At 70.9% G+C, this 56,413-nt stretch carries 53 protein-coding genes (1 of these 53 only partly in view); 20 read left to right on the top strand and 33 right to left on the bottom strand.

Translation table 11 applies throughout. The features are described 5' to 3' along the window. Window positions 1-901, bottom strand: partial view of an ABC transporter ATP-binding protein gene (locus GTY47_RS12450; RefSeq protein WP_010036315.1) — the 5' portion only. The gene continues 20 nt to the left of window position 1, outside the view; only the first 901 of its 921 coding nucleotides appear in the window; the start codon lies at window positions 899-901; the stop codon falls past the left edge of the window. A 94-nt stretch (window positions 902-995) separates the two neighbouring features. Between GTY47_RS12450 and GTY47_RS12445 the strand changes: the two genes are divergently transcribed. After that, window positions 996-1,565 (top strand): GNAT family N-acetyltransferase, encoded by a 570-nt coding sequence (locus GTY47_RS12445; RefSeq protein ID WP_040902682.1) that lies wholly within the window; start codon window positions 996-998, stop codon window positions 1,563-1,565. On the opposite strand, the gene GTY47_RS12440 is transcribed toward GTY47_RS12445, so the two are convergent. The 7 genes from GTY47_RS12440 to GTY47_RS12410 form a co-directional block, all read right to left on the bottom strand. Further along, a complete protein-coding gene (locus GTY47_RS12440; RefSeq protein WP_010036310.1) occupies window positions 1,554-3,242 on the bottom strand; it encodes a type IV secretory system conjugative DNA transfer family protein in 1,689 nt (562 codons plus the stop codon). The genes GTY47_RS12445 and GTY47_RS12440 overlap by 12 nt on opposite strands. A gap of 11 nt (window positions 3,243-3,253) precedes the next feature. Then, complete coding sequence (locus GTY47_RS12435; protein ID WP_010036307.1) at window positions 3,254-4,663, bottom strand: ATP-binding protein; 1,410 nt, start codon at window positions 4,661-4,663, stop codon at window positions 3,254-3,256. 6 nt (window positions 4,664-4,669) lie between these two features. Beyond that, complete coding sequence (locus tag GTY47_RS12430; RefSeq protein WP_010036304.1) at window positions 4,670-6,226, bottom strand: SCO6880 family protein; 1,557 nt, start codon at window positions 6,224-6,226, stop codon at window positions 4,670-4,672. Beyond that, window positions 6,223-7,557, bottom strand: a complete 1,335-nt coding sequence (locus GTY47_RS12425) for a hypothetical protein (RefSeq protein WP_010036303.1) — start codon at window positions 7,555-7,557, stop codon at window positions 6,223-6,225. The genes GTY47_RS12430 and GTY47_RS12425 overlap by 4 nt, the downstream gene beginning before the upstream one ends. Then, window positions 7,547-8,371, bottom strand: coding sequence for a hypothetical protein (locus tag GTY47_RS12420; RefSeq protein ID WP_010036301.1), 825 nt, complete (start codon window positions 8,369-8,371; stop codon window positions 7,547-7,549). Before GTY47_RS12420 ends, GTY47_RS12425 begins: the two co-directional genes overlap by 11 nt. Window positions 8,372-8,557: 186 nt before the next feature. Next, window positions 8,558-8,866 carry a hypothetical protein gene (locus GTY47_RS12415; RefSeq protein ID WP_003991275.1) on the bottom strand — a complete coding sequence of 103 codons (309 nt, stop codon included), beginning with the start codon at window positions 8,864-8,866 and terminating at the stop codon, window positions 8,558-8,560. A gap of 437 nt (window positions 8,867-9,303) precedes the next feature. Beyond that, entirely contained in the window at window positions 9,304-10,593 is a 1,290-nt protein-coding gene (locus GTY47_RS12410) for a S53 family peptidase (RefSeq protein ID WP_010036298.1), read from the bottom strand. A 289-nt stretch (window positions 10,594-10,882) separates the two neighbouring features. Between GTY47_RS12410 and GTY47_RS12405 the strand changes: the two genes are divergently transcribed. The 3 genes from GTY47_RS12405 to GTY47_RS12395 all read left to right on the top strand — a co-directional run bounded on the left by GTY47_RS12405 (window position 10,883) and on the right by GTY47_RS12395 (window position 13,743). Next, entirely contained in the window at window positions 10,883-11,620 is a 738-nt protein-coding gene (locus GTY47_RS12405) for a trypsin-like peptidase domain-containing protein (protein WP_010036297.1), read from the top strand. A 150-nt stretch (window positions 11,621-11,770) separates the two neighbouring features. Then, entirely contained in the window at window positions 11,771-12,778 is a 1,008-nt protein-coding gene (locus GTY47_RS12400) for an NlpC/P60 family protein (RefSeq protein WP_029180933.1), read from the top strand. Between the two features lie 245 nt (window positions 12,779-13,023). Then, entirely contained in the window at window positions 13,024-13,743 is a 720-nt protein-coding gene (locus GTY47_RS12395) for a phosphatase PAP2 family protein (protein WP_010036294.1), read from the top strand. A 107-nt stretch (window positions 13,744-13,850) separates the two neighbouring features. Here GTY47_RS12395 and GTY47_RS12390 read toward each other — a convergent pair whose 3' ends face one another. Both GTY47_RS12390 and GTY47_RS40195 read right to left on the bottom strand, forming a co-directional pair. Further along, window positions 13,851-15,395: an FAD-binding oxidoreductase gene (locus GTY47_RS12390; protein WP_010036293.1), complete on the bottom strand. Its 1,545-nt coding sequence runs from the start codon at window positions 15,393-15,395 to the stop codon at window positions 13,851-13,853. 88 nt (window positions 15,396-15,483) lie between these two features. Continuing rightward, window positions 15,484-15,654, bottom strand: coding sequence for a hypothetical protein (locus tag GTY47_RS40195; RefSeq protein ID WP_158688393.1), 171 nt, complete (start codon window positions 15,652-15,654; stop codon window positions 15,484-15,486). A gap of 138 nt (window positions 15,655-15,792) precedes the next feature. Between GTY47_RS40195 and GTY47_RS12385 the strand changes: the two genes are divergently transcribed. Together GTY47_RS12385 and GTY47_RS40190 are read left to right on the top strand one after the other, a co-directional pair. Continuing rightward, entirely contained in the window at window positions 15,793-16,641 is an 849-nt protein-coding gene (locus tag GTY47_RS12385; RefSeq protein WP_010036292.1) for a hypothetical protein, read from the top strand. 82 nt (window positions 16,642-16,723) lie between these two features. Further along, window positions 16,724-16,903, top strand: a complete 180-nt coding sequence (locus GTY47_RS40190; RefSeq protein WP_231911156.1) for a hypothetical protein — start codon at window positions 16,724-16,726, stop codon at window positions 16,901-16,903. A gap of 7 nt (window positions 16,904-16,910) precedes the next feature. Here GTY47_RS40190 and GTY47_RS12380 read toward each other — a convergent pair whose 3' ends face one another. Then, complete coding sequence (locus tag GTY47_RS12380; RefSeq protein ID WP_029180932.1) at window positions 16,911-17,297, bottom strand: metal-sensitive transcriptional regulator; 387 nt, start codon at window positions 17,295-17,297, stop codon at window positions 16,911-16,913. Between the two features lie 203 nt (window positions 17,298-17,500). Between GTY47_RS12380 and GTY47_RS12375 the strand changes: the two genes are divergently transcribed. Next, the gene (locus GTY47_RS12375) at window positions 17,501-18,121 is read left to right on the top strand and encodes a DUF47 family protein (protein ID WP_010036288.1); all 621 of its coding nucleotides are present in this window, start codon (window positions 17,501-17,503) and stop codon (window positions 18,119-18,121) included. 7 nt (window positions 18,122-18,128) lie between these two features. Then, the gene (locus tag GTY47_RS12370; protein WP_010036287.1) at window positions 18,129-19,127 is read left to right on the top strand and encodes an inorganic phosphate transporter; all 999 of its coding nucleotides are present in this window, start codon (window positions 18,129-18,131) and stop codon (window positions 19,125-19,127) included. A gap of 117 nt (window positions 19,128-19,244) precedes the next feature. Here the strand turns inward: GTY47_RS12370 and pstB are convergent, their stop codons facing one another. The 7 genes from pstB to GTY47_RS12335 form a co-directional block, all read right to left on the bottom strand. After that, on the bottom strand, window positions 19,245-20,021 hold the full coding sequence (gene pstB / locus GTY47_RS12365; protein WP_010036285.1) for a phosphate ABC transporter ATP-binding protein PstB: 777 nt from the start codon (window positions 20,019-20,021) through the stop codon (window positions 19,245-19,247). Window positions 20,022-20,065: 44 nt separating this feature from the next. After that, window positions 20,066-21,124: a phosphate ABC transporter permease PstA gene (gene pstA / locus GTY47_RS12360; protein ID WP_010036283.1), complete on the bottom strand. Its 1,059-nt coding sequence runs from the start codon at window positions 21,122-21,124 to the stop codon at window positions 20,066-20,068. Next, complete coding sequence (gene pstC, locus GTY47_RS12355) at window positions 21,121-22,122, bottom strand: phosphate ABC transporter permease subunit PstC (protein ID WP_010036281.1); 1,002 nt, start codon at window positions 22,120-22,122, stop codon at window positions 21,121-21,123. The genes pstA and pstC overlap by 4 nt, the downstream gene beginning before the upstream one ends. A 105-nt stretch (window positions 22,123-22,227) precedes the next feature. Next, window positions 22,228-23,349 carry a phosphate ABC transporter substrate-binding protein PstS gene (gene pstS, locus GTY47_RS12350; RefSeq protein ID WP_010036280.1) on the bottom strand — a complete coding sequence of 374 codons (1,122 nt, stop codon included), beginning with the start codon at window positions 23,347-23,349 and terminating at the stop codon, window positions 22,228-22,230. Window positions 23,350-23,589: 240 nt separating this feature from the next. Further along, window positions 23,590-24,069 carry an NUDIX hydrolase gene (locus GTY47_RS12345; protein ID WP_010036274.1) on the bottom strand — a complete coding sequence of 160 codons (480 nt, stop codon included), beginning with the start codon at window positions 24,067-24,069 and terminating at the stop codon, window positions 23,590-23,592. Beyond that, the gene (locus tag GTY47_RS12340; RefSeq protein ID WP_010036273.1) at window positions 24,066-25,190 is read right to left on the bottom strand and encodes a CHAD domain-containing protein; all 1,125 of its coding nucleotides are present in this window, start codon (window positions 25,188-25,190) and stop codon (window positions 24,066-24,068) included. Before GTY47_RS12340 ends, GTY47_RS12345 begins: the two co-directional genes overlap by 4 nt. Continuing rightward, window positions 25,171-27,537: an RNA degradosome polyphosphate kinase gene (locus GTY47_RS12335; protein WP_086012479.1), complete on the bottom strand. Its 2,367-nt coding sequence runs from the start codon at window positions 27,535-27,537 to the stop codon at window positions 25,171-25,173. The genes GTY47_RS12340 and GTY47_RS12335 overlap by 20 nt, the downstream gene beginning before the upstream one ends. A 152-nt stretch (window positions 27,538-27,689) precedes the next feature. Between GTY47_RS12335 and GTY47_RS12330 the strand changes: the two genes are divergently transcribed. From GTY47_RS12330 to GTY47_RS12305, 6 genes are all read left to right on the top strand, one after another. After that, a complete protein-coding gene (locus GTY47_RS12330) occupies window positions 27,690-28,232 on the top strand; it encodes an RNA polymerase sigma factor (RefSeq protein WP_010036262.1) in 543 nt (180 codons plus the stop codon). Further along, window positions 28,229-29,065 (top strand): hypothetical protein, encoded by an 837-nt coding sequence (locus GTY47_RS12325; RefSeq protein WP_010036260.1) that lies wholly within the window; start codon window positions 28,229-28,231, stop codon window positions 29,063-29,065. Before GTY47_RS12330 ends, GTY47_RS12325 begins: the two co-directional genes overlap by 4 nt. Further along, window positions 29,062-29,922, top strand: a complete 861-nt coding sequence (locus GTY47_RS12320; protein ID WP_010036258.1) for an ABC transporter ATP-binding protein — start codon at window positions 29,062-29,064, stop codon at window positions 29,920-29,922. The genes GTY47_RS12325 and GTY47_RS12320 overlap by 4 nt, the downstream gene beginning before the upstream one ends. Beyond that, entirely contained in the window at window positions 29,919-31,436 is a 1,518-nt protein-coding gene (locus GTY47_RS12315) for a hypothetical protein (protein WP_010036256.1), read from the top strand. Before GTY47_RS12320 ends, GTY47_RS12315 begins: the two co-directional genes overlap by 4 nt. Then, the gene (locus tag GTY47_RS12310; protein ID WP_158688392.1) at window positions 31,424-32,071 is read left to right on the top strand and encodes an ABC transporter; all 648 of its coding nucleotides are present in this window, start codon (window positions 31,424-31,426) and stop codon (window positions 32,069-32,071) included. Before GTY47_RS12315 ends, GTY47_RS12310 begins: the two co-directional genes overlap by 13 nt. A gap of 144 nt (window positions 32,072-32,215) precedes the next feature. Next, window positions 32,216-33,160 (top strand): LysR family transcriptional regulator, encoded by a 945-nt coding sequence (locus GTY47_RS12305; RefSeq protein WP_010036251.1) that lies wholly within the window; start codon window positions 32,216-32,218, stop codon window positions 33,158-33,160. Window positions 33,161-33,163: 3 nt separating this feature from the next. Here the strand turns inward: GTY47_RS12305 and GTY47_RS12300 are convergent, their stop codons facing one another. Continuing rightward, window positions 33,164-33,340: a DUF397 domain-containing protein gene (locus tag GTY47_RS12300; protein WP_010036249.1), complete on the bottom strand. Its 177-nt coding sequence runs from the start codon at window positions 33,338-33,340 to the stop codon at window positions 33,164-33,166. Beyond that, entirely contained in the window at window positions 33,337-34,167 is an 831-nt protein-coding gene (locus tag GTY47_RS12295; protein ID WP_029180930.1) for a helix-turn-helix transcriptional regulator, read from the bottom strand. The genes GTY47_RS12300 and GTY47_RS12295 overlap by 4 nt, the downstream gene beginning before the upstream one ends. Window positions 34,168-34,381: 214 nt before the next feature. On the opposite strand from GTY47_RS12295, the gene GTY47_RS12290 reads away from it, so the two are divergent. Next, window positions 34,382-34,657, top strand: coding sequence for a hypothetical protein (locus tag GTY47_RS12290; protein WP_010036246.1), 276 nt, complete (start codon window positions 34,382-34,384; stop codon window positions 34,655-34,657). 4 nt (window positions 34,658-34,661) lie between these two features. Here the strand turns inward: GTY47_RS12290 and GTY47_RS12285 are convergent, their stop codons facing one another. Next, window positions 34,662-35,060 (bottom strand): hypothetical protein, encoded by a 399-nt coding sequence (locus tag GTY47_RS12285; protein ID WP_010036245.1) that lies wholly within the window; start codon window positions 35,058-35,060, stop codon window positions 34,662-34,664. Next, complete coding sequence (locus GTY47_RS12280; RefSeq protein ID WP_029180929.1) at window positions 35,057-35,344, bottom strand: hypothetical protein; 288 nt, start codon at window positions 35,342-35,344, stop codon at window positions 35,057-35,059. Before GTY47_RS12280 ends, GTY47_RS12285 begins: the two co-directional genes overlap by 4 nt. 145 nt (window positions 35,345-35,489) lie before the next feature. Between GTY47_RS12280 and GTY47_RS12275 the strand changes: the two genes are divergently transcribed. Further along, complete coding sequence (locus tag GTY47_RS12275; RefSeq protein ID WP_010036240.1) at window positions 35,490-37,550, top strand: pectinesterase family protein; 2,061 nt, start codon at window positions 35,490-35,492, stop codon at window positions 37,548-37,550. Window positions 37,551-37,606: 56 nt separating this feature from the next. Here the strand turns inward: GTY47_RS12275 and GTY47_RS12270 are convergent, their stop codons facing one another. The 5 genes from GTY47_RS12270 to GTY47_RS12250 all read right to left on the bottom strand — a co-directional run bounded on the left by GTY47_RS12270 (window position 37,607) and on the right by GTY47_RS12250 (window position 47,240). Beyond that, window positions 37,607-38,629 carry a cellulase family glycosylhydrolase gene (locus GTY47_RS12270; protein ID WP_010036239.1) on the bottom strand — a complete coding sequence of 341 codons (1,023 nt, stop codon included), beginning with the start codon at window positions 38,627-38,629 and terminating at the stop codon, window positions 37,607-37,609. 236 nt (window positions 38,630-38,865) lie between these two features. Then, window positions 38,866-43,440: a serine protease gene (locus GTY47_RS12265; protein WP_010036235.1), complete on the bottom strand. Its 4,575-nt coding sequence runs from the start codon at window positions 43,438-43,440 to the stop codon at window positions 38,866-38,868. 28 nt (window positions 43,441-43,468) lie between these two features. Beyond that, window positions 43,469-43,777 (bottom strand): trypco2 family protein, encoded by a 309-nt coding sequence (locus GTY47_RS12260; RefSeq protein WP_010036233.1) that lies wholly within the window; start codon window positions 43,775-43,777, stop codon window positions 43,469-43,471. Window positions 43,778-43,874: 97 nt separating this feature from the next. After that, entirely contained in the window at window positions 43,875-45,110 is a 1,236-nt protein-coding gene (locus tag GTY47_RS12255; RefSeq protein WP_010036231.1) for a DUF2993 domain-containing protein, read from the bottom strand. A 306-nt stretch (window positions 45,111-45,416) separates the two neighbouring features. After that, entirely contained in the window at window positions 45,417-47,240 is a 1,824-nt protein-coding gene (locus tag GTY47_RS12250) for a bifunctional metallophosphatase/5'-nucleotidase (protein WP_010036227.1), read from the bottom strand. Between the two features lie 146 nt (window positions 47,241-47,386). Here GTY47_RS12250 and mshD point away from each other — a divergent pair, with 146 nt between their 5' ends. Then, on the top strand, window positions 47,387-48,313 hold the full coding sequence (gene mshD, locus GTY47_RS12245; RefSeq protein ID WP_010036225.1) for a mycothiol synthase: 927 nt from the start codon (window positions 47,387-47,389) through the stop codon (window positions 48,311-48,313). A gap of 66 nt (window positions 48,314-48,379) precedes the next feature. On the opposite strand, the gene GTY47_RS12240 is transcribed toward mshD, so the two are convergent. The 6 genes from GTY47_RS12240 to GTY47_RS12215 form a co-directional block, all read right to left on the bottom strand. Next, window positions 48,380-49,834, bottom strand: coding sequence for a HAMP domain-containing sensor histidine kinase (locus GTY47_RS12240; RefSeq protein WP_010036224.1), 1,455 nt, complete (start codon window positions 49,832-49,834; stop codon window positions 48,380-48,382). Next, a complete protein-coding gene (locus GTY47_RS12235) occupies window positions 49,831-50,568 on the bottom strand; it encodes a response regulator transcription factor (protein WP_010036223.1) in 738 nt (245 codons plus the stop codon). Before GTY47_RS12235 ends, GTY47_RS12240 begins: the two co-directional genes overlap by 4 nt. A 90-nt stretch (window positions 50,569-50,658) precedes the next feature. Continuing rightward, window positions 50,659-50,847, bottom strand: coding sequence for a hypothetical protein (locus GTY47_RS12230; protein ID WP_010036222.1), 189 nt, complete (start codon window positions 50,845-50,847; stop codon window positions 50,659-50,661). Window positions 50,848-50,870: 23 nt separating this feature from the next. Beyond that, the gene (locus GTY47_RS12225) at window positions 50,871-51,866 is read right to left on the bottom strand and encodes a trypsin-like peptidase domain-containing protein (protein ID WP_010036221.1); all 996 of its coding nucleotides are present in this window, start codon (window positions 51,864-51,866) and stop codon (window positions 50,871-50,873) included. A 121-nt stretch (window positions 51,867-51,987) separates the two neighbouring features. Continuing rightward, a complete protein-coding gene (locus GTY47_RS12220; protein ID WP_010036219.1) occupies window positions 51,988-53,010 on the bottom strand; it encodes a LacI family DNA-binding transcriptional regulator in 1,023 nt (340 codons plus the stop codon). Between the two features lie 60 nt (window positions 53,011-53,070). Beyond that, window positions 53,071-53,850, bottom strand: a complete 780-nt coding sequence (locus GTY47_RS12215) for a response regulator transcription factor (protein WP_010036217.1) — start codon at window positions 53,848-53,850, stop codon at window positions 53,071-53,073. A gap of 172 nt (window positions 53,851-54,022) precedes the next feature. Between GTY47_RS12215 and GTY47_RS12210 the strand changes: the two genes are divergently transcribed. From GTY47_RS12210 to GTY47_RS12200, 3 genes are read left to right on the top strand one after another with little or no spacing between them, the layout of a single operon-like run. Then, a complete protein-coding gene (locus tag GTY47_RS12210; protein ID WP_029180926.1) occupies window positions 54,023-54,874 on the top strand; it encodes an alpha/beta fold hydrolase in 852 nt (283 codons plus the stop codon). A 37-nt stretch (window positions 54,875-54,911) separates the two neighbouring features. Next, window positions 54,912-55,166 (top strand): MoaD/ThiS family protein, encoded by a 255-nt coding sequence (locus tag GTY47_RS12205; protein ID WP_010036212.1) that lies wholly within the window; start codon window positions 54,912-54,914, stop codon window positions 55,164-55,166. A gap of 2 nt (window positions 55,167-55,168) precedes the next feature. Beyond that, window positions 55,169-56,227 (top strand): hypothetical protein, encoded by a 1,059-nt coding sequence (locus GTY47_RS12200; protein WP_010036210.1) that lies wholly within the window; start codon window positions 55,169-55,171, stop codon window positions 56,225-56,227. Window positions 56,228-56,413 lie beyond the last annotated feature (186 nt).

Here is a 56,413-nt window from a genome sequence, read left to right as displayed (position 1 = left end):
GGGTCGCCGTGTACTCGACCGCGTCGCGGGTGAGGTCCATGAAGGCCTCTTCCAGGGAGGCGGCGTTGGGGGTCAGTTCGTAGACGGGGATGCCGTGGGCGGCTGCCGTGCGGCCGATGTGTTCGGCGTCCGTGCCGCGGACCTGGAGGGTGCCGGGGGTGTCGGTGGTGATGTCGACGCCGGGGGCGGCGAGGAGGCGTACGAGGTCGGAGGACTGCGGGGTGACGACCTTGACGGTGCCGGCGCCCGAGTCGCGTACGAAGTCGGTGACCGTGGTGTCGGCGAGGAGCCGGCCGCGGCCGATGATGACCAGGTGCTCGGCGGTGAGGGCCATCTCGCTCATCAGGTGGGAGGAGACGAGGACGGTGCGGCCCTCGGCGGCGAGGGACTTGAGGAGGTTGCGGATCCACAGCACGCCCTCCGGGTCGAGACCGTTGACCGGCTCGTCGAGGATGAGCGTGGCCGGGTCGCCGAGCAGGGCGGCGGCGATGCCGAGGCGTTGGCCCATGCCGAGGGAGAAGCCCTTGACGCGGCGGTGGGCCACCTCGGTCAGGCCGGTGAGGCCGAGGACCTGTTCGACCCGTGCCCGGGGGATGCCGTGGGTGAGGGCGAGGGCGCGCAGGTGGTGGTAGGCCGTGCGGCCGGGGTGGACGGAGCGGGCCTCCAGCAGGGCGCCGACCTCCGTGAGGGGCGCGGGGTGGGCGGCGTAGGAGCGTCCGCCCACGGTCGCGTGTCCCCGGGTGGGGGCGTCGAGGCCGAGGAGCATGCGCATCGTCGTGGACTTGCCGGCGCCGTTCGGGCCGAGGAAGCCGGTGACGGTGCCGGGGCGGACGGTGAAGGACAGGTCCGTGACGACCGTCCGGTCGCCGTAGCGTTTGGTCAGTTCGTGTGCCGTCAGCATGCTTCGATGCTCGTGCGTGCGGGGGCGGCGGGCGTCGGACCGGCGGTGGTAATCGGGGTGAGGCGTGTCGTACCCGGGTACTACCGTTGCCGGCATGAGCTATGTGATCCGGTCCGTCCGTGCTGATGAGTGGCCTGCGGCGAAGGAGCTGCGGCTCGCGGCGCTGCGGGATCCGGTGGCGCACCTGGCCTTCCTGGAGACGTACGAGGAGGCCGCGGCCAGGCCGGACTCCTTCTGGCGGGAGCGGACGGCCGGTGCCGCCGAAGGGGCGGACCGGGCGCAGCAGATCATCGCCGAGGGGCCGGACGGGCGGTGGGTGGGGACGCTGACCGTGCTCGTGGAGGAGCCCGGGACGACGGACTGGGCCGGGTTTCCCGTGGAGCGGAAGCAGGGGCATGTCGTCGGCGTGTTCGTGCGGCCCGAGGAGCGCGGGAGTGGGCTCACCGAGGTGCTGTTCGACGCGGCCCTGGAGTGGGCGTGGGGGCGGGGGCTGGAGCGGGTGCGGCTCATCGTGCACGAGGAGAACGGGCGGGCGCAGCGGTTCTACCGCCGGGCCGGGTTCCTGCCGAGCGGGTTGGCCGTGCCGCTCGGGGACTCGGGGGAGCGGGAGTTGGAGTTCGTGCTCGAGCGAAGCTCCGTGGGGGTGCCCTTCTCAGACCGGTAGTTCGTCGTGCGGCCAGCGGGCGCGGCCCTGTTCGCGGGAGCGGAGCAGGGCCAGGGTCGGCATGCCCCGGTCCGCTCCGGTGGCCAGCAGCTCCGGGAGCTGGGGAAGCGGGGCCACGGCGGCGACGTCGTCCAGGACGAGCGTGAATGGTGGGTCGAGGCGACCGGAGGATGACCGTTCGGCCATGCGCCGGCCGCGCTCGACCACGCTGGAGACGAGGGCCGTCAGGAGGGGCATCGCGCCCGGCTTCGTCCTGGGGTCCTCGATGGATTCACCCACCACATAAAGCGTGCCCCCTTCATGGACGAAGGAATCCAGGGCGAGGGCATCATTTCGGTTGGGAGTGCAAGCCTCGCGGATATTGACCGTGGAGAGGGCCGCGAGGGCACGGGTCGTCAGCTGCTGGGCCATGTCCCGGCGTTCGGGGTGGGCGGTGAGGGCGCCTTCGAGTTCGCCCGCGGAGCCGGGGGCGGCCTTGGGGTTGGTACGGAGGATGCGTACGGCGTCCTGGATCTGGGTGCCCTGGGACCAGCGGTGGACGTGGCGGATGGTGCGGCCGTCGATGGCGGCGGCGTGCAGGTAGCTCCGCAGGAGTGTCTCGGCGGTGTCGCCGAGGGCCTGGTCGAGTTTGGCGGTGGGGCGGACGGGGGTGAGGAGGGCGGTGGCTCGTTGGGTTGCCGTCGCCTTGTCCTCGCAGCCGGCTGTGGGGGACCAGTGGAGGCGGGCCGGGGTGGAGCAGAGGTGGGTGGGGTCGTAGAGGTGGGTGGGGCCCAGTTTGGCCCGGGCGTCCTTGGTCTCCTGCCAGAGGGCGGGGTTCGAGGTGACGATGAGGGCTGGGCCCTCCGCGTCGCGTACCGCCTGGGTGGCGGTCGTCTGGCGGGTCTCCCTCGGGGCTACGAGGATTCTTTCCCACCCGTTCACCCGGTCCTGCCCGAACAGGGGGGCCGGGGTCGTGGGCGCGGCCGCCGCGTCGGGGGCCGCGCGGCGGGGGGTGGGGACGTCGTGCTGCGTCGGCGCGGGGGTGCTGTGGTGCGTCGGTGCGCTGGCCGTGTGCGGCGGCGGTGGCGTCTGTACGTCGTGTGGTGAGGGCGTGGGCGCCGTGTACTGCGTCGGCGTCGGCGTGCCGTGTGGGGGCGAGGCCGGGGTCGGTACGCCGTGTTGGGCCGGTGCCGGCGTCGGTGCGCCGGGCTGGGGCGATGTCGGTGTCCCGTGCTGCCCCGTCGCCGGCACCTCGTGCTGCGTCGGCCCTCCCTCGTACGCAACCCTCGCCGCACCCGGAGGTGCCGCAGATGCCGCCCGCTCCGCACGGCGCCTCGCCCGGACCGCCCGCCATCTGGCCAGCGTGCCCATCACGAACACCGCCAGGACGATCAGGATCATCAGCTGGCCGATGAACAGGCCCCAGAACAGGCCGTAGCCCGAGAGTTCGCCGGGGGGTGTGTCGGGCCAGGCGCCGGGGATGTCGTGGGGCTGGGCGATGAGGCCGCGCATGGCGAGGGGCGTGCGGGTGAAGGTGACGCCGGACGGCCAGGAGCCGTGGGCGAACAGGGCGGCGAGGCCGGTGGCCGTCCACACCAGCAGGGTCATGCCGAGGAGGAACGCGAGTATGCCGACCAGCAGGCCGTCGGGGATGCCTCCCTGGCTCTCGCGCTGGATGCGGCGGTCGTCCGGTCTCACGCGTCCTCCCCCTACGCCACCGTCGATTCGGAGTCACCCAGGTGGTGTTCCACGAAGGCCGCCGCGCGTTCCTCCGCCTCGAGTTCGGCGGCGCGCAGGGCGTCGTCCTCGAGGTCGGCGGAGGACTCGGTCATCGCGCGGTCGGTGAACACCAGGGGGCGTTCGGTCTCCGTGACCAGGTGTTTGACGACCTGGACGTTGCCGTTGACGTCCCAGACGGCGATGCCGGGGGTGAGGGTCGGGATGATCTCGACCGCCCAGCGGGGCAGGCCGAGGACCCGGCCCGTGGCCCTCGCCTCGTCGGCCTTCTGGGCGTAGATCGTCCGCGTCGAGGCCATCTTCAGGATCGCCGCCGCCTCCTTCGCCGCCGCGCCGTCCACCACGTCGGACAGGTGGTGGACGACCGCCACGAACGACAGGCCCAGTCGCCGGCCGAACTTCAGCAGGCGCTGGAAGAGCTGGGCCACGAAGGGGCTGTTGATGATGTGCCAGGCCTCCTCGACCAGGAAGATGCGCTTCTTCCGGTCGGGGCGGATCCAGGTGTGCTCCAGCCACACGCCGACGATCGCCATGAGGATGGGCATGGCGATGGAGTTGCGGTCGATGTGGGACAGGTCGAAGACGATGAGCGGGGCGTCCAGGTCGATGCCGACCGTCGTCGGGCCGTCGAACATGCCGCGCAGGTCACCGTCGACCAGGCGGTCCAGGACCAGGGCCACGTCCAGGCCCCAGGCCCGTACGTCGTCTATGGCGACGTTCATCGCCTCGGCCGACTCGGGCTCGGGGTGGCGCAGCTGCTCGACGATGTCGGTGAGGACCGGCTGGCGGTCGACGATGGTCTCGTTGACGTAGGCGTGCGCGACCTTCAGGGCGAAGCCGGAGCGTTCGTCCAGGCCGTGGCCCATCGCGACCTCGATGATCGTGCGGAGCAGCGCGAGCTGGCCCGTCGTCGTGATCGCGGGGTCGAGCGGGTTGAGGCGGATCCCCATGTCCAGGGCCGCCATCGGGTCCAGGCGGATGGGAGTTATCCCCAGCTCCTGGGCGATGAGGTTCCATTCACCCACCCCGTCCTCGCCCTGGGCGTCCAGCACGACGACCTGACGGTCGCGGAAGCGGAGCTGGCGCAGGACGTACGTCTTCTCCAGCGCCGACTTGCCGTTGCCGGACTCGCCGAGGACCAGCCAGTGGGGTGCGGGGAGCTGCTGGCCGTACAGCTGGAAGGGGTCGTAGATGTAGCCCTTCCCGGAGTACACCTCGCGGCCGATGATGACGCCGGAGTCGCCGAGGCCGGGGGCGGCGGTCGGGAGGTAGACCGCCTGGGCCTGGCCCGTGGACGTGCGCACCGGGAGCCGGGTCGTCTCGACCTTCCCGAAGAGGAAGGACGTGAAGGCGTCGGTGAGGACGGACAGCGGGTCCCGCATCAGGTCCTACCTCCGAATGCCGGTGGCGAAGGGAAGGGTGTTCACGAAGGCGCGGTGGTGCTCGCGGTCGCACCATTCCAGCTTGAGGTACGACTTTCCTGCCGAGGCCCTTATCGTGCGCTTGTCGCGGGCGAGCGCGTCGGGGGAACGCGAGGAGACGGTGATGTAGCCGACGAGGTTCACACCGGCGGCGCCGCTGGCGAGGTCCTCGCCGCGCTGGTCGAGCCGGGAGTGGGCGGCGACGTCACGCGGGTCGACGGTGCGGTTCATCTTGGCGGCGCGGGACGCCTCGGCCTCGTCGTTGGTCTTCTCCGTGAGCATGCGCTCGATGGCGACCTCGGTGGGTTCGAGGTCCATGGTGACGGCGACCGTGCGGATGACGTCCGGGGTGTGGACGAGCAGCGGGGCGAGGAAGTTGACGCCGACGGGGGTCATCGGCCACTCCTTCACCCAGGCGGTGGCGTGGCACCAGGGGGCGCGGGTGGAGGACTCGCGGGTCTTGGCCTGGAGGTAGGTGGGCTCCATGGCGTCCAGCTCGGCCGGCCAGGCATTACGTTTCGTCATCGCCTGGATGTGGTCGATCGGGTGGTCCGGGTCGTACATGGAGTGGATCAGCGAGGACAGCCTGCTCTGGCCGAGCGGCTGCCGTACGCGGATGTCGGCCTCCTGGAGGCGCGAGCAGATGTCGGTCAGCTCGCGGGCCATGACGACGGCGAGTCCGGCGTCCCGGTCGACCTTGCCGCCGTGGGCGCGGGCGGCCCGGGCCATGGCGTTCGCCTCGGCGGCGAGGTCGCGGGTGTAGTGCATGCAGGCGACGAGGTAGGCGCGGTGCTGCTCGCTGCTGGTGGACACCATCGACTGGAGCTGGTCGTAGGACTGCTGCAGCCACGGCGGTGCCTTGTCGTCGCCGCGGACGGCGACGTCCTTGGCGTGGGCGTCCGGGTCGGCGGGGAGGGTGCGGGCGAGCATCTGCAGGCGGGTGACGAAGCCGTCGCCGTTGGCCACGTGCTTGAGCAGCGTGCCGAAGCGGTCGACGAGGGCCTCCTGGTCCTCGCTGTCGCGCAGGCCGACGCCGGGGCCCTCGATCTCGATGGCGGCGGTGACGGTCTTGCGGTCGGCGTGTAGCAGGACGGCGATCTCGTCGGGGCCGAAGGGGGCGGACAGCCAGGTGATCCGGCCGATTCCCGGGGGTGGGCCGATCTCGACCTCCCGGCCGTCGAGCCGGGTGCCGGCCTCGATGACGGCGGAGCGGTAGGTGGCGCCCTGCTTCAGGGTCCGCTTGTAGCTGCGGTTGATCTCGAACCACTTGTAGAAGGTGCGGTGCTTGTACGGCACGTACACGGCGGCCAGCGCCAGCATCGGGAACCCGGCGAGCAGCACGATGCGCAGGGACAGCACGGGGACGAGGAGCCCGCACATCATGCCGAGGAACGCGCCCACGACGATCAGGGCGATCTCGCCGGTCTCGCGGTTGCGGCCGATGATCGCGTTCGGCCGGGCGCGGCCGATCAGATACGTACGGCGGGGCGTGACCGGATGGGACACGTGGGACTCGGTCGTCAACGCCCTTCACCTCCCGTGCGATTGGTACTGCTGTTGCGGGTGTTGCTGGCGTGGGGAGTGTTGACGGGGCTGCCCGAACGGGGTGCGGGTGCGGCGGAGGGGACAGATCCGCCGCCGCCGTTCGAGGGGCGCGAGCTGTGCGCGGCGACTCCGCCGGAGGCGGGGTTGCTGGGGCGGGGGGCGGAGGACTGGCTGCCTCCGCCGTTGTTGTCGGCGCGGGAGCTGTGGGTCTTGATGCCCTGCGCGACCAGGGTCGCGGGGGAGCTGATGACCGCGGCGGCCTTGCTCTCCGCGCCCTGCATGAGGCGGTTGTTGCGGGAGCCGGCGATCTCGTCGCCGAAGCCGGGGACGAAGCGGTAGATCATCGCGCTGGCGAAGATGGCGAGCAGGATGATGGCGAGGCCGGAGACGACGGCGGAGAAGGCGTCGGGGCCGTCGTCGGCGGAGAGCGCGCCGGCGAGGCCGAGCACGATCACGATCACGGGCTTCACCAGGATCACGGCGATCATGATCCCCGCCCAGCGGCGGACGTGGCCCCACAGGTTCTTGTCGACGAGGCCGGCGTAGACGACGGTGCCGAGGAGTGCGCCGACGTAGAGGAGCGCCGCGCGGATGACGAGCTCCAGCCACAGCACTCCGGCGGCGAGGATGCTGACCAGGGAGACGACGATCAGCATGATCGGGCCGCCGCCGATGTCCTCGCCCTTGTTGAGGGCCTCGGAGAACGTGCCGAAGAAGGCGTCGGTCTGGTCGCCGGTGGCTTTGGCGAGGACCTCGGTGATGCCGTCCGTCGCGGAGACGACGGTGTAGAGGATCAGCGGGGTGAAGGCGGAGGCGAGCACGGTCAGCCAGAGGAACCCGATGGCCTCGGACAGGGCGGTGGTGAGGGGCACGCCGCGGACGGCTCGCTTGGCGACGGCCAGGAGCCAGAGCAGGAGCGTGAGGATCGTCGACGCGGCGAAGACGACGGCGTACTGCTGGAGGAACTTGGGGTTCGTGAAGTCGACGTTCGCCGTCTCCTTCACGGCGTCGCTGAGCTTGTCGACGGTCCAGGAGGCGGCGTCGGCACAGCCCTTGGCGAGCGAGGAGAGGGGGTCGAGGGTGGAGGTGGGGTCTAGGCGGGGTGCGGAACCGCCCCCTCCGCCGGCGCCGCCACCTTCCTCGCAGTACTTCCTGGCAGGCGGAGCGATCAGCGAACAGTCGCTGCTCTCGCTCGGTGTCGGCGAGGGTGTGGGCGCTGCCAGGGCTCGTGCGGCGAACATTAGGGCGGACGCCTGTGCGGCGGCCACGAAGCCGACGAGCCTGAGCACGCGGTGCGAGCTACCGGGCATACGTGAAGCCTCCGTACTCCTCGACGGCCTTCGCCATCTCCTCGGCGCTGGAGGCCCTGTCATCGCCGGGAACGGGCGTCGGGCCGTCCTTCTGAGAGTGCGTCACGATTTTCCAGTCGCCGTTGGCCCACTCGAGTTGCATCGTGATGGTGAACCAACTGCTCGTGACCGGAGTCGTGGAATTCTCGCCCGCAAGGCCAAGGAGACCGCTGCACCAGACCTCGACGGTCGCGCTGCTGGCGGAATACTCAGTGACCTTGGTGCCGATCGGGCTCGTTCGGGACACGAACGTGAAGCCCGCGGGCGCTGAGCCGTCCTCGTTGAGGCCGATGTTCTTGTTGAACTCCGGTGTGTAGGCCTTGTCCAGTCTCGCTTCGAAGTCGGCCACCCGGGAGGGAGCGATGATGGCCCGCAGGACGGCGTCACGCCTTGCCTTGTCGAACATGTCGGCCGAGCCCAGTGCAACGGCGTAGTTGGCCGCCGCGCTCTCCACTCCCTGCTGGTCTTGCGCGAACCCCGATGGAGTGCCGCCGGTCTTCGACTGCACCGGCCGTTTTCCCGAAGGCGCCGTCGCCGCTGCCTCCGGTTTGTCGGCGCTGCCCGCGGACGAGGGTTCGCCTCCGCCCCGGTTCGCGAAGGCGATCGCGGCGATGAGGAGGACCACTACGCCGACCACCGTGACCAGGCTGCGGGACGACGAGCGGGGGCGGCGGGGGGTGCCGTAGGGGTCGGCTCCGGTGTCGGGCAGGCGGGTGCGGGTCTGGCCCGTGCCGCCGTAACCGCCGGAGGCCTCGTGCTCGTCACCGAGACTCATGCCGCGTACGCCCCCTCGACGTCGTACCGCTCGTACTCCTCGTACGACGGTAGCCGTGCTGGTTCCCGCGCGGGCGCGGTGTGGTGACTCGACATCAGGGAAACGCAACCTTCGCCGGTGGGCACGACGGGCGGGTGGGATGGAGGGGGAGCCGGGCGTGCCCGGCCGGGGCGGGTGGGGCCCGGCCTACACGGCCATGCCGTACACGATGGTGAAGAGCGTGCCGAGCGAGCCGATGATGAAGACTCCGGTGAGGCCCGCGATGATGAGGCCCTTGCCCTGCTCCGCGCTGAAGGTGTCCCGCAGGGCGGTGGCACCGATGCGCTGCTTGGCGGCGCCCCAGATGGCGATGCCGAGGCAGAGCAGGATGGCCACCGCCATCACGACCTCGATCATCACCTTGGCCTCGTTGCCCAGGCTGCCGAAGGGGCCCCAGTCCGGAGCGATCCCGCCGATGATCGTGTTGATGTCTCCCTTATCGGCCGCAAAGAGCATGTAAGTCACCGCCCCTGTTGGGTAGTTCCGCATCCTCTGCGGTCGTGCAGAGGTCAGGCCTCATTCTCGCCGACAATGACGCTGTCGTATGTCGACTTGGCGTCATTGATTGGCGGGTTTCGTACGAATACCTTGCCACTGTTCCGTGCCGGCCCCTAAGGGAGGGGACGGACGGTGCACGAAGGATCGTATAGTCACTCTGTGTATCACGGCAGTTCACGCCGGGCAATGAGGCCTGAGTGGAACCTGTCGTGTGGTTCCGTCGTTGTGCCCTTTTGCGACCTGCGTCACCTTCCGGACCGTTCCTGACGGTCGGTCGGGTGAGGGATCGTCCCGGTGTTCTCCGGGTGAAGGCTACCTGGCGCGGCGAACGGGCCGCGGCTGGGTTGCCGCGGCCCGTTCGTCCCACCGGTGACGGTCCGTCACGAGAGGGAGGGTCAGCCGGTGAAGGCGCCGACTCCGTTCGGGGTGCCCCAGCCGGTCGGGCCGTCATAGCCCGTTCGGGCGGTGCAGAAGTAGCTGGTGGCGCAGGTGCCGTTGGTCCCGCTGGTGACGTCGTTCAGGGCGGAGGTCTTCGCGTAGGGGAACCTCGCCGGGTAGGAGCCGCTGGAGGGGGTGCCCGCGAGGGCGTAGACGCTCGCGATGATCGGGGCGGAGGCGCTGGTGCCGCCGTAGGTGGCCCAGCCCTGGCCGTCGGCGCCGTAGGTGTCGTAGACGGAGACTCCGGTCGCCGGGTCGGCCACGGCCGAGACGTCGGCGATCATGCGCTTGGCGCAGCCGGTGTCGGTCTGCCAGGCGGGCTTGGCGTCGTAGGCGGAGCAGCCGGAGCCGGTGCCTTCGGTGCTGCTGGTCCGCCAGACGCTCTCGGTCCAGCCGCGGGTGGTGGAGGAGGTGGTGAGCCTGGTGCCGCCGACGGCCGTGACGTACTTGGAGGCCGCCGGGTACTCGGCGCCGTAGCCCCCGTCGCCCGCGCTGACGGTGATGGCGACGCCCGGGTGGTTGAAGTAGGCGGAGTCGTACGTCGCGTCGGAGGAGGATTCGCCGCCGCCGTAGCTGTTGGAGACGTACTTGGCGCCCAGGCTGACGGCCTCGTTGACGGCGGTGCCCAGGTTTGCCATGGAGGCGGACTTGGCCTCGACGAGGAGGATGTGGCAGTTCGGGCAGAGCGCACTGGCCATGTCGAGGTCGAGGGATATCTCGCCGGCCCAGCCGCTGTCGGCGGTGGGGAGGGCGGTGGTGGAGCCGGTCTGGCTCACCTTCTTGAAGCAGCCGCCGGCAGTGGTGCAGGCGGGCAGGCCGTAGTGCGAGCGGTAGGCGGCGAGGTCGGACTCGGCATTGGGGTCGTCGTAGGCGTCGACGATGGCGATGGTGCGGCCGGTGCCGTTGCTCGCGGCGGCGGAGGTCAGGCCGTAGGCGGCCCGGAGGTCGGAGGGGCCGTAGCCGGAGGGGGAGGAGGCCTCGGCGGCCCCGGGTGAGATGCCGTGCTGCTGCTGGAAGGCGGTGCGGCCGCCCGTGACGCGCAGGGCGTTGCAGGCCATCTCGTCCTTGTGGCGGGGGAGCGCGCAGGAGCGGGTCCAGGTGACCCGGGAGGTGCTCGCCCGGGCGGTGTCGGCGTGGGCGGCGGTGGTGAGGCCGGTGAGGAGGAGTGCGGCGGTGGCGGTGACGGCGGCGCCTGTGCGGCGCCATCTGCGGCGGCCGGCGGGAGAGTTGTGCGGTGTCGTGCGCAAGGTACAGCCTCCTGGCAGTGGTGGACAGAGGCCTGCGGGTGGGGGATCCGCCGGTACGGTTCCCGGCGGGGGCGGCGACCCGCGACGACGATCGCTTGTTGAGTACGCGACAACAAGACGGGTTTCGGAATCCTGACTTCCGCCTTACTGAAGCGGGTGCGGGGCTTACCGATCGGTGACGGGCCGATGGCCGCGGGATGGGCGCGGCTTGACCCAAGGGGCCGGGATCCAGGGGTGCTTGGGGTCGGCGGCAACGTTTTTCTCACCTTCGTCGGACACAGTGGCCCCGATGAAGCGCGTCCTGTCCCTCGCCGTGGTCCTTGTCGCCCTCACCTCCGCGTCCACCGCGGTGGCCGACGACGGGGCCGGGCCCCTCGGTGTGACCGTCACCGCGGGGGCGGTCGCGGGGAGCGCGCGGGTCGGGGTGCTCGTCCCGGCCGGCCGGGCGGCCCACCCGGCCGGTGCCCACTTCTGCACCGCGTCCGTGGTGCGGGCGCCGTACCGGAATCTCGTCGTCACCGCGGCGCACTGCCTGGACGGGCGTGGGGAGCTCGTGTTCGTGCCCGGGTACCGGAACGGCCGTGCGCCCTACGGGGTGTGGAAGGTGAAGCGACGGTTCCTGCCCCATGGGTGGGTCGAGGGGCGGCGGGAGGACAGTGACGTGGCGTTCGCCGTGGTCGCGCCGCGGGGCGGGAAGGGAGTCGAGGACGTCGTCGGTGGTTACCGGTTCGCCACCGGTACGGCGACGGGGGCGACGGCCGTGACCCTCACCGGATACCCCGACTCCCGCGAGACGCCCGTCAGCTGCACCAACAAGCCGACCGTGCACAGCCCCACCCAGCAGCGCATCGTGTGCCCTGGATTCACCGGCGGCACCAGCGGGAGTCCCTGGGTGAACGGCGACGGGCAGGTCGTTGGGGTCCTCGGCGGCCATGACGACGGCGGGACGACCCCCGACGTGTCCTACAGCGTGGTGCTCCGCGCGGAGGCGGAGCGGCTGTACCGGGAGGCGGCGGGTGACCCGTGACGGGGCCGTGCGCCGGTTGCCCCCGGTGTGCCGCCCCGTGCTGTCGGCTGTTCCCCTTTCCGCCCCGACTCTCCTCCCCGTGATCATTCCGGCCTTCGGCGGCCCCCTCTACACTGACCAGGCGACGGACTCCTGGCCGGCGAGGGGCGGTTGACGGTGCGTAAGGCATGGATCGTGGCGACTGTTGCGATCAGCTCCGCCCTGGCCTTCGTGATGCTGCTCGTCGTCGGGGTCTACATCGTCGCCGGAAACCTGGTCAACGGGGTCGGCGGTGGGGCGAAGGCGCTGGCCAAGGGGTCGGTGCCCGCCGCGTACTCGGCCCTCGTGCAGAAGTGGGGCAATCTCTGCCCCGCCATCAGCCCGGCCCTGCTCGCCGCCCAGCTCTACCAGGAGAGCGGCTTCAACCCCAGGGCACAGAGCCACGCCGCCGCGCAGGGGATAGCGCAGTTCATCCCCGGCACCTGGGCCTCCCACGGCATCGACGGCGACGGCGACGGCGACCGTGACGTGTGGGACCCGAAGGACGCGATTCCCTCCGCCGCCTCGTACGACTGCGAACTCGCGTCGTACGTGAAGAAGGTTGGCGGGAATCTGACCGAAAACATGCTGGCTGCATACAACGCGGGGGCGTACGCGGTGATCAAGTACGGGGGCGTGCCGCCGTACACCGAGACCCGGAACTACGTGAAGCGGATCACGACGCTCTCGGAGAGCTTCGCGGCGCCCGTCGGGCGGGTCGACCCCTCCGAGCAGGCCGCCGGCGCCATCGAGTACGCGCAGAAGAAACTCGGCACGCCCTACCTCTGGGGCGGCACCGGCACCGCTGAGCAGGGCGGACGCTTCGACTGCTCGGGATTGACCCAGGCCGCCTACGAGACCGTCGGCATCAAGCTGCCGCGCGTCGCCAACGACCAGTACAACGCCGGGCCGCACCCCGCGCGGGACGAACTGCTCCCCGGAGACCTCGTGTTCTTCTCGGACGACCTCACCAATTCGCGTGCCATCCGGCATGTCGGCATTTATGTCGGAGGTGGGTACATGATCGACGCGCCGCGAACGGGTGCGGTGATCCGGTTCGACCCGATCGACACCCCCGACTACTTCGGGGCCACCCGGGTCACCGAAGATGGCGCGAAAGCACTGCCGACGACGGTGTGAGCCGTGCGTGAACCCACCCCCTGAGCTGCAAAGACGTGTCTCTCTTCGATAACGTCTGCGTGATCATTCGGTGGAGTGTGGAACGTATCGACGGGGACCATGCGTTCCTGGTGACGTAGCCGAGCAGACGTAAGTCGGCACGTGTCACGGACGCGTGCAGCGGAAGCGGATCTACAACCACGGGGGTGGCAGGAGCGGCGCACACTCAGGTGCGCCGGGAGAGACGACGAAGGGGCCGCAGCATCATGGCTGGACTCGCCGAATCCGGGTCGAACCCCGACGTCGACCTGCTCTATGACATCAATGGCCTGGCCAAGGACGCGCCGCCGTGGTTCGACCGGGTCATGGAGTTCGTCGGCGAGTACGGGTTGTTGTTCGCCATCGTCCTGCTCGTGCTCTGGTGCTGGTGGTCCGTGCGGCGCCGGGGCGAGGAGGACGCGGCGTCCTCCGTCGCGGCGCTGGTCTGGGCGCCGCTCGCGGCGGGTATCGCCGTGCTGGTCAACGTGCCGATACGGGGGTTCGTGGAGCGGCCCCGGCCGTTCCTCGACCATCAAGGGCTCGAGGTGCTCGTCGCCGGCAAGACCGACTACTCGTTCGTGAGCGACCACGCGACGATCGTCATGGCGATGGCGGTCGGACTGTTCGTGGCGAACCGGAAGTTCGGGCTGGTCGCATTGGTGCTGGCCGTGTTCGGCGGGTTCATTCGCGTCTACATGGGTGTGCACTACCCGACGGACGTCGTGGGTGGGTTCGCGCTGGGGACGGCTGTGGCACTGCTGTTGTCCCCGGTGGCGATGGCGCTGTTGACGCCCGTCACGCGGGCGATCGAGCGGTCGCCTCGGGTGGGGTGGCTGGTGCGGGCTCGTGGGCGCGGGGGCGTCGGTGACGGGTCGGACACGGTGGTTCCTGGGACGCGGAGTGAGCGGGCCGGGGCCGGGGCGTCCGAGCGGGACCTCGCTGCGTAGTTCTCGGCGGTTGTGCGGGAGCGGGGTGCCTCCCCGGGGCTCTCGGCTTCGCTCGAGCAGGGGGGACCCCCAACGCCCACCCGGCCGCCCGACTGCCCGCAGCTAGGTCAGAGCGCCTGCGGGTACGTGAAGAAGCGCGTGGGGTCGTATTGCTTCTTCAGTTTCTTCAGGCGGGCCGCCGCGTCGCCGTAGTACGCCTCGCGCCAGTTGGTGAGGGTCGGGTCCGTGTAGTTCTGGTAGGCCGCGCCTGAGGCGTACGGGCGCATGGACTTGTGGGCGGAGGCCAGCCAGTCCCGGGCCGTGGCGCCCGTCGTGCCCGGGCGCCAGGCGGCGATGTACTGGGCCAGCATCCGGGAGCGGCGGTGGACGAAGGCCGTGGACGTCGGGGAGACACGGTTCACCGCTCCGCCGAGGGCCGTGAGGGCGATGCTGCCCGTGCCACCGCGTACCGACCTGATCTGGGACAGCAGCGTGCGGATACCGGCCGCCGAGAGGGAGCGGTCGAAGAAGTCGGACGCCGCGGCGTACGTCTCGCGGCCCAGCGCGCCCTTCGGGGAACGGCCCGGGGTCGAGCCGGGCAGATGGCACTGGGCGTCCGTCGGGAACGAGGAGCAGCCGGCGTACACCTCCATCGACTCCTCGTACGAGCGGCGCCGCAGGGAGACGCTGCTCGCCGATGCGCCGACGCGGTCGGCGAGGCGGTCGACCGCGTTCTGGAGCTCGCCGTAGGTGCCGAGGGAGAAGGCCGCGACGGAGACGGTCGGGTTGCCGCCGGCGGCGTTCGCCAGGTGGAGGGACGACCAGATCTCGTCCGGCTGCGCGGGGCCCCACTCCTGCCAGGCCTTCACCACCGCGGCCGCCTTCGACCCCGGCCAGGACAGGTACGCCGAGACGCCCTGCGGGGCCGGGTGGGTCGTGAAGTGCAGTTCCGTCACGACGCCGAAGTTGCCGTTCCCTGCGCCGCGCAGGGCCCAGAAGAGGTCCTTGTGCTCGCGGGCGCCCGCGGTGAGCTGCTTGCCGTCCGCGGTGATCAGGGTGGCCTGGGTGAGGCTGTCGCAGGTCAGGCCGTAGGCGCGGGAGACCACGCCGTGTCCGCCGCCGAGGGTGAGGCCGGAGACGCCGACGGTGGGGCAGGAGCCGGCGGGGATCGTCACGCCCTTCGCGGCGAGCGCGCGGTAGACGTCGATGAGTTTGGCGCCGGCGCCGATCACCGCGGTGTTGCCGGAGGCCCGGACGCGGTTGAGTTTGGAGACGTCGATGATCAGGCGCCCGTCGCCGGAGGACCAGCCGGCGTAGGAGTGGCCGCCGTTGCGGATCGCCACGCGCAGGGCGTGGCTGCGGGCGTAGGCCAGGGCGGTGCGGATGTCGTCCGGGTGGGACACGTACGCGACCGCGGCGGGCTTGAGGGTGTCGAAACGGGTGTTGTAGAGCTGCCGGGCCGTCTTCCAGTCGGCGTCGCCCGGGCGGACGAGGGGGCCGTCGAGGTCGCGCGCGAGGGCGGACCAGTTGGCGGCGGTGGTTTTCGTGGCGCTGGTTCTGGCGGTGGCCGTGGTCCTGGAGCGGGTGTCCGGTGTCGTGCAGGCGGCGGTGAGCGGGGTTGCGGTCGCGGCGATGCCCGCCGTGCCGACTGCGAGGAATGTACGCCGTTCCATGGGGCCTCCCGGTGGTTCCGTCGTGGGAGACGGGGTGGCGAGGGTGAGGGTTCCATGCGGACCCCGTCGCCCCGGTGAGACGACCGGGTCAGCCGACCCGGTGGTTCTCCGCGTCCGTGCGCGCCATGCTTCTCGCCCTTCTGGCCGGCCCGCGCCAGCCGCAGGTGCAGTGGGCCATGCAGAAGCGGCCCTTGTCCTGTGTCGTCGTGCGGTGTTCCGGGAGGTTGGGGGGAGGTTCCAGCCCGTCCTGCTGCGCCACGGCGACCACGTTACCCAGCGCGGGTAAAGGCTTCGTATACCGACTCCCGCGGGCTCGCGTGACGGGCTCACATACCGGTCGTTAACCGGAACAACAAGGGGGCCCGTGACGGACGTACCGGCTGGGGGTAGGCAGGCGATGACTGGGCGGCAGCGGGAACGGCGGCACAGGCGGACGGGCGCGGCGGTCGTCGCGGCCGTCGTCGTGGCCGGGGTGGGGCTGGGGGCCGGAGGGTGCGCCGGCGGTGACGCGGTGGCCGGCGATGCCCGCGGCGGGGACGCGGTCGTCGTGCTGCACCGGGCCGCGGACCGGCTGGCGGAGGCGGGGAGTTCGAAGGCCCGTACGTCGATGGAGATGGCGACCGGCGGGACGCGGGTGACCATCCGGGGCGCGGGGGTCTACGACTACCGGAAGCGGATGGGGCGGCTGAAGGTGCTGCTGCCGCAGGACCCCGCGGGGGCCACCGAGCGCCGGCCCATCACCGAACTGCTCGCGCCGGGAGCGCTCTTCATGAAGAACCGGGGCGCCGGTGTGCCCCCGGACAAGTGGGTGCGGGTGGACACGCGGACCCTGCCCGACGGCAACCTCGTCACCGGCGGGGCCACCGATCCGTTCGCGGCGGCCGAGGTGCTGCGCGGGACGCGGTCGGCGACGTTCGTGGGCCGGACCGAGGTCGCGGGCACCGGGGTGCGCCACTACCGGGGCACGGCGGATCTCGGCGCTGCCGCGAAGAAGGCCTCCGGCGGCAACAAGGCGCCCCTGAGCGCGGCGGCGAAAGGGTTCGCCACGGCCGAAGTGCCGTTCGACGTCTACCTCGACGACGAGGGACGGATCCGCAAGGTCCGGCACCGGTTCAGCTTCGTGGGCGGGCAGAAGAGCCCCGTGGCCGTCGCCTCGACCACGTTGCTCTACGATTTCGGGGCCTCGGTGCGCGTACGACTGCCGGACACCGACGACATCTACGCGGGCAAGATCGCCGAGGAGTGACCGGCGCGAACTAGCCCGTCCGTGCCATGCGCGGTGTGTAGGCCGCTCCCTACTCTAGGAAGTCGGTAACGGCAGAGATGAGGTGATGCACGTGGCTCCGGTCGGCGGTACGGCAGTTCAGGACCACGTGGCCCTCGCCGAGATCGAGCTGTGCGGAGAGCTGATCATCGCGGCCTCGGCCGCCCACGAGGAGCGGCTCAGCCTGGAGAGCATCGACGAGGTGCTGAAAGTGGCCGAGGAGCGCGACTCCTCCCGGGACTGAGGCGGGCTCAGGTCCGCAGCATGCGCGCGATCGCCTGGGTCGCCTCCTTGACCTTCGCGTCGATCTCGTCACCGCCCTTGAGGGCCGCGTCGGCGACGCAGTGCCGCAGATGCTCCTCCAGCAGCTGGAGGGCGAAGGACTGCAGGGCCTTGGTGGAGGCGGAGACCTGCGTGAGTATGTCGATGCAGTAGACGTCCTCGTCGACCATGCGCTGCAGGCCGCGGATCTGGCCCTCGATCCGGCGCAGGCGCTTGAGGTGTTCGTCCTTCTGCTTGTGGTAGCCGTGCACGCCCCGGTCGTGGTCGGTCACGACGTCCGCGTCGGCGGTGACATCCGCTCCGGCGGTGACATCCGCGACATCCCCGGCATCCGTGACGTCGGTCACGTCCGTCATCGCGTCCTCCTGGTGAGCAGTGAGCCGACATATACCCCTAGTGGGTATATGGTATCGAACTTTGCTGGGTATACGGCCCTTGGACCGCCCCCGTGCTCATCACTGTGCCTGATGGGCGACACTGGTGGGCGGCCCGATAGCCGTGGCCGGATGATGCGCCTAGCATCAGCCTGACCGAAACCGAAGCAAGCCGAGGACCCCACGTGCGATTTCGTCTGACCCCCAGGGAGACGAGCTTCTACGACATGTTCGCCGCGTCCGCGGACAACATCGTCACGGGCTCGAAACTCCTGATGGAACTGCTCGGGGCGGACGCTTCCGCCCGGGCCGAGATCGCAGAGCGTATGCGGGCAGCGGAACACGCAGGTGACGACGCCACGCACGCGATCTTCCACCAGCTGAACTCCTCGTTCATCACGCCCTTCGACCGCGAGGACATCTACTCCCTCGCCTCGTCCCTCGACGACATCATGGACTTCATGGAGGAGGCCGTCGACCTGGTCGTCCTCTACAACGTCGAGGAACTGCCCAAGGGCGTCGACCAGCAGATCGAGGTACTGGCGCGCGCTGCCGAACTGACGGCCGAAGCGATGCCGCACCTGCGGACGATGGAGAACCTCACCGAGTACTGGATCGAGGTCAACCGGCTGGAGAACCAGGCCGACCAGATCCACCGCAAGCTGCTCGCGCACCTCTTCAACGGCAAGTACGACGCCATCGAGGTCCTCAAGCTCAAGCAGATCGTGGACGTGCTGGAGGAAGCGGCGGACGCGTTCGAGCACGTGGCGAACACGGTGGAGACCATCGCCGTCAAGGAGTCCTGAGCCCTTCATGGACACCTTTGCTCTGGTCGTGACCATCGCGGTCGCGCTGTTCTTCACGTACACCAACGGCTTCCACGACTCGGCGAACGCGATCGCCACGTCCGTGTCGACGCGGGCGCTGACGCCGAAGGCCGCGCTGGCCATGGCCGCGGTGATGAACCTCGCCGGTGCGTTCATGGGATCCGGGGTCGCCAAGACCGTCAGCGAGGGACTGATCCAGACGCCCGTGGGGTCGAAGGGGATGGGGATCCTCTTCGCCGCGCTGGTGGGTGCGATCGTCTGGAACCTCATCACCTGGTACTTCGGGCTGCCCTCTTCCTCCTCGCACGCGCTGTTCGGCGGCATGGTGGGGGCCGCGCTCGCCGGTGGGACGACGGTCTACTGGCACGGGGTGCTGGAGAAGGTCGTCATCCCCATGTTCATCTCCCCGGTGGTCGGCCTGCTGGCCGGTTACCTGGTGATGACCGCGATCATGTGGATCTTCCGCAAGGCCAACCCGCACAAGGCCAAGCGCGGTTTCCGGATAGCCCAGACCGTCTCGGCGGCCGGGATGGCGCTGGGGCACGGTCTCCAGGACGCGCAGAAGACGATGGGCATCGTGGTGATGGCGCTCGTCATCGCCGATGTCGAGGACTACGGCGACCCGATCCCGGTGTGGGTGAAGATCGCCTGTGCGGTGATGCTGTCGCTGGGGACGTACGCCGGCGGGTGGCGGATCATGCGGACGCTGGGGCGGAAGATCATCGAGCTGGATCCGCCGCAGGGCTTCGCGGCGGAGACGACGGGGGCGTCGATCATGTTCGCCACGGCGTTCCTGTTCAAGGCGCCGATCTCCACGACGCACGTCATCACTTCGGCGATCATGGGCGTCGGGGCGACGAAGCGGGTGAACGCCGTGCGGTGGGGCGTCGCCAAGAACATCATCCTGGGGTGGTTCATCACGATGCCGGCCGCCGCGCTGGTGGCCGCGGCGTCGTACGGGATCGTCAGTCTGGCGTTTCTGTAGCCGGAGCAGAACCACCGCGTACGCGAACGGGCCCGCCCCTGGGAGTAGGGGCGGGCCCTTTTCGGCCTCGCGATGGCACCGCCATGCAGCACCGCGAGGGGTCTCGGCGAGGGTGGCTCAGCCGAAGCGGCCGGAGATGTAGTCCTCCGTGGCCTGGACCGACGGGTTGGAGAAGATGCGCTCCGTGTCGTCGATCTCTATGAGCTTGCCGGGCTGGCCCACCGCCGACAGGTTGAAGAACGCCGTGCGGTCGGAGACCCGCGCCGCCTGCTGCATGTTGTGCGTCACGATGACGATCGTGAAGCGCTCCTTCAGCTCACCGATCAGGTCCTCGATGGCGAGGGTGGAGATCGGGTCGAGGGCGGAGCAGGGCTCGTCCATGAGCAGGACGTTCGGCTCGACCGCGATCGCCCGCGCGATGCACAGCCGCTGCTGCTGACCGCCGGAGAGGCCGGAGCCGGGCTTGTTCAGGCGGTCCTTGACCTCGTTCCAGAGGTTGGCGCCCTTGAGCGACCGCTCGACGATGTCGGAGAGCTCGCTCTTGTTGTAGTTGCCGTTCAGCCGCAGCCCCGCCGCCACGTTGTCGAAGATCGACATGGTGGGGAACGGGTTCGGCCGCTGGAACACCATGCCGACCTCGCGGCGCACGGACACCGGGTCGATGCCCGTGCCGTAGAGGTCCTCGTCGTCCAGGAGCACCTTGCCCTCGACCCGGCCGCCCGAGGTCACCTCGTGCATCCGGTTCAGCGTGCGCAGGAACGTCGACTTGCCGCAGCCGGACGGGCCGATGAACGCCGTCACCGAGCGCGGCTCGACGGTCATCGAGATGTCCTCGATCGCCTTGTGGGAGCCGTAGTAGGCGGTCAGTCCGCTCACGTCGATTCGCTTGGCCATGATTACTTCACTTCCAGACAGTCAGATCAGTCGCTGTGGCCGCGTCAGCGACCGGTCTTCGGGGCCTTCCAGCGGGCGATCCCGCGGGCCACCAGGTTCAGGATCATCACGAAGGCGATCAGGGTGAGGGACGCCGCCCAGGCGCGGTCGTACGCCGTGACCTCGCCCGATCCGTACTGCTGGTAGATGTACAGCGGGAGCGACGCCTGCGCGCCCTCGAAGGGGTTGGCGTTGATGAACTTGCTGCCGAAGACGAGCAGCAGCACGGGCGCGGTCTCACCGGCGATGCGGGCGATGGCCAGCATGATGCCGGTGGTGATGCCGCCGATCGACGTCGGCAGGACCACCTTCAGGATGGTGCGCCACTTGGGCACGCCGAGCGCGAGAGAGGCTTCGCGCAGCTCGTTCGGGACGAGCTTGAGCATCTCCTCCGTGGAGCGGACGACGACCGGCATCATCAGGATCGCGAGGGCGAGTGACCCGGCGAAGCCGAAGGGCTCCATGTCGAACATCAGCATGAGGCTGAGGATGAACAGGCCGGCGACGATCGACGGGATGCCGGTCATGACGTCGACGAAGAAGGTGACGGCCCGGGCGAGGTTGCCGCGCCCGTACTCCACCAGGTAGATCGCGGTGAGCACGCCGATCGGCGCGGCGATCAGCGTGGCGAGGCCGACCTGCTCCAGCGTGCCGAGAATGGCGTGGTAGATGCCGCCGCCCGTCTCCGAGTCGGCGACCACACCCATCGAGTGGGTCAGGAAGTAGACGTCGAGGACCTTCACGCCGCGTTGGACGGTCGACCACACCAGCGAGGCCAGCGGCACCACGGCGAGCAGGAAAGCGACCCACACCAGCGAGGTGACCACGCGGTCCTTGGCCTGGCGGCGGTTCTCGACCCGGGCCGCGATGACGTACGTACCGAGGACGTGCAGGATCGCGGCGATCAGCGCCCACTGGACGCTGCTGTGCAGGCCGGCGGCGGCGCTGATGCCGAGTCCGAGGGCGACGGATCCGGCGGCGATGGCCCACGGAGCCCACTTGGGCAGGTGGCCGCCGCGCAGGGTACTGGGCCGCTTGGGGGCGAGGGAGGATGTGGTGCTCATGCGTTGGCCCCCGAGTACTCCTTGCGGCGGGCGATGATCGCGCGGGCCGCGCCGTTGACCAGCAGGGTGATGACGAACAGGACCAGACCGGAGGCGATCAGCGCGTCACGGCCGAACTCGGTGGCCTCGCTGAACTTGCTGGCGATGTTCTGGGCGAAGGTGCCGCCGCCCGGGTCGAGCAGGCTGGTGTGGATCAGGAAGTCGGGCGAGAGCACGGTGGCGACGGCCATCGTCTCGCCGAGGGCGCGGCCGAGGCCGAGCATCGAGGCCGAGATGACGCCGGAGCGGCCGAAGGGGATCACCGCCATGCGGATGACCTCCCAGCGCGTGGCGCCGAGCGCCAGGGCCGCCTCCTCGTGCATCTGCGGGACCTGGCGGAAGACCTCGCGGCTCACGTTGGTGATGATCGGCAGGATCATGATCGCGAGCAGGATGCCCACGGTGAGCATGGAGCGCGCGGCGCCGCCCTGCCAGGAGAAGATGCCGGTCCAGCCGAGGTAGTCGTTCAGCCAGCCGAAGAGGCCGTTCATGTGCGGGACGAGGACCAGGGCGCCCCACAGGCCGTAGACGATGGACGGCACGGCGGCCAGCAGGTCGATCACATAGGCGATGGGGCCGCGCAGCCGGCGCGGGGCGTAGTGAGTGAGGAACAGCGCGATGGCGACCGAGACCGGGACCGCGATGACCATGGCGATGATCGAGGAGACGATCGTGCCGTAGGCCAGGACCGCGATGCCGAAGACCGGCGGGTTGACACCGGTGTTCCACTCGAAGGTGGTCAGGAAGTTGCCGTCGTCCTTGCTGATGGCGAGGACGGCACGGTAGGTGAGGAAGCCCGCGATCGCGGCCATGATCAGCAGCAGCAGAATGCCCGAGCCACGGGACAGACCGAGGAAGATCCGGTCTCCGGGTCGGGTGGCGCCACGGGCCGCGCGCTTCTGCTCGGCCGTGGGCGGCTGCGTGGGGGGAGGTGCGTCAGCTATCTGTGTTGTGTCCATCGGGTTCTCCGGTCTGCGGAACCGCACGTGCTGTGCGGCCCTTGGCGGCGGTGCACCGGACGGTGCGGTCCGGTCTCCCGCGGGGAGATCCGGACCGCACTCAGGTCAGCTCAGGCTCTCGACGGTCGTGCGAACCTTGCCGATGATCTCCTCGGGCATGGGCGCGTAGTCGTTCTCGGCGAGGATCTTCTGGCCGTCCTCCGAGGCCGCGTAGCGCAGGAACGCCTTGACCGCGGGCAGGGTCTCGGCCTTGTTGCCCTTGTCGCAGACGATCTCGTACGTCACCAGGACCATCGGGTAGGCGCCGTCGGCCTTGGTCCCGTAGTTCAGCTTCAGGGCGAGGTCCTTGCCGGTGCCGACGACCTTGGCCTCCGCGATCGCCTTGGTGGCGTTCTCGACGGTCGCCTCGACCGGCTTGGCGGCGCCGGTGTCGATGGCGACGGTCTTGATTCCGTCCTTGGCGTACGACAGCTCGAAGTAGCCGATCGCGCCGGCGGTCTGCTTGACCTGCGCGGCGACCCCGGAGGACTGCGGAGCGGACTGGCCGCCCTTGGCCTGCCAGGCCTTGCCGCCCTCGTAGGGGAAGTCCTTCTTGGCGGTGGCGATCAGGTACTTGGTGAAGTTGTCCGTGGTGCCGGACTCGTCCGAGCGGTGGAACGCCTGGATCTTGAGGTTGGGCAGCTTCGCGTCGGGGTTCAGCTTCGCGATCGCCGGGTCGTTCCAGTTGGTGATCTTGCTGTCGAAGATCTTGGCGATCGTCGACGAGTCCAGGACGAGCTTGTCGACGCCCGGGACGTTGTAGCCCACGGCGATCGGGCCGCCGACCATCGGCAGGTCGATGCCCTGGCCGCCGGAGCAGATCTTCTTGGAGGCCTCGACCTCTTCGGGCTTCAGCGCCGAGTCCGAACCGGCCCAGGGGACCTGGCCCTGCGTGAACGCGGTGACACCCGCACCGGAACCGCCGGCCTTGTAGTTGATCTCCACCTTGCAGGCCGCCGAGAACTGCTTGACCCACGCGTCGACCGCGTTCTTCTGCGCGGAGGAGCCGTCGGCGAGCACCTGGCCCGAGGCGTCGTCACACTTGATGTTGCTCGGGGCGGCGGCGTTGGAGGAGCCTCCGCCCGGGTTGCCGGTCTCGTCGGAGCCGCACGCCGTGAGGGCCAGGGCGCCGGAGACGGCGAGAGCACCGAGAGCGAGGGCCCGCCGGTTCATGCGCTGAAGCTTCACTTGAGTTCCTTCCAGGAGCCGCCGTCCTGAATCGGCGGCGTGCGAAGTCTGGTGACGCTGGACGAGGCCGCGCACGGCAGGCGCGGCTCGCTATCTGGTACGGCCGAAATTAGGCAGATCAGGTGAAGGCGCCGATGGCCAGACATGAACGACGGGTGAACCCCTGCCGACGGTGTGGTTAGGTCACGGAATGCTTACGGGGAGAGCACGTGAGGGTTCCGCTTTCCGAAGCTGAGGGGTTCAGTCCGCTTCCGGCCGGTTCGGTCCGCTCTCCCGGCCGGTTGTGGCCGGTTCTGACCGGTTCAGCACGGCGAGCAGCGCGTCGACCAAGGGGCGGTCGTGGGGCTGGGTCAGGCGGGCGCGGGCGGCGACAGGTGTCAGCCACAGCACCCGGTCCACCTCGTCCGTCGGGGCGAACGCGCAGGACCTCGCCTCGGCCGCCCAGTAGCGGACCTGCTTGGGGCGGCCGTTCGCCAGGTAGCGCTGGGTGGGCAGCTCGGCGCCCGGCTCGGCCCGGCAGCCCGTCTCCTCGGCCACCTCGCGCAGGGCGCCGGCAAGCGGCTCCTCGTCCCGCTTCAGCTTGCCCTTCGGCCAGGACCAGTCGTCGTATTTCGGCCGGTGCACGAGGCAGAGCTCCAGCCCGCCGGTGACGGGGGAGCGGCGCCACAGGACACAGCCGGCCGCCTGGACGGTGGTGTCCTCGGGGGAGCCGGAGCTCACCGGGTGCTCACCGCCTCCGCCTCCTTCTGCCAGGCCTGCTGGAAGGCGAAACGTGCCGCCTCCACCTCGTGCCGCTGGTCGGCGTGGAGGACGCCGAGGGCGTATGCAGTGGCCGGGGCGATCCGTGGGGTACGGGCCGCCTGGGCCGCCGCTGCCGCCGCCTCCGAGGCGTCACGGTGGCGGTTCAGGGCCTGGCCGGCGGAGAGCAGGCGCAGGTCGACGACGGCGTTGCCCTTGGGTCCGCTGACGGCTTCGCGGGCGTAGCGGTGCAGGCGCAGGAGCAGGCGGACCTGGTGCCAGGGGGCGTCCTGCGGGTGCGGGACCGTGTCCGGGGACAGGCCGTGGATGAGGGCGGCGGCGTTGTACGGATGGCCCGCGGTGATGAGGGGGAGGGCGGCTACGGCGTCGGTGAGGCGGTCCTTCGCGGCGGTGGCCAGGGGGCGGAGGTCCGCGGTGGCCGCGGCTGGGGTCAGGGGGACCTCGCTGGCCAGGACGGCGACCTTGTCCGCGATGGCGTGGAAGCGGCTGGAGCCCATGGCTTGCAGGGCGGTGGAGTGGGCTCGGGTGCGGGCCAGTGTCAGTTGGCGGTCGAGCAGGGCGCCTGCCTTTGCTGCGCCGACTGTGAGGTTGCCGCGTTCTGTGGTGCTGGTCGGGGGGGTCCGCAGCCCGGCGTCTCGGGGTGCCGCTGTCCTGGGGACGGGTGCCGCCCCGGCGGCACGACCGCCCGCAGCCGAGTCGGCGGTCTGGGACGGGAGCGCTGTCGAACCCGACAAGCGGTGCAAGGCGTTCAACAGGCGTTCCAGGCGGGCCGTGTACGCGTGTTCCATGGCCAGCGTGCCGGACACCCAGGCCAGTTCCGGGCGCATGCCCTCGCACCAGTCCGTGTCGAGGAGGGACTGGAACGTGTGCAGGGTGGCGCTGATGCGGCGGGCCGAGCGGCGTAGCGCGCGGGCCGCCTCGACGGGCCCCTCCGCGCCGTTCGCCCCGGAGCCGGTCTCCCGGTGCAGGCGCAGCGCGCGGAGGAACTCCGTGGCCTGGGCCCGCAGGTAGCCCGCGAGGGTGTCCCCGGTGGGGGAGGGCCCGGCCAGGGGGTCCGTCGGGTCAAGGTGTCGCTGTGCCACGCCGGCGCCTCCGGGCGTCTATGAGCATCTCCTGGACGTTGCGCAGGGGCTGGCCGTCCGCGTCGGTCGCATGCCGGGTCCAGTCGCCGTCCGGGCCGAGGTGCCAGGAGGCGGTGGCGTCGGACATGCCGGTCTCCAGCAGCCGGTTCAGGGCCGCCCGGTGCGCCGGGTCGGTGACCCGGACCAGGGCCTCTATCCGGCGGTCGAGATTGCGGTGCATCATGTCGGCGCTGCCGAACCACACCTCGGGCTCGCCGCCGTTGCCGAAGGCGAACACCCGTGAGTGCTCCAGGAAGCGGCCGAGGATGGAGCGGACCCGGATGTTCTCCGACAGGCCCGCCACGCCCGGGCGCAGCGCGCAGATGCCGCGCACCCAGACGTCCACCGGCACGCCCGCCTGGGCCGCGCGGTAGCAGGCGTCGATGACGGCCTCGTCGACCATCGAGTTGACCTTGATCCGGACGTACGCGGGCCGCCCGGCGCGGTGGTGCTGGATCTCCTTGGTGATCCGCGAGACCAGGCCGTCGCGCAGCGACTTGGGGGCGACGAGCAGACGGCGGTAGGTCTCTCGGCGCGAGTAGCCGGAGAGGCGGTTGAAGAGGTCCGAGAGGTCCGCGCCGACCTGCGGGTCGGCCGTGAGCAGGCCGAGGTCCTCGTAGAGGCGGGCCGTCTTCGGGTGGTAGTTGCCGGTGCCGACGTGGCTGTAGCGGCGGAGCGTCTCGCCCTCCTGGCGGACCACCAGCGACAGCTTGCAGTGGGTCTTCAGGCCGACCAGGCCGTAGACCACGTGGCAGCCGGCCTCCTCCAGCTTGCGCGCCCACTTGATGTTGGCGTGCTCGTCGAAGCGGGCCTTGATCTCGACCAGCACGAGGACCTGCTTGCCGGTCTCGGCGGCCTCGATGAGGGCGTCGACTATGGGGGAGTCGCCCGAGGTCCGGTACAGGGTCTGCTTGATCGCGAGGACGTCCGGGTCGCCGGCCGCCTGCTCCAGGAAGGCCTGGACGGAGGTGGAGAACGAGTCGTACGGGTGGTGCAGCAGGACGTCCCGCTCGCGCAGCGCGGCGAAGATGTCCGGCGCGGACGCCGACTCGACCTCGGCGAGGTCGCGGTGGGTGCCGGCGACGAACTTGCGGTACTTCAGCTCGGGCCGGTCGAGGGAGGCGATCCGGAACAGGCCCGTGAGGTCCAGCGGGCCCGGCAGCGGGTACACCTCGGCCTCGCTGATCTTCAGCTCGCGCACCAGCAGGTCCAGGACCTCGCGGTCGATGGACTCCTCGACCTCCAGGCGCACCGGCGGCCCGAAGCGGCGCCGCATGAGCTCCTTCTCCAGGGCCTGGAGCAGGTTCTCGGCGTCGTCCTCCTCGACCTCGAGGTCCTCGTTCCGGGTCAGGCGGAAGGCGTGGTGCTCCAGCACCTCCATCCCCGGGAACAGCTCCTCCAGGTGGGCGGCGATGACGTCCTCGATGGGGACGTAGCGGCCCGGGGAGCTCTCCAGGAACCTCGACAGCAGCGGCGGCACCTTCACGCGGGCGAAGTGCTTGTGGCCCGTGACCGGGTTCCGTACGACGACGGCCAGGTTCAGGGACAGGCCGGAGATGTACGGGAAGGGGTGCGCCGGGTCGACCGCCAGGGGCGTCAGGACGGGGAAGATCTGGTGCCGGAACAGGGTGAACAGGCGGGCCTGCTCCTTCTCCTGGAGCTCGCTCCAGCGGACCAGGTGGATGCCCTCCTCCGCGAGTGCGGGGGCGACGTCCTCGTGGTAGCAGGCGGCGTGCCGGGCCATGAGCTCCCGGGAGCGGGCCCAGATCATCTCCAGCACCTCGCGGGGCTGGAGGCCGGAGGCGGAGCGGGTGGCCACGCCGGTGGCGATGCGGCGCTTCAGGCCGGCCACCCGGACCATGAAGAACTCGTCCAGGTTGCTGGCGAAGATCGCGAGGAAGTTGGCCCGCTCCAGCAGCGGCGTGTTCGGGTCCTCGGCGAGTTCGAGAACGCGCTCGTTGAACGCGAGCCAGCTGCGCTCCCGGTCGAGGAAACGTCCCTGGGGCAGCTGGACGCCGTCGACCTGCGACTCCTCGTACGCGTCGAGGTCCGCGTCGATGTCGGGTTCGAGGTCGGAGACGGCCGCCGCGATGGTGTGAGGGCGGTGGGCTGCTATGGAGCCCACGGAGGGCTGCGCGTGCTGGACCTGTGCCTGGGTGTTCGGCTGGCTCATGGCCCCATTCTTCCGCGCCGCGAGCATCACGGGCGCGTCGGAGAGCGCGGGCGGGAGCGGGGGCGTCACATGAGTGTTCCCGTTCCCCCCAGGCCCCTCTTGGGGCGGTGAAGGCTCTGGCACGGCGGGAGTCATTGGCCGAGCCTCGCAAGCTCGTCTGAATCGATGGTTACGGAGACATGACGTGTGGGATAGCGGGGGGCGGCTCGCGGGGGTGCGTCCGGTGCCGGCGGAAAGTCGGGCGTGCTTTCGTGAACCGGTCGAACGGGGTCGTCCGATGAGGAGACGTGAGCGAAACGAGAAGCGACGGGGAGCTGCTGCGGGCCGTTGCCGCGGACGCCGACCGGCGGGCCTTCGAGGAGCTGTACCGGCGGTACGCGCCGTGGCTCCGTGCCCGGCTGCGGGGCCGGTGCGCCGACGCGGGTGTCGTCGACGACGTCGTACAGGAGACGTTCCTCGCGGTGTGGCGGGGCAAGGCCCGCTACCGGGAGGAGGGCGATGTGGCCGGGTGGCTGTGGCGCATCGGGTCGCGGCGGCTGGTGGACGCGCTGCGGGGTGACGGGGCCCGGGGGCGGCTGCGGCAGGCGCTGGCGCGGCTCAGGCACCGGGACGAGGTGTCGGCGGAGGAGCGCGTGCTCGCGGGGGTGGAGCACGGGGACCTCGCGGGCGCGCTGGTCCGGCTGTCGCCGGAGCTGCGGGCGGTGTTGCAGGCGACCGTCATCGACGGGCTCTCGACCCGGGAGGCGGCCGTGCTGCTGGGGATTCCGCCGGGGACGGTCAAGACGCGGGCGATGCGGGCCCGCAAGCAGTTGCGGGAGGCGTTGGCATGAGCTGGCATGTGCCTGAAGAGGATCTGCGCGCCTACGCGCGCGGCGAGCTGGCGGCACCGGCTCTGTGGTCCGCCGACACGCACCTGGGCGCCTGTGCCGCGTGCCGGGGCGTGCTCGCCGAGGTGAGTGATCCGGTCGCGCTCGACGCGGGGTGGGAGCGGCTCGACGCCGAGCTCGACGCGCCCCGGGCAGGGGTGCTGGAGTCGCTGTTGGTGCGGGCCGGGGTCGCCGGGCACACCGCGCGGCTGCTGGCGGCGGCGCCGGTGCTGCGGCGGTCGTGGCTGGGGGCCGTCGTCGCCGTGCTGCTGCTGAGCGTCGGGGCGGGGCACGCCGTGCGGGGCGGGGAGTTCCCCACGCTGTTCCTCGCGCTCGCGCCGCTGCTGCCGCTGGCGGGGGTGGCGCTGTCGTACGGGCCCGCGCTGGATCCGGCGTACGAGATGGCCGTCGTCGCGCCGATGCACGGGTTCCGGCTGCTGATGATCCGGACGGTGGCCGTGCTGGGCGTGGTGCTGGGGCTGAACGGGCTCGCGACGCTCGCGCTGCCCGCGTACGGGCTGCATGCGCTGGCCTGGTTGCTGCCCGCGCTCGCGCTCACCGCGACCGGGCTGGCGCTGACGCCCCGGCTGGGTCCGGTGCTCGCGCCGTCGCTGGTCGGCGGGGCGTGGGTCGGGCTGCTGGTGCTGGCCGACGCCCTGCGGGCGGACCCCGGGCTGCCGCTCGCGCCGTTCACCGTCGCCGGGCAGGGCGTGGCGGCCCTGGTCGCCGCGCTCGCCGCCGGGCTGCTCTTCCTCCTCCGTGACCGCTTCGATCTCTTCCAGGGACGTGCCGTATGACTCCGACCGTGTCCGCCTCCGGGCTCAGCCTCCGCTACGGCGGCACCCGGGCCCTCGACGACGTGTCGCTGCGGCTGACCGGCGGCGTCACCGGGCTGCTCGGCCCCAACGGCGCGGGCAAGACCACGCTGCTGCGGGTCCTCGCCACGGCCCTGCCCGCCGACCGGGGTGCCTTCACCGTGCTCGGGCACGACCCGGGCACCGCGCGGGGCAGGCAGGAGGTACGGCGCCGGCTGGGCTATCTGCCGCAGACGCCGGGGTTCCACCCGGACTTCACCGCCTTCGAGTTCGTCGACTACGTGGCGATCCTCAAGGAGATGACCGACCGGGCAGCCCGGCACCGCGAGGTGCGGCGGGTGCTCGACGAGGTGGGGCTGGCCGACGTACGGGGCAAGCGGATCCGCAAACTCTCCGGCGGGATGCGGCAGCGGGTCGCCCTGGGGGCCGCCCTGGTCGGTGATCCCGGCTTCCTGGTGCTGGACGAGCCCACCGTCGGGCTGGACCCCGAACAGCGCATGCGGTTCCGGGAGCTGATCGCGGGGGCCGGGGAGGGGCGCACGGTGCTGCTCTCCACCCACCAGACCGAGGACGTGGCGATGCTCTGTCACCGGGTGCTGGTCATGGCCGGCGGCCGGGTCCGGTTCGAGGGCACTCCGGCCGAGCTGACGGCGCGGGCCGCGGGGCGGGTGTGGAGCAGCACGGAGCGCGATCCGGGCGCCAGGGCGGGGTGGCGTACGGGGACCGGGTCCTTCCGGAACGTGGGGGATCCGCCGGACGGGGCGGAGCTGCTCGAACCCACCCTGGAGGACGGCTACCTGCTCACCCTCGACGGTGACGCCGTGGAGGTGGCGGCATGACCGCGGTGGTGGAGCAGCCGGTCCGGCCCGCCGTGGAGACCGAGGCGGGCGGGGCCCGGGCCGCCGTGTTCGCGCTGGCCCTGTTCGAGACGCGCCGGCTGCTGACGAGACTGCCGGTGGTCATCGCCTTCCTCGTGTACCTGGGCTGGACCGTGTGGCGCAGCGGGAAGGCCTGGGGCGGCTACCCGGCCCTCCAGGACGCCGACCGGGCCACCCAGAGCGCGCCGATGCTGGTCGGTCTCGCGGTGCTGCTGGCCGTCAACCGCGCCGCGCTGCGCTCGTGGCGGCACGGGACGGAGCAGCACTTCGCGGTGCTGGTCCTCCCGCCGTGGCGGCGTACGGCCGCCCATGCGCTGTCGGTCGTGGCCGTGGCCCTGCTCACCGCCGGGTGCGTGGCCGCGCAGTTCGGCTGGGAGGCGCTCAGGCCCGGGGCGATCGGGCACGGTTCGGTGGCCGAACTGCTCGTGGGGCCGCTGACCGTGCTGCTGTCCGGGTTGGCCGGGCTGCTCATGGCCCAGCTGGTGAGGTCGGCGCTCGCCGCCCCGCTGACGGTCGTGTTCTTCCTGTTCCTGTTCCTCTTCGGCACGGGCGCTGGCGACGGCGTGACCCGGTGGCTCGTGCCGGTGGTCGGCGAGTCGACCTCCAACACGCTGCCGTCCGACCTGCTGGGCCGGCCCGCCGCCTGGCACGCGCTGTATCTGGCCGGGCTGGCGCTGTGCGCGGGCCTGGTGGCGGTGCTGGTCGCCGGTGGCCGTAAGCCGGTGGTGGTGGCCGGGGTCGCCGGGGCGGTGGCCATGACGCTGGTGGGCGGAGTGGCCCAGGCCGGCGGCGACTCCGCCGGGCTGGCGCGAGCCCGGGAGCGGGCCACCGTGCACCCGGAGCAGGTGCAGTCCTGTGTCCGGCGGGACGGGTCGACGTACTGCGCGTTCCCCGAGTGGGGGCCGCGGGTCGCGGACTGGGCCGGGGTCGTGGACCGGGTGCGGTCCCTGGCCGGGGGCGGCGCGCAGGAGCAGGACGTCGTCGTACGGCAGCGGGTCGAGGCCCGTTACGGGCTCTCCGGCGACGGTGCGCTGATGCCTCTGGAGCGGCCGCACGAGGTGACCGTGGGCACGCAGTGGGGCGGGAACCGCGTCCCCGAGTTCTCCGCCGCCGTGGCCGGCGTGCTGGTCGCGGGGGACGAGAAGGCGTCGACCTCGATGTGCGACGGCCGCATGGTCACCGTCATGTGGCTGGCCCTGGGCTGGGAGTCCGACCCGATGGCGGCGCTGCGCCGCGTCCGCCTCGACGACAGCGTGACCGGCTCGGCCTTCGTGCTCCAGCCGACGGACGGGATGTACATGACGGCCGCTCAGACGGAGGTGCTGCGCGAGCTGTTCGACCGGCCCCGGGGCGAGGTCACCGCGCGGGTGAAGTCCCACTGGGCCGAGCTGACCGCGCCGAAGGTGACGGCGGCCCGGGCGGCGCGGCTGCTGGGTGTGCGTGCGCCCGATGGGGACGACAAGTGCCTCGACTGACACGGGAGTTGGTCCTCCCCGTCTGCCGGACCCTGCCCCTGGGCGTGGTCGGCACGGCCGGCGGCGCGGGGTTGCTGCTCGCCGCGCTCCCCCGGATGACCGGCGAGACGGGCGAACGCCTCTCCCTGCACCTGCTGCGGGCCGCGGTCCTGGCCTTCGCGATGGGCCTGGTGTTCCTCCTGGACGACCCGGCCCGGCACACCACGGCCACCGTGCCGACCCCGCGCCCCGTCCGGGTCGCGCTGCGGGTGGCCCTCGCCGTCCCGGCCACGGCGGCCTGGTGGGTCCTGGCCCTGCTCCTCGTGCCGCCGGACCTGCGGCCGCCGGTCGCCGACATCACGCTGGAGGCCGGGGCGGCGTTCGCCCTGGCGGTGGCCGGTGCGGCGGTCACGGTGCGCTGCAGCGAGACGCCGCGGCCCGGCCCGCGGGTCGCGGCCGGCCTGCTGACCTCGGCGGTCCTGGTCATGCTGTTCTGGCCCGGCCGGTGGGCGCTGTTCGTCCCGGTGGAGGACGACCGGTGGCCGGCGGCGCACGACCGGTGGGCGGTGGTGCTGGTGGGGGCGGTGCTCGGGGGAGCGCTGGCGGCGGTGGAGCCGTTGCGGCGCCGGCGGTGGCGGCTGGCTGCGGGTGGGTGATCCTGGCGGGTGGTCCCCGGGGGGCTGATCCCGGACGGGGGCCCTGGGGGGGGCGACGCGCTTCGGCTACGGCTCGATCAGCGCTCCGGACACCGAGCCGGGGCTGCACCGCGTGCTCGGCGCATGAGATGGAAAGCTGTCGCCGTGGACCTCAAAGCCGTACGGGCCTTTGTCGCGATCGCCGACGCCGGGCAGTTCCAGAAGGCCGCCGTGGACCTGTCGCTCACCCAGCAGGCGGTCTCCAAGCGCATCGCCGCGCTGGAGAAGGACCTCGGGGTGCGGCTGCTGGTGCGTACGCCGCGTGGAGCGGAGCTCACCATCGACGGGCAGGTGCTCCTGCCGCACGCCCGGGCCCTCCTCCAGGCGGAGGAGCGGGCGGTGGCGGCCGTGCGCCCCGGGGAACGCGCGCTGCGGGTGGACGTCCTGGGTCGCAGGGCCGCCACCGCGGGGCTGGTACGGGACTTCCACCGGGCGCATCCTGAGATTCCCCTGGACGTCGTCACGCTCTTCGACGCGGACACGGCGGTGGCCGCCGTGCGGGACGGGTCCGTCGACGCCACGTTCCGTGCGGTCACCATGCCCGGGCGCCGGCTCCCCGACGGCATCGAGGCCGTCCCCGTCCTGGACGAGCCGCTCCGGCTGTGCGTCGGCCCCGACCACGAGTTCGCCCGCGCCGCCTCGGTGACACCCGCGCAGCTGGCTGGGCAGCGGATCTGGATGCCGGGCAACGCACCCGGCACGGAGTGGTCGGCCTACTACGACGAACTCGCCGAGACCTTCGGCCCGTCCATCGACACGATCGGCCCCAACTTCGGCATCGAGGCCCTCCTCGACACCATCGCGGGTTCCGCGACCCTGGCGACGTTCCTCAGCGAGCGGACCCCGCTCGTCTGGCCGGCCGACCACGACCTGCGCCTCGTCCCCGTGTGCGACCCGACCCCGGTCTACCCGCACTCCCTCCTCTGGCGCACGGACAATCCGCATCCCGGCCTGACGGCCCTCCGCGACCACCTGCTGGCGACGCGCCCGCGGTTGACGGAGGGGGAGGTCTGGAAACCGTCGTGGGCGAAGCGACCGGCCCGGCCCTGACAGTTACTCGGTGACGTACGTGAGGAACGACGCCCAGGGGCTTTCGCCGAACACGAGTATCGGGCCGTCCGGCTGTTTGCTGTCGCGGACGGGGACGACGCCGGGGTGTCCGTCGGCGACCTCCAGGCAGTTGTTGTCGCCCCCGTCGCTGTAACTGGACTTACGCCAGCTGAGCTTCATGATCTGTGCTCCTCCAGTACGTCCCTGATGAACGTCAGCGAGTCCGACGGGGACAGCGCCAGATCCCGCAGCAGATCGTAGGACAAACGGTGGTGCAGAACGTCCTCTGGATCGTCCATCAACAGACCGCTGCTGTCACCTTCCGTGTAGGCCACGGCACTGCCGTCCTCCTGCCACAGCAGGGTGAGTGACCCCTTTGCCATGAAGGGGTGGATGCCGGCGGAGAACGGCAGCACCTGGATGGCGATGCTGGGCCACTGAGCCGCGTCCTCGATGTGCTGCAACTGGCCACGCCACACCTCCGGGCTTGCGGAGGGACGGCGGAAGGCCAACTCGTCGATGATGAAACGGACGTTTGGCATTGGAGGCCTGCGCAGCAGGAGTTGCCGTCCCAGGCGGGCGGCCACCTGTTCCTCGATCGCCTCTGTGTCCTGAGGGTCCGTTGCCTGGGGGTCAGACAACACCTCACGGGCGAATTCCTCGGTCTGCAGCAGGCCAGGCACGTTCGGCGTGTACTTGTGCATGACCCGGGCCGTCGCCTCAAGCCCCATGAACCTCTTGTACTTGTTCTTGAAGGCGTCGAGCCGTGCCAACGCCCAGAGGCCCACCAATAGGTCGCCGGACCCGTAATAGCTGTCCAGGTCCCCCATGACCGCAATCTTGGACAGCCGCTCTCCCGATTCCAGGCGGCTCAGGTAGCTCTTGTCGTACCCGGTCTCGTCGGCCAACTGGCCCAGAGACTTGCCCTCCTTCTCCCGCAGGAACCGAAGGGTTCGTCCCAACACTGCCCGCCCCGATTCCCGCTCCCCGTCAACCACTTCGCCCACGTCACCCCTCACCGTTGCCTGGAGCGCCAGGCAACACCTGGCCCCTTCCGCAGCGTACGTGCGACCAGTGACCATGAGGGCACGAACGGTAATCACCGCTCGTCAAACCCCAAGTCCCTGCCCTGAGAAGGGATACTTCCGTGCGCCTGCGTATCGCTGAACTCTGCGAGTCGCCGCTCGTACGGCCGTACCTCGACACCGTGGAGGTCTCCGCATGAGGCTCCTCCCCTGGACCGGCACCGACGGCAAGCCCTGCTACCTCAGCACCGACGACCCGGACAGCCGCCTCTCACGGCTCGCCGATGACGTCGAGCAAGCTCAGCTCGCCTCCGCCGAACAGGTCCTGGCCGGCGCCGAGGCCGTACTCCGTGACCCCAAGGCCGGTGAACGCGCCGTGCATTTCGCGTTGGTGAGGGCCCTGGAGTCGCTGGGGGACGTGCTGCGCGTCGCGGTCAGCCGGGGTGAGCGCCTCCGCGAGGGCGATGGGTGACCCGTCAGTGGAAGCCGAGCATCCCGGGGGAGTCGATGTCGACGGTGAGGATGCCGGGAGGGTAGCCGCTCTCGTTGCCTGTAAGGATGATGGACATACCGCCGGTCTCCATGTGCGGTGTCGCGACATAGAGGGCGTGGCAGAGGTCGGGGCCACCCCAGCCGTCCCTGAACATCGCCCCGACCGTCGCTGCACCGGTCTGGTTCAGCGGGTCGACCATGACACCCGGCAGAGCGAGCACGTCACCGGCGACGCCCTTCTCCATGGACTCGGCATACATCAGGCACAGCGCCGGGATGTGCAGCCAGTCCCCCGGCGTGTGTGCGACGTTGTCGGCGAGGAGGTGGAGGGCACGGTGCCCCCGCACCAGGGCGACCACAGCGCTGGTGTCGAGGATGATCACGCGGCCTTGCCTCGCAGGTTGTGCATCTTCTCGGCGGCCACTGCGTAGATGTTGGCCAAGACGTCCGGCCCCTCGTCGAACTCCTCGTCCGTCAGCGTGCAGCCCATCCGCTCGCGGAGCACCTTTCTGGTGGCGGACACGCGTTCGGCGATCTGGGCCGCTGTGAGCTGCTCGGAGGCCAACTGCTCCACAAGTTGCCCAAGAGTCATCCCCCGCTCTTTGGCCACCTGCGCGAGATGGTCACGGGCCTCGCGTGACACCTGGATGGTCGTGTTGTCTGCCATGGGAACACTGTAGCCACACCACAGCAGGAGGCACCCCGGCCTCTGCCCCCCTCACACGATCGTGTTCAGACCCGGCAACCTTTCCGCGCCGAGCGGCAACCCACCCCCCGGACCATCCCCCCGCCGCATGGAACGGATTCGCCGCATGAGTGAGCTGCGCAGCAAGCCCCGGCACCGCAGAAGCCGCACGGCCCTGGCGGTCGGCGTCCCGCTGGCCCTGACCGCCGCCGGCACCCTCGCGTACGGCACCGACCTCGGCGTCCTCGGCTCCACCGCCCAGCAGGCCTCCGCCGCCGTCCCGGCCTGGGCCGCCGACACCGCCGACGGGTTCGCCTCCGTCAACTCCCGCGGGCAGAACGGGACGTACGGCGGCCGGGACGGCAAGACGGTCACCGTGAAGACGCAGGCCGATCTGGAGAAGTACGCGACGGCCACCGAGCCGTACGTGATCGTCGTCGCCGGCACGATCAACATGAACCCGGTCGGCAAAGAGATCAAGGTGCAGTCCGACAAGACCATCGTCGGGTCCGGGACCTCCGGGCACATCGTCGGCGGCGGGTTCTTCCTCGGCCAGGGCGTGCACAACGTGATCATCCGGAACCTGACCATCCGGGACTCGTACCAGGGTGTGTGGAACGACAAGGACCACGACTTCGACGCCGTCCAGATGGACGGCGCCCACCACGTCTGGATCGATCACAACGATCTGCGGCACATGGCCGACGGGCTCATCGACGTCCGCAAGGACAGCACGAACGTCACCGTCTCCTGGAACAAGCTGAGCGACAACAACAAGACCTTCGGCATCGGCTGGACCGAGAACGTCAAGACGGACATCACGATCCACCACAACTGGATCCGCGAGACCGAGCAGCGCAACCCGTCCACCGACAACGCCGCCCACGCGCACCTCTACAACAACTTCCTGGAGGACGCTCCGGGCACGGACATCAAGTCGTCGTACGGCAACTACTCGCGCGGCGCGACGAAGATGGTCCTGGAGAACTCCCTCTTCCAGGGCATCAAGAACCCCGTCATCAAGGACAGCGCCGCCGCGATCGTCCAGCGCGGGAACTCCTTCTCCGGCACCAGCGGGCGCAACGAGAGCGGCGGGACCGCCTTCGATCCGAAGGCCTACTACCCCTACTCCCTCGACAAGGCCGCCGACCTGCCGTCGATCCTCAGGTCCGGTGCCGGGCCGCGTGCCTCCATCGGCACGACCGCCGCCGCCTCCACCAAGGCAGCCGCCGCGACCACCCTCACCGTCGCCAAGGACGGCAGCGGGCAGTACACGACCGTCCAGGCCGCCGTGAACGCCGTACCCGCCAACAACCCCTCGCGCGTGGTGATCGCCGTGAAGCCGGGGACGTACCGGGAGACGGTGAGGGTCCCCTCCAACAAACCGCACGTCACCATCCAGGGCACCGGCGGCAGCCGCAAGGACACGACGATCGTCTACAACAACGCGTCCGGGACGCCGAAGCCCGGCGGCGGCACGTACGGCACGGGCGGCAGCGCCACCGTCGCCGTCGAGGCCGACGACTTCCAGGCGCGGAACCTGACCATCTCCAACGACTTCGACGAGAAGGCCAACCAGAACCTGAGCGGGCAGCAGGCCGTCGCCCTGCGGACCGCCGCCGACAAGGTGTTCCTGGACGGGATCATCGTCAGCGGCGACCAGGACACGCTGCTGCTCGACACCGCCGCCAAGGACAAGCTGGGACGGGTCTACGTCAGCAACTCGTACGTCATCGGGAACGTCGACTTCATCTTCGGGCGGGCCACGGCCGTCGTCGACAAGTCCGTCATCACGCTGAAGAAGCGCTGGAACGGCGACTCGGCCGGTTACGTCACCGCGCCGAGCACCGCCGCGAACCGCAAGGGCATCCTGATCGCCAACTCCACGGTGAACGGCGATGTGTCGAACGGCAGCTTCTACCTCGGCCGGCCCTGGCACGCGGGCGGTGACGCCTCGCTCGACCCGCAGACCACGGTCCGCAACACCAACCTGAGTGCCGCGATCAAGTCCACGCCGTGGACCGACATGAGCGGCTTCTCGTGGAAGGACGACCGGTTCGCCGAGTACAAGAACACCGGTGCGGGGGCGGGTCCGGCGACCTCCGACCGGCCGCACCTGACCGACGCGCAGGCCGCGAACCAGGAGGTCGCGGACTGGCTCGCGGGCTGGACGCCCTCGGCGTCCTGACGGCTCCCTTCCGGGTCCGGCTGACGAGCGGCGCCGGACCCGGAAGGGCACCATTCCTACTGGTTCCAGGCGTAGTGCAGCCGGTCCAGGCCGCTCTGGTTGTTCACCGTCAGGCTGAGGTTCGTGCCCGTGCCCTGGAGCGTGGTGAGGGAGTAGGTGTCACCGTTGCGCAGGCCGGGCCAGTAGACGGAGCCCAGGCCCAGCTCGCGGATGGTGTCGGTCGCGGCCTGGATGTACGCGACCTCGTTGGAGCCGTTGACCGGGCCGTTGTAGTCCAGGCCGGTCGTCATGGACGCGCCGAACTCGTCGAGGATCGTGCGCGACGCGCAGTCGCCGATGCGCGCCTTGAAGTCCTGCTTCCACTGGTCGACGCTGGTCCAGTCGGTGTGCCAGAACCCGTAGTTGTGCAGGGCCAGGCGGGTGCCCTTGAGGCGCGGGTCGGCGCACACCGGCTTGACGTCCTCGCTGTACTTGTAGCCGCCGATCAGGATCCGGTCGCGGGGCACGTTGCCGTGGGTGGCCACCCACTTCGCGGCGATGTCGGTCCACTCCTGGGCGGTGTAGCCGAACGGCTCGTTCATCGGCTCGAAGTACACCTTGGAGTTGCGGGCGTAGGCGGAGGTGATCCGCGCCCACATCTGGTCCCAGGACGCCTGGTTGTCGATCTTGCCGTCCTTGGCGTTGTCGGCCTCCCAGTAGCCCAGGATGACCTTGAAGCCCTTGGCGGTGGCGGCGTCGATCGCGCCCCGGTACGACTTCCAGAACGGGCCGTTCACGGAGGTGGGGTTGACCGGGAGGCGGACGGTGTTGGCGCCCAGCTTGGAGAATCCGCCGATGATCGCCGTGGACTTGGCGTACGTGGTGGCGTAGCTGTCGGAGGTGGACAGGCCCGAGGGCACGACCGCGTCGTGCGCGTAGTTGTCGCGCGGGTCGGCCCAGTTGACGCCCTTGAAGTCGCTGACGGGCGGCGGGGCGGTGGGGGAGGCGGCTGCGGGGGAGGCGAGTGCTCCGCCGAATGCCGTGACGCAGGCGAGCAGCGCCCCCAGGCCGGCTATCCCCCTATGAGTCTTTCGTGACACGACGTCCCCTTCTGAGCAGTTGCGTGAGCGAGACCTCGCGCATAGAGCGGCGGCTCGTTGGCTCCCGCAAACTAGAAGAGGACTCAAACAGAGGTCAACACATCTGCTCACCAAATTTCATCAAGAACGCAGACTTCCACGGGCCGTGGAGGCGGATCGTGCCGTTGAGGATCAGAGTCTCCTGCGGCAGCAGGGTCACGTTCTCGCGCAGGAACTCCAGGGGCCCGAATCGCAATTCACGCAGAACTTACGCGCGTGTCCGAAGTCAGCCATGCCAGCAGCTGCTCGGCGCCCTGCTTGGCTTCTGGGGCGTACCCGTCCCCATCGATCACGGCACGAAGCAGGCGCATGGCCTCCGGCCGAAACTCCGCGCCCAGGTCGACCAGGTCCTTGACGTCCCGGCCGCGATCCTCGGCGGTCGTCCACGGGCTGGTGATGAGGCCGGCGAGGACATCGGCGGCCGACGTCCGGTGCCTGCCGCCGACCGTGGCCATGAAGCGGGCCAGATCGCGGCGGTCGCGGGCGACGACCAGCCGGCCATGGGCGAATGCCCTGAAGACCTCCACGGCTTCGTCGGTGTACGGGCCACCGAGGCCGGCCAGTTCCTCCGCTGCGCGCACCCGGTCCCGGCGGGACGTCGAGCGGCGTCTGATGAGACCTTTCAGGATCCTGGCCGCAGCCGGCTCGTGCGTCTCCCCCAGCGCGGTCAGGAGCCCGGCCATCGCGATGCGGTCGCGGGCACGGGTCCACGGCCGTCCGGCCGCCCTGCGGACCGCTCGCGCGCTGTCATCGGCATACGGCTCACCCAGATCGACGAGGATGTCCTCGGCGAGGCTCCTGTTCCCACTGGTGGTCCAGTCCATCTCACCGGAACTACGCCGTGTGGCAATCGTGCGGACCACTCGAGCCACCTCTTCGGCCCGCTGACCGTCGACGCAGAGCAGGGCGCGGGCGGCCAGCAGCCGTTCCCTGCCGCTGGTCCGACGATCGGTGGCGAGAGCGAACAGGACCGCCGGATCCGTGGGTACATGGCTGCCACCGAGCGCCAACAACGCCCGCGCGGCGTTCCGCCGGTGCCTGCTGTCGCGGTCAGGACGGTTCAGGTCGGCCCGCAACCCGGTCACGATCAGGCCCAGCCAGGGTTCGCCGAGCGAGTGAAGCCGCTGTGCGACCTGCTCCCGCTGCTCCGCGTCCAGCCGGGGATCGCTCAGTCGGCGACGCAGGGCGGCTGCTGTCTCCCCGACCTGACCACCACGTGTTCCGCGCAGGGCCTTCAGCGCCTTCTCCGCGTCACCCGGCTCGACCTCACGGTCGGCCACCAGGTCCTGCCAGAGCGCCGGATCACTCACCGGCACCGGCACCTGGAGCTCGAGCAACGCGCGTGCCGCGATGAGGCGATCCTTCCGTGCGGTCCTGGTGTCCATGAGCCGGGACCGGATCCTCCGGACGGTCGTCTCCCGTTCCGCAGTACCGAGCTTCTGTAACGCCACCGCCGCCCCTGCCCTTTCACCGGGGCTGCTGTACCGGTCCACGAGCACGGAGTACAGCGCACACGCCACCTCGTCGGCGGCACCGCTTCCGGCCTCCGCCATGAGAGTCGCGGTGTGCAGGCGCAGCCCCGGGCTGGTCCGGCGGTCGTCCAGGATGCGCTGCCAAGCCGACCGCTGATCCCCCGGCGTTTCCTTCGGCGTACTGTCAACGATCTGCTGCGCCGCCCTGCGCGCCCATTTGCCGCTGCTGCGCGCTTCGAGGATGCGCTGCGCCCGATGCCGTGCCTCCTCCGCGTAGGTGCCGCCCAGCCGCGCCAGAAACCGCCCTGCGTAGGCGCGGTGGTGGGCATCCAGGGTGACGTCGTCCATGATCGCCCGGCAGGCCCGGGCGGCGTACTCCCTTTGCTGGGGGCGAAAGTGGGTCAGCTCCATCGCGGACAGTGTCCGTTCCAGTGGATCGACGTCCGGATCGGCGGCGATGCCCTGGAGCACCTGTGCGGCCTCATCGGCGTACGCCGAGCCGAGCGAGGCGAGCTGGTCGGCGGCGCGCCGGCGGAAATACGAAGGGCTGAGGGGATCGGACACCAGGTCCCGGATCACCTGAGCCGCGACCGGGCGGTGCCGCTCACCGAAGCGGGGCAGCGCCATGGCGGCGGAGAGGCGGCGGCTCCAGTCCAGCAGGGGGTCGCCTGCGATCTCGGTGAGGATGCGCGCGGCCTGAGCGGCGTGATCGTCACCGAGTTCCGCGAGGGTGGCGGCAGCCTGCTGCCGGTCGTAATCCTCGGCCCGCCGGTGCCTCAGGACGGCCTGGAGAACCGTTGCGGCCTCGTCCTCGTGCTCGGGGTGGGTGTCGAGCAGGGCGCTCGCCGCGTGCCGTAGGTCGAACATCCTCGCGTTCGGCGCTGCGGAGATCCGCACCAGGGCCTGCGCGGCATCCGCCGGACGGTGTGCCATCAGCGCCGTGGCAGCCTCCACCTGGTACGGGGCTCCGGCACGAAACGCCCGGTCATGGAGGTAGGCCTCGACCGCTGGGTGCCGAATGCCGGACAGCATCCTCCAGACGGCAGGGCCGGACCGCGCCTCGACGATCTCCAGGAACCGCTGATAGTGGGTGTCCTCGGCCGGGCACCGCCCCGCCAGCAGAGCGCCGGCCAGCTCCTGGCTTCCGTGCGCCTCCGTCAACAGCCATTCCAGCAACCGTCGTCCGCCGGCCCGGTGACGGTGGCAGTAGTGGACGAGCGCATCCCGGTGCAGCTCGCTGAGCGGATGGCCTGTGTGGCCCGACGCGGCCAGCAGGCTGGTACGCCAGGTCTCGTCCCGGAGATCGAAGGCCTCCGGAAGACCCGCGGCGAGCACTTCCGCGGCCAGATGCTCGGCGAACGTCGTGTGCAGGAACTCCACACCACTGCCTTCCCGCACGAGCAGCCCCGTTGCCAGGAGCGCGTCCATGACGGCGTTGGGCCAACCGTCGAGGGGCGGGACCGCACCGAATCGCCGGCCCTGCTCGTCCGTGCCGTGCTCCTCCCACCAGCGCAGCGCCGTCCACAGAAGGTCCTGGGCTCCGTCGGCGACCCGGGCGTGGGCGAGATGGAGTACCAGTTCCTCGAGATGCTCCCTGAGCCAGCCCACGGCACCCCGTGCGCGCGGCACACCGCCGGCGCGGGCCGTCAGCCGTCGCCACCCCTCCTCCGCCCGATCGCGCTTGGCAGTCAGCAACTGCATCCGGAACTGCTCGTACAGTGCCCAGCGGTGGTCCGGCAGCGGAGTTCCGGGCGCGTTCTCGAAGACGATGGCGGTGACGGTCGCCAGGAGTGGACTGCGCAGCAGATCGCTCAGTCCGCCCTCGTCCAGCTGTCGGAGGAAGTCCTCGGCCAGCTCCGGATGGCCGGAGTCCGTGAACCACGTGCGGGCGAACTCCTCCAGACGCGGCCGGCTGAAGGGATCCAGGCGGTAGGTGGGGAAACCGGCCTTCTTGAGCTCCTCCGTGGCCTCTGGGTCCGGGCGGGTGGTGACCAGCACGCACAGCGTGCCGGGCGCGTCGCTCCCGGCATGGTCGGCCAGGCGGTGGATGAACCGGCCGCGCTGGTCGTGATGCACCTCGTCCAGCGCGTCGACAAGGATCAGCCAGCGGGCTCCGGGCGGCAGCCGCGGCAGCGTGCCGTCTCCGGTGTCGAGACCGGTGGTACGCGCCACGGCGCTCTCAAGCGAGTGTCCGGTCTCAGCCAGCCGCGAGGCGGTGACCATGAGAGGGACGAGAGCACCGGATGCGCTCGGAGCCGTGCGGACGGCGCCACCCATGTCCAGAGCGCAGCTGTTCAGCAGCGTGGACTTCCCGACGCCCGGCCCGGCCTCGACGAGCAGATGGCCGCCTGTGCCACCGCCCAGCACCTCCGCCAGGACGTCCTCCAGCCGCTGCGGCGGCCCGGCCTCCCGCGTAGGGCTGGTCCCGGGCCCGGTCTCCGCGCTCTCCCGCCCCACCGCGCCCTCCGCCTCCCGCTCCTCCGGCCGGCTCAGCACCTGCCGGACGTACACGGCCGTCAGCCGACGAGGACGGCGGTCCTGCCGGAAGCGGTAGGGAAGCTCGTCCGCCTCCTCCCGCTGGCGGTCCAGCACCGCGTCGACGCCGGGCGGCAGCCAGTGCGGGGGGGAAGCGGCGGGAACGGTGACCTGCCGGGCCGGGAGGGGGGACGCCTCGACATCGTGCTCGGCGAGGACTCTCAGGAACTCGGGGTCCCGCAGGTCATCCAGGCCGGTTCCGGTCAGAACCCTGCGGTCACCGGTGGGTCGATGGCTGGTGACGACCCCGGCCAGCATCCCCTCCGACACGGTGAGGATGCCCGCTCCCGAGTAACCGGACCACGGCGATCCGCTGGTGGTGGACGGCCACGGATCGCTCGTACCGACCGCCATCTGTATCTGGTGAGCGGTGCGGTCCGATCCGAGCTGGATGGTTCCGTTCATCTGATGGCTCCGCGGCTGGGCCTCCTCCAGCGTGAACTGCGGGAAGCCGACCGCGTGCACCGCGATCTGTCCCATGTCACGCGGCAGTTCCGCGAACCGGACCGGTGGCAGCGAGTCCCGCTCCGCGTCCAGCACCAGAAGCGCGAGGTCACGACCGGGGTGCGGCACCACTGTCCGGACCACGGCACGGCGAGCCGACGCCACGGTCCGTACCTCGTACCGCCTGGTTCCGTCCCGTACCGCGTGTGCGGCGGTGATCGCCAGGTCACCCACCAGCAGGAAGCCGGACCCCATCAACCGCGGCTGCGAGTCGTCTCCCGTACCGACGACCTGTGCGACCCGCTCGAACCGGCCCGTCATGCCCAGTGCCCGTCAGCCCGTCGGTGCCTCAGTCCGGCAGGGGTACGGGGGCCGCCCCGTCCACGCCGGTGAGCACCCGGCCACCGTCGGATGTCTCCGCTTTCAGCTGGAGCGACACAGTATGCGTGGTAGACGTGCTCCCGGACGCCTTTCCGTCCGCAGACAGGACCCAGAACTTCACCCCGCCGCCGCCCTCCCGGGCCTGGGTGACCGTCACCTGCAGATCCAGGTTGACGTTCTCCACGTGCAGCCGGACAGGCTGCCCCTCTGCCTGGAGCGTGGCCTCGGCCAGCTCGTCCCGCAGCGCCTTCAGCGCGTCCGCGAGTCTGATCTCCATGGTCGCCTCCCCCGCCGGGCCGCTGCCCAGACACTCCTGCTGTCGCTGTCAGGCATGGTAAGTGCCCTGTAGGACAGGGGGATCGGATTCCGCGTCGTCACCGCCCCAACGTCAGCCCCGAGCCCGACACCCGCACCCGGATGCCGTCCTCCTCCACCCGTACGTCGTCCAGCCGTACGTCCCCCTGCTCCGGCTTCGGCAGTTCGAACGCCAGGGCCAGCCGGTCGGCAAGGACCGGGCGGGTCAGGCCGGACAGCTCGTCGAGGAGGTTGGGGTCCAGGCCGAGGCGGCGGAGCACGTCGGGGTTGTCCAGGGCCAGGTCGATGAGGTTGAGGCGCTCGGCCTGGCGGGCGAAGCGCGGGGAGCCGGTCAGCTCGGCGAGCTTGCCGTCGTCGGCCAGGGCGTCACGCACGGTCGCCTCGGGCACGCCCATCCGCTGCACGATGGCCGGGACCGAGAGCAGCGCCCGGGCCTTGCGGGTCTCCCGGGCGAGGTCGGCGGTCCCCTTGGGCGTCAGGTGCAGGCCCTCCGAGGCGCGGGTGCCGGGGCGGTAGGTGGCCAGGTCCCCGATGTCGAGCCGCATGCCGCCGATCTCCGTGGCGATGCCGCGCTCGCCCTGCCGCTGGATCCGGGCCTCGGCGCGCAGCCGCAGGTCGTGCCCGGCGACGGGCAGGGTGCCGTTCGCCCGGACGCGGTCGCGGCCCTCGCCGGTGAACGTCACCTGGGAGGCGCCGAGTTCGCGGTTGAGGTCCTCGAAGGACAGCAGGACGTCCCCGTCGAACCGGGGGACGTGGGCGCCGCGCACGGAGGTGAGGCCGTCGGCGTCCAGCCGGATGTCGTGCGCCGTGGCCGACACCTTCGCCAGGGAGACCCGGTCGGCGGCGACGTCCGGGACGGTCACCTTCACCGACTCCAGGCGCTTGTCGGCGAGTTGGGTGAGGAAGGGGAACCCGCCGATCTCCACCTCGGGCGCCGCCGCGAGGTCGAGCCGGTCCTTGAGCGTGTCGGCGGCCCGGTGCTCGGCGTACAGCACGGCCCAGCGGTCCGCGAGGGCGACGAAGGCGGCGAGCACGACCAGTCCGACCACCGCCTTCACCGCGAGCGGCAGCCCGGCGAAACGATTCCGCCGACGCCTGCCGCCACGCCGGTGGTCGGGCGGCGACCACTCCGGTTCCACCTCGTCCCGCCGCGCGGCCTCCTCACCGAGGAAGTCCTCCAGAGGGGTCTCCTCCAGCGGGCCGTCGTCGAGTGCGCCGAGTTCCTCGTAGGGGTTGCGGGGCTGCTCAGAGCGGTCGTGGGGGTGTTGCGTGTCCATGCGGTGGGGGGTGCGCATCGTCTCATCCGACCATGCGCACCGCCCCTGCCCGCAACCTGAACCCCCGCTATGCGATCGATGTCACGGACACCGGTGCGTCGGAGACGAAGCGCTCCACCCCTGGGCGCGGTGTCCGGGTGCTCGGCGAAGAACTCGGTCACCCGGCGGCCGTGCGTGTCAGGCCAGGGTGACCGGTTGCCGACGGCGGGTCCCTCATCGTGCCGCAACGGCTCTGACCTGGGCAGGCATTCAACCGAAACGACGACGGGGCCGGTGACACGCACCGGCCCCGTGCGGAGCTCCCCGGCGGGGAGCCCCGGTGGCCTACTGGACGATCGCGATACGGTCCGCCTTCGGCGGGGCCAGCGGGTTCGCGGCCGACGAGTTGGCCGTCAGGTACTGCTCCAGCGCGGTCAGGTCGTCGGCGCCGACGACGTCGTTCGTGCCCTGGCCGAGCGTGGGGAAGCCGTCGCCGCCGCCCGCGAGGAAGCTGTTCGTCGCGACGCGGTAGGTGGCCGCCGGGTCGATGGCCTGGCCGTTCAGCTTGACCGAGTCCGTGACCACGCGGTCGGCGCCGGACTTGGTGAGGTCCAGCGTGTAGGTGAGGCCGGACGACACCTGGAGGACCTTGGGCGCCGCCGCGTTCGGGCCGGACACCTGCTCCTTGAGCACCTGGATCAGCTGGGCGCCCGTGAAGTCCTGGAGGTTCACCGTGTTGGCGAACGGCTGGACCGTGAAGCCCTCGGCGTAGGTCACGACACCGTCGCCCTCACCGGCCTTGGCCGTGTAGGTCAGCGGTGCCCTGATGCCGCCGGGGTTCATCAGCGCCAGGTCGGTCTCCGGGTCGAGCTGCTTGCCGTGGGCGAGCTGGGCGTCGGCGATGAGGTCGCCGAGCGGGGACTCGGTGCCGGTGTTGCCGATGTCGCCGGAGATGTAGCCGATCGCGCGGTTGCCGATCGGGGCCGCCAGGGTGTTCCACTTGCTGATCAGCTCGGTCATGTCGGGCGCCTTGGGGACGTCCCGGGTGACCACGTGGTTCGCGGACTTCACGGCCGTACGGGCGATGTCGCCGGTCTTCCGGTCGTACGTCAGCGTGGTGTCGGTGTAGAGGCGGCCGAAGGACGCGGCCGAGGTGACCATGCGGGGCTTGCCCGCCGGGTCGTCGATCGTGCACACGTACGCGTTGTGCGTGTGGCCGGTGACGAGCGCGTCCACCTGCGGCGTGACGTTCTTGGCGATGTCGACGATCGGGCCGGAGATGCCGTCGCCCGCGCCCGGGGAGTCGCAGTCGTAGTTGTACGACGTCGACGCCGGGAAGCCGCCCTCGTGGATGAGGGCCACGATCGACTTCACGCCCTGCTTCTGGAGCACCTTGGCGTACTTGTTGATCGTCTCGACCTCGTCCTTGAAGGCCAGGCCCTTGACGCCCTCGGCGGAGACGATGTCCGGGGTGCCCTCCAGGGTCACGCCGATGAAGCCGACCTTGACGCCGTTCTTCTTCCACACCCAGTAGGGCTTGAGGAGCGGCTTCTGCGTCTTCTCGTCGAGGACGTTGGCGGCCAGGTAGGGGAAGTCGGCGCCCTGGAACTCCTCGTCCGCGTAGCAGCCGTCCTCGGGGTGGCAGCCGCCGTTCTGCAGGCGGGCCAGCTCCTTGGCGCCCTCGTCGAACTCGTGGTTGCCGACGGAGGTGACGTCGAGGTCGAGCTTGTTCAGCGCCTCGATGGTCGGCTCGTCGTGGAAGAGCCCGGAGATCAGCGGGGAGGCGCCGACCATGTCGCCGCCGGCCGCGGTGATGGAGTACTTCTCGCCCTCGCGGGCCTGACGCAGATGGGTGGCGAGGTACTCGACACCGCCCGCGTCGATGGTCTTCGTCGTGCCGTCGTGCTGGCGCTCGGTGACCCGGCCGGAGGAACCGGCGGGCGGCTCCAGGTTGCCGTGCAGGTCGTTGAAGGACAGCAACTGGACGTCCTGGTAGCGGCCCGGCCAGTGGCCGCCCCCGCCGTGGTTCTCGCCGGCCGACGCCGACCCGGGCACCGTCGCCGCGGCCAGCGCGCCGACGGTGGCGACACCGGCGGCGAGAGCGACGAGACGGTTCGTACGACGTCTGCGGCGCTCCTGGTGCGCCGGTGCCGGTGAAGTGGCTGGCATACGCCCCCCCCTGTGGGTCTGCTGGGACAGTGATGTCGTCCGGCGCAGCCTAGAGTCAACGCGCGTAGCGCGACAGAGCTTTCGTGGTTACATCCTGGTTGCTTCTTGCCGCCGATTTGCCGGTGGTCCCCCGTACCCTCGTACGCATGACCAGCGATGACACCGCCCGGCCCGGCCGCACCCGCTCGATCGACACGTATGCCGCCCTCTCCGCGGAGCAGACCGAGGCCGTCCTCGCACTGCTCGCCGAGGCCGCCCGCACCGACGGGCAGCAGGCGGTGTCCGAACAGGGCCGGTTGCAGTTGCGCGGGGGAGAACGCGCGGGCGTCGCCCATCTGCTGCTCACCGTCGACGGCGAACTCGTCGGGTACGCCCAGCTGGAGGACACCGATCCGGTGGAGCCGCCGGCCGCCGAGCTGGTCGTGCACCCCGGGCACCGGGGCCAGGGGCACGGGCGGGCACTGGGCTCCGCGCTGCTGGCCGCGTCCGGCAAGCGGCTGCGGGTGTGGGCGCACGGCGGCCACTCCGCCGCCCGGCACCTCGCGCAGGTCCTCGGCCTGACGCTGTTCCGCGAACTGCGCCAGATGCGGCGTCCGTTGGCCGACTTCGACGCGCCCGAGCCGGTCCTCCCCGAGGGCGTCACCGTCCGCACCTTCGTCCCCGGCCGGGACGACGCGGCCTGGCTCGCCGTCAACGCCGCCGCCTTCGCCCACCACCCCGAGCAGGGCTCACTCACCCAGCGGGACCTCGACGACCGCAAGGCCGAGCCGTGGTTCGATCCCGCGGGGTTCTTCCTGGCCTTCCGCGGCGACGAGCTCATCGGCTTCCACTGGACCAAGATCCACGCCGGGGAGGGCCTGGGCGAGGTGTACGTCCTCGGCGTCGCCCCCGGCGCCCAGGGCGGCGGCCTCGGCAAGTCCCTCACGACGATCGGCCTGCGGCACCTGGCGGGCCGGGGGGTGCCGACCGCGATGCTGTACGTCGACGCCGACAACACGGCCGCGGTGTCGGTGTACGAGCGGCTGGGGTTCGTCACGCACGAGGTGGATCTGATGTACCGGACGGAGACGTGACGACCGGTCCCGGCGGGCGTCGGCGTCAGCCCACCGTGGTTCCGATGTCTCGATACCGCATCCGTCCTATTCGGCGGCGAAGGCCGGACTGTCCGGCGGAGGCGTAGCCGCCCCCGGCAGCCGCACCGTCGCCACCGTGCCGCCGCCCTCGGCGCGGGACAGCGACACCTCGCCGCCCGCCTGCTGCACCGTGCGCGCCACGATCGACAGGCCGAGGCCCGAACCGGGCAGCGCTCGCGCGCTCGGGGAGCGCCAGAAGCGGTCGAAGACGTGGGGGAGTTCGTCGGCGGGAATGCCCGGGCCGTGGTCGCGGACCGTCAGGACGCCCTCGGACAGGCGCACCTCGATCGTGCCGGCCTCCGGGCTGAACTTCACGGCGTTGTCGAGGACGTTGACCACCGCCCGTTCCAGGGCCGAGGGTTCCGCCCGGACGAACCAGGGCTGGACGTCCGCCGTGATCGTCAGTTCCGGGCCGCGCAGCCGTGCCCGCCGCAGCGCCGAGTCGACGATGTCGTGCCAGGCGATGATCTGAGTGCGGCCCGAGTGCTGGCCCGTGTCCGGTCGGGACAGCTCCTGCAGGTCGCCGATGAGCGCGGCCAGCTCCGTCATCTGCGCCTTCACCGAGGCGAGGAGCGCCTTGCGGTCGGCCTCGGGGATGGGGCGGCCCGTCTCCTCGCTGCGGGTGAGCAGCTCGATGTTGGTGCGCAGCGAGGTGAGCGGCGTGCGGAGTTCGTGGCCGGCGTCCGCGATGAGCTGTTGCTGGAGCTCGCGGGAGCTGGCCAGCGCGGAGGTCATCGAGTTGAACGAGTGGGAGAGCCGGGCCACCTCGTCCTCGCTGTCCTCGTCCACCGGGATGCGGATGCCCAGGTCTTCCGTGCGGGCCACGTGCTCGACGGCCTCGGTGAGTTTGTCGATGGGGCGCAGTCCGGCTCGGGCGACCGCCAGTCCGGCGGCTCCGGCGCCCAGGACCCCCACGCCCGAGACCAGCAGCAGGATCAGCGCGAGATCGTTGAGTGTGCCCTGGGTGTTCTTCAGGGGCAAGGCGAGGATCAGCGCGGCGTTGGGCGCGTCGGGCTGCTCGGACGCCAGCCGCAGGGTCATCACGCGCAGGGCGTTGCCGTGCTCGTCGGTGCCGTTTCGGACGATGCCGCGCCCGATGGGGGAGTTCTTGATCACGTCCCGGTCGGCCTCGGTGACCTTGACCAGGCCCACGGAGCTGGAGTGGACGCAGATGTCCCCGTCCGCCTTGACGACCTCGAAGTAGGAGCTGTTCCGGAAGCTGTTGCCGCCCTGCGGGGTCTGCGTGCAGGTGTCCACCGCCTGCTGGATGGCGATGTTCTGTCCCGGCTTCTGAAGCATCTTCTCCAGGTCTTCGTCCACCTGGTCGTACAGCTTCCCCTGCACGATGAACCAGCACGTCACGGAGACCGCCGCCACCGCGAACGCCACCGCCGCCGCCACCAGCAGCGCCAGTCGGGACCGGATCGGCAGCGAGCGGAACCGGCGCACCACCTTGTTCACTCCGCGCCGCCCTGCCGCAACACGTAGCCCACACCCCGCACCGTGTGCACGAGGCGCGGCTCGCCGCCCGCCTCGGTCTTGCGGCGCAGGTACATCACGTACACGTCGAGGGAGTTCGACGACGGCTCGAAGTCGAAGCCCCAGACCGCCTTCAGGATCTGCTCCCGGGTGAGGACCTGGCGCGGGTGCGCCATGAACATCTCCAGCAGCGTGAACTCCGTGCGGGTCAGCTCCACCTGGCGGCCGCCGCGCGTGACCTCGCGCGTCGCGAGGTCCATGCGCAGGTCGGCGAAGGCGAGGACGTCCTCGTCGTCGGGAGAGCCCGCGCCGACGGCCGCCGCGTAGGAGCTGCGGCGGAGCAGCGCGCGGATGCGGGCGAAGAGTTCGTCCAGTTCGAAGGGCTTGACCAGGTAGTCGTCGGCGCCCGCGTCGAGGCCCGTGACCCGGTCGCCGACCGTGTCACGGGCCGTGAGCATGAGGATCGGGGTCGTGTCGCCGGTGCCGCGGATGCGGCGCGCCGCCGTCAGGCCGTCCATGCGGGGCATCTGGATGTCCAGGACGACCAGGTCGGGCCGGTACGCCGCCGCCTTCTCCAGCGCGTCCGCGCCGTCCACGGCGACCTCGGTCTCGTACCCCTCGAAGGCGAGGCTGCGCTGGAGTGCTTCGCGCACCGCCGGCTCGTCGTCGACGATCAGGATGCGCTGGGGGTCACGGTCGCCGTCTGCGGGGCTCATGGGTCGGGGTCCTCGGGTGTGGTGTGACGGGGGCGGGGTGTCGCTGACGCTCTCAGCCTCGCATGCCGGCGAGGCGGGCCGGGAGCAGGATCAGCCCCGTACCTTGCGGCGCCGGGCGGCGGCCCGGCGTGCGGCGGCCCTGCCGGCGGGCCGGGCCTTGGCCGACGCCACCTCGGGCGCCCGGCCCGTCGGCGCGTGCAGTGCGTACGCCACCGCCAGGGCCAGCCCGACCCCTGCCGGGTCCCAGCCCGGCTCCTCGTGCGCGACCTGCTCGATCATCGCCGTACTCCTCACTCGGGAACTCAGTCCGTGGAACCGGCCCGCAGCTTGGCGAGGTCGGCCTTGACGGTGTTGATCGGGATGGCGAAGCCCAGGCCGACGCTGCCGGCGTCGGAGGACGAGGAGGCGGCGCCCGTCGGCGAGTACATCGCGGAGTTGATCCCGATGATGTTGCCGTTCATGTCGATCAGCGCGCCCCCGGAGTTGCCCGGGTTGAGGGACGCGTCGGTCTGGAGCGCCTTGTACGTCGTGGTGTCCGAGCCGGTGTCGCCGTTGAACTGCCGCCCGCCGAACTCGAACGGCCAGCCGTCGCCCTGCTGGAACTGCTGCTGGCCCTGGTCCTCCTCCGTCGGGACCGTGACGTCACGGTCGAGGGCGGAGATGATGCCGCTGGTGACCGTGCCGGACAGGCCCTCGGGGGAGCCGATCGCCACGACCTCGTCGCCGACCTGCACCCCGGAGGAGTCGCCGAGCGTCGCCGCCTTCAGGCCGGAGGCGTTCTCCAGCTTGATCAGCGCCAGGTCCTTCTTGCTGTCGGTGCCGACGACCTTGGCGGAGTACGACTTGCCGTCGCTGGTCGTCACCTTGATCTGCGAGGCGCCGGCGACGACGTGGTTGTTCGTGATGATCTCGCCGCCGCTCGTGATGATCACGCCGGAGCCGGTGGCGGAACCGGCGTTGGAGTCGGCGCTGATCTCGACGATGCTGGGGCTGACCGCCTTGGCGACCCCGGCGACCGTGCCCTTCTGGGCGGACGGCACCACGTTGGTGCTGGTGGAGCTGGAGGTGACGGTGTCGTTGCCCGTCAGCTCCTGTATGCCGTAGGCCGTGCCGCCGCCGATCGCCGCGGCGACGATCGCCACGGCGGCGAGCAGGGCGACCGGGCCACGCTTGCGCTTCTTCGGAGCGGGTGCCGGGGCGTACGCCGGCGGAGGCGGCCACTCGGGGTTCACCGGGGCCTGCTGCTGACCCTCGTAAGGGTTCTCGTACTCGCCACTGCGGTGGAAGCTCTCGGTCATGTCTCAGAGCTTGGATCCCGACCATGAGAGCTTCCTGAGTGCACCCTGAGAAGCCCGACAGAACCTCGTATGCCCGATATAAAGGCGCCTCGGCCGGGCGCACAAAGGCGCCCGGAAAGGGCTAGGCGCAGCCGCAGGAGTGCCGAACCACCAGCCGCGACGGGAACACCTTCAGCCGCTCCCGGCGGGCCCCCGCCACGCGCAGCCCGTCGTCGAGGACGAGGTCCACCGCCGCCCGGGCCATGGCCGGACGGTCCGAGGCGATCGTCGTCAGGGGCGGGTCCGTCAGTGCCGCTTCCTTGATGTCGTCGAAGCCGGCCACCGCCAGCTCGCCGGGCACGTCGATCCGCAGTTCCCGAGCGGCCCGCAGCAGGCCGATCGCCTGGTCGTCGGTGGAGCAGAAGATCGCGGGCGGGCGCTCGGGGCCGGAGAGGATCTTCAGGGCTGCCTGGTAGGCGTCGTAGCGGTTGTAGAGGGCCTCGAAGAGGCGGCCCTCCGTGGAGATCCCCGCCTCGTCCATCGCCCGCCGCCAGCCCTCGACGTGGTCGGAGACCGGGTCGCCGACCGCAGGGGTCTCGGCTATGCCGCCCATACAGGCGACGTACTCGTAACCGTGCTCCAGCAGGTGCCGTACGGCGAGCTGGGCGCCGCCCAGGTCGTCCGTGACGACGGCGACGTCGTCGATGGCCTCGGGCCGCTCGTGCAGCAGCACGACGCGGGCGTCCCAGGCCTCGATCTCTGCGGCGGCCAGGTCGTTGAGCGCGTGGCTGACGAGGATCAGGCCCGAGACCCGCATGCCCAGGAAGGCCCGCAGGTAGTGGACCTCACGCTCACCCACGTAGTCCGTGTTGCCGACGAGCACCATCTTTCCGCGCTCGGAGGCGGCCTGCTCGACCGCGTGCGCCATCTCCCCGAAGAAGGGCTGGCGCGCGTCCGGGATGATCAGGCCTATGAGGTCCGTACGCCGGGACGCCATCGCCTGCGCGACCCGGTCGGGCCGGTACCCCAGCTCCTTGATCGCGGCGAGGACACGCTCGCGCGTGGCCGGGGCGACCGGCCGGGGTCCGTTGTTGATGACATAACTGACCACGGCAGTGGAAGTCCCTGCCAGCCGCGCCACATCATCCCGAGTCACCTTGGCCACGCGCGGAGTCTACGCGGATATACCCGCTCTGGGCAGGGCGTAAAGGAGCTTCCGTACGATTTACGCCTTGCTGTGCGACTCGGCGGCGTCCAGAGCGGCCGACTCGTCCGCGTTGTCCGGCTTTTCCTTGGCCGCCTTGGCCTTCGCCTCCTCGGCGGCGCGCTCCACCTTCTCCGGCGTGACGAATCGATAACCGACGTTCCGGACGGTGCCGATCAGCGACTCGTGCTCGGGGCCGAGCTTGGCGCGCAGCCGCCGTACGTGCACGTCGACCGTGCGCGTACCGCCGAAGTAGTCGTAGCCCCAGACCTCCTGGAGCAGCTGGGCGCGCGTGAAGACGCGGCCGGGGTGCTGCGCGAGGTACTTCAGGAGCTCGAACTCCTTGAAGGTGAGGTCGAGGACGCGGCCCTTGAGCTTGGCGGAGTACGTCGCCTCGTCGACCGACAGGTCGCCGTTGCGGATCTCCATCGGGGAGTCGTCGCTGACGATCTGCTGCCGTCCCATGGCCAGCCGCAGCCGCGCCTCGACCTCCGCGGGCCCGGCGGTGTCGAGCAGGACGTCGTCGATGCCCCAGTCGGCGGTGACGGCGGCGAGACCGCCCTCCGTGACGACGAGGACGAGCGGGCAGCCGGGCCCGGTCGAGCGCAGCAGCTGGCACAGGCTGCGGACCTGCGGCAGATCGCGGCGGCCGTCGACGAGGATGACGTCGGCGCCGGGGGTGTCGACGAGGGCGGGGCCCTCCGCCGGGGCCACTCGCACGTTGTGCAGGAGCAGTCCGAGGGCGGGGAGCACCTCCGTCGACGGCTGGAGGGCGTTGGTCAGGAGCAGCAGAGAACTCATACGTCTGGTTCCTCCTCGGTCCCTGCGAGGACGTTTGTTGGCACAGCACAGCTCTGCGATCCCGAAGGCCCCGTACACCTGCGGTTTCCCGCGTCGTATACAACGCTTCCGAAAGCACAAAAGGACCCGGGGGCTACGCTGCCCGAGTCCTCTGCCCAGCAGAATAGCCCACATGAGCTCTGGTCCGGCAGGTCATGTGGCGCGTTCCACCGTTCGTCCGCACTCCGAGACGACCCGGGGAACGCATGTGCGGGCGCAATTGCGGACCTTTCTGCGCACGTCCGACGGTGTGACCATCGACGCCGTATACGACCCGGGTGCCGTCGTATACGACACCTCTCGGTCGCCTGCCGCTCACCCCGTGTTCGTCGTCGCCCACGGCTTCACCGGGGCCGTGGACCGGCCGCACGTCCGCCGGGTCGCGCGGGCCTTCGCCCGGTACGGGGCCGTCGTCACGTTCTCCTTCCGGGGCCACGGGGCCTCCGGCGGGCGGTCGACGGTCGGGGACCGGGAGGTGCTGGACCTGGCGGCGGCGGTGCGGTGGGCCCGGGAGCTCGGGCACGCGCGCGTGGGGACGGTGGGGTTCTCCATGGGCGGCTCGGTGGTGCTGCGGCACGGGGCGCTGTACCCGCGGCAGACCGACGCGGTGGTGTCGGTGAGCGCGCCGGCCCGGTGGTACTACCGGGGGACCGCCCCCATGCGCCGGCTGCACTGGCTGGTGACGCGGCCGGAGGGCCGCGTGGTGAGCCGCTACGGATTCCGTACCCGCATCCACCACCGGGACTGGGACCCGGTCCCCCTCTCCCCGGTGGAGGCCGTGCCGAGGATCGCGCCCACGCCCCTGCTGATCGTGCACGGCGACGCCGACGGCTACTTCCCCGTCGACCATCCCCGCATGCTGGCCGCGGCGGCGGCTGACCAGGGCGAACTGTGGCTGGAGCCGGGCATGGGGCATGCCGAGCACGCGGCGAGTGACGAACTGCTGGGCCGGATCGGGGAGTGGGTGGTGGGCCGGGCGGGCTAGCCTGACGGGGTTCACCGACAAGCAATCGAGGAAGCAGATGCCAAAGGTCACGGTGCGCTACTGGGCCGCCGCCAAGGCCGCGGCCGGGGTGGCCGAGGAGCCGTACGAGGCGGCCACGCTCGCCGAGGCGCTCGACGGGGTGCGTGAGCGGCACCCCGGCGAACTCGAGCGCGTGCTGCGGCGATGCTCGTTCCTCGTGGACGGTGACCCCGTGGGCACCCGCGGACATGAGACGGTACGGCTGGCCGACGGCGGCACGGTCGAGGTGCTCCCGCCGTTCGCAGGAGGGTGACCATGACCAATCAGCCCAACCAGCCGTACGACGGCTACGACCCCTACTGGCAGCAGGGGTACCAGCAAGGGCACCAGGGGTACGACGATCCGTACGCCGCCCAGCAGTACACGCAGCAGTGGCAGGGGCAGACCTGGGAGACGCAGACGCAGTCGCCGGTGTCCGCGCCGGTGACGGCGGCGGAGGAGACGGCGTATCTGCCGCCGCAGGGATACGGGACTCCCAGTGAGGCGGTTCCTGCTGCTGCGCCCGCTTCGCCTCCCGCTCCCGCTGCCGAGTACGGCCCGGCCACCGTCGCCGGGAACGCGCGCGTCACGGACGCGCAGCGGGCGCGGGCGGAAGGACGGTCGCCGATCATCGAGCCCGGGGTGCAGCCGGCCGCGCTGACGGCGCTGCTGGGGCTGTTGCTGGCGGGCGCGGCGGCGGTCGGCACGTATGCGCTCCTGGTGCCGCTCGTCGTCCTCCAGGCCGTCACTGCGGCGGGCTGGTTCCGGCTGAACGGGATGTGGCCGGCCCGGCAGGGCATCGCACTGGGCTTCGCGGGCGCGCTGGCCGCGGACGCGGCGCTGCTGGCGTCGGACGGCTCGCCCTCGGCGATCCTGGGCACGCTCGGGGTGTGGGTGCTGCTGGCGCTGGTGCTCCAGCTGCGGTCGCACGCCGACCCGGACGAGCGGATGTACGGCCTGATGGCGACGGTCGCGGCGTCGGCGCTGGCGATCGTGGCGGGCGGGTACCTCGCGGCCGAGGCGGACGCGGTGACCGTGGGCGCGATCGCGGTGGCGGTCGCGGTCCTGGCCCGTGCCCTGCCGCTGCCGACCCCGGTGTCCGTGGTGGTCGCGCTGCTCGCGGCGGCGGGCGGCGGCGTCGCGGGCGGCTCGCTGACGGGCCTGGGCACGTCGGGCGCCCTCCTGGGCGTGGGCGCGGCGGCCTGCGGCCTGATCGGCCACCGAGTCGCCGGCTACGACTACCCGTCCCGCTTCGTCCACTTCACCGCAGGCGTGGCCCTGCCCCTGTCGGCGGCGGCCCCGGCGGTCTACGTACTCGGTCGGGCCCTGGTCTAGCGCTTAGGCGGCGGTGGTGTTTGGGTCGCGTGCGCGGGCTGCCCCAGCTGCCGGCAGTCGTGCCGCTGGGGCGGCACGGGTGGGCGATGGGGGGCCACCGCTGCGGGCAGTCGTGCCGCTTGCTGCCACCGCTGCGGGCAGTCGTGCCGCTTGCTGCCACCGCTGCGGGCAGTCGTGCCGCTTGCT

The organism is Streptomyces sp. SID5464 (genome assembly GCF_009862985.1).
Lineage (GTDB): Bacteria > Actinomycetota > Actinomycetes > Streptomycetales > Streptomycetaceae > Streptomyces > Streptomyces chartreusis_D.
Note: the sequence above shows the minus strand (reverse complement) of the source record. Positions and strands in the feature narration are given on the sequence as shown.

Coding starts and splice junctions, on each gene's coding strand:
- GTY47_RS12275 (WP_010036240.1), top strand. CDS start 35,490: ATGAGTGAGCTGCGCAGCAAGCCCCGGCACCGCAGAAGCCGCACGGCC.
- GTY47_RS12370 (WP_010036287.1), top strand. CDS start 18,129: ATGGACACCTTTGCTCTGGTCGTGACCATCGCGGTCGCGCTGTTCTTC.
- GTY47_RS12435 (WP_010036307.1), bottom strand. CDS start 4,663: ATGCGGGACCCGCTGTCCGTCCTCACCGACGCCTTCACGTCCTTCCTC.
- GTY47_RS12415 (WP_003991275.1), bottom strand. CDS start 8,866: ATGCTCTTTGCGGCCGATAAGGGAGACATCAACACGATCATCGGCGGG.
- pstB (WP_010036285.1), bottom strand. CDS start 20,021: ATGGCCAAGCGAATCGACGTGAGCGGACTGACCGCCTACTACGGCTCC.
- GTY47_RS12395 (WP_010036294.1), top strand. CDS start 13,024: ATGGCTGGACTCGCCGAATCCGGGTCGAACCCCGACGTCGACCTGCTC.
- GTY47_RS12280 (WP_029180929.1), bottom strand. CDS start 35,344: ATGGCAGACAACACGACCATCCAGGTGTCACGCGAGGCCCGTGACCAT.
- GTY47_RS12390 (WP_010036293.1), bottom strand. CDS start 15,395: ATGGAACGGCGTACATTCCTCGCAGTCGGCACGGCGGGCATCGCCGCG.
- GTY47_RS12260 (WP_010036233.1), bottom strand. CDS start 43,777: ATGGAGATCAGACTCGCGGACGCGCTGAAGGCGCTGCGGGACGAGCTG.
- GTY47_RS12210 (WP_029180926.1), top strand. CDS start 54,023: ATGAGCTCTGGTCCGGCAGGTCATGTGGCGCGTTCCACCGTTCGTCCG.
- GTY47_RS12405 (WP_010036297.1), top strand. CDS start 10,883: ATGAAGCGCGTCCTGTCCCTCGCCGTGGTCCTTGTCGCCCTCACCTCC.
- GTY47_RS12250 (WP_010036227.1), bottom strand. CDS start 47,240: ATGCCAGCCACTTCACCGGCACCGGCGCACCAGGAGCGCCGCAGACGT.
- GTY47_RS12445 (WP_040902682.1), top strand. CDS start 996: ATGAGCTATGTGATCCGGTCCGTCCGTGCTGATGAGTGGCCTGCGGCG.
- GTY47_RS12225 (WP_010036221.1), bottom strand. CDS start 51,866: ATGACCGAGAGCTTCCACCGCAGTGGCGAGTACGAGAACCCTTACGAG.
- GTY47_RS12265 (WP_010036235.1), bottom strand. CDS start 43,440: ATGACGGGCCGGTTCGAGCGGGTCGCACAGGTCGTCGGTACGGGAGAC.
- GTY47_RS12300 (WP_010036249.1), bottom strand. CDS start 33,340: ATGAAGCTCAGCTGGCGTAAGTCCAGTTACAGCGACGGGGGCGACAAC.
- GTY47_RS12380 (WP_029180932.1), bottom strand. CDS start 17,297: ATGACGGACGTGACCGACGTCACGGATGCCGGGGATGTCGCGGATGTC.
- mshD (WP_010036225.1), top strand. CDS start 47,387: ATGACCAGCGATGACACCGCCCGGCCCGGCCGCACCCGCTCGATCGAC.
- GTY47_RS12215 (WP_010036217.1), bottom strand. CDS start 53,850: ATGAGTTCTCTGCTGCTCCTGACCAACGCCCTCCAGCCGTCGACGGAG.
- GTY47_RS12385 (WP_010036292.1), top strand. CDS start 15,793: ATGACTGGGCGGCAGCGGGAACGGCGGCACAGGCGGACGGGCGCGGCG.
- GTY47_RS12425 (WP_010036303.1), bottom strand. CDS start 7,557: ATGCCCGGTAGCTCGCACCGCGTGCTCAGGCTCGTCGGCTTCGTGGCC.
- pstA (WP_010036283.1), bottom strand. CDS start 21,124: ATGAGCACCACATCCTCCCTCGCCCCCAAGCGGCCCAGTACCCTGCGC.
- GTY47_RS12335 (WP_086012479.1), bottom strand. CDS start 27,537: ATGACTCCCGCCGTGCCAGAGCCTTCACCGCCCCAAGAGGGGCCTGGG.
- GTY47_RS12320 (WP_010036258.1), top strand. CDS start 29,062: ATGACTCCGACCGTGTCCGCCTCCGGGCTCAGCCTCCGCTACGGCGGC.
- GTY47_RS12235 (WP_010036223.1), bottom strand. CDS start 50,568: ATGAGCCCCGCAGACGGCGACCGTGACCCCCAGCGCATCCTGATCGTC.
- GTY47_RS12200 (WP_010036210.1), top strand. CDS start 55,169: ATGACCAATCAGCCCAACCAGCCGTACGACGGCTACGACCCCTACTGG.
- GTY47_RS12290 (WP_010036246.1), top strand. CDS start 34,382: ATGAGGCTCCTCCCCTGGACCGGCACCGACGGCAAGCCCTGCTACCTC.
- GTY47_RS12230 (WP_010036222.1), bottom strand. CDS start 50,847: ATGATCGAGCAGGTCGCGCACGAGGAGCCGGGCTGGGACCCGGCAGGG.
- GTY47_RS12420 (WP_010036301.1), bottom strand. CDS start 8,371: ATGAGTCTCGGTGACGAGCACGAGGCCTCCGGCGGTTACGGCGGCACG.
- GTY47_RS12325 (WP_010036260.1), top strand. CDS start 28,229: ATGAGCTGGCATGTGCCTGAAGAGGATCTGCGCGCCTACGCGCGCGGC.
- GTY47_RS12315 (WP_010036256.1), top strand. CDS start 29,919: ATGACCGCGGTGGTGGAGCAGCCGGTCCGGCCCGCCGTGGAGACCGAG.
- GTY47_RS12255 (WP_010036231.1), bottom strand. CDS start 45,110: ATGCGCACCCCCCACCGCATGGACACGCAACACCCCCACGACCGCTCT.
- GTY47_RS12205 (WP_010036212.1), top strand. CDS start 54,912: ATGCCAAAGGTCACGGTGCGCTACTGGGCCGCCGCCAAGGCCGCGGCC.
- pstC (WP_010036281.1), bottom strand. CDS start 22,122: ATGGACACAACACAGATAGCTGACGCACCTCCCCCCACGCAGCCGCCC.